Annotated in this window: 38 protein-coding genes and 1 pseudogene; 17 read left to right on the top strand and 22 right to left on the bottom strand. The window is 71.1% G+C overall.

From position 1 onward, the window contains the following. The coding region (locus tag K343_RS0118200; RefSeq protein WP_028009267.1) for an IS5/IS1182 family transposase at positions 1-345 on the top strand (345 nt) is incomplete at its 5' end. A gap of 9 nt (positions 346-354) precedes the next feature. Here the strand turns inward: K343_RS0118200 and K343_RS0118205 are convergent. The 4 genes from K343_RS0118205 to coaBC form a co-directional block, all read right to left on the bottom strand. Continuing rightward, positions 355-1,257: an NAD(P)-dependent oxidoreductase gene (locus K343_RS0118205; protein ID WP_028009268.1), complete on the bottom strand. Its 903-nt coding sequence runs from the start codon at positions 1,255-1,257 to the stop codon at positions 355-357. A gap of 42 nt (positions 1,258-1,299) precedes the next feature. Beyond that, a complete protein-coding gene (argB, locus tag K343_RS0118210) occupies positions 1,300-2,163 on the bottom strand; it encodes an acetylglutamate kinase (RefSeq protein ID WP_020650865.1) in 864 nt (287 codons plus the stop codon). A 64-nt stretch (positions 2,164-2,227) separates the two neighbouring features. Continuing rightward, complete coding sequence (dut, locus tag K343_RS0118215; protein WP_028009269.1) at positions 2,228-2,686, bottom strand: dUTP diphosphatase; 459 nt, start codon at positions 2,684-2,686, stop codon at positions 2,228-2,230. A gap of 76 nt (positions 2,687-2,762) precedes the next feature. Beyond that, positions 2,763-3,995 carry a bifunctional phosphopantothenoylcysteine decarboxylase/phosphopantothenate--cysteine ligase CoaBC gene (gene coaBC / locus K343_RS0118220; RefSeq protein ID WP_043113154.1) on the bottom strand — a complete coding sequence of 411 codons (1,233 nt, stop codon included), beginning with the start codon at positions 3,993-3,995 and terminating at the stop codon, positions 2,763-2,765. A gap of 48 nt (positions 3,996-4,043) precedes the next feature. On the opposite strand from coaBC, the gene radC reads away from it, so the two are divergent. The 7 genes from radC (at position 4,044) to K343_RS0118255 (ending at position 12,084) form a co-directional block, all read left to right on the top strand. After that, on the top strand, positions 4,044-4,718 hold the full coding sequence (gene radC, locus K343_RS0118225; RefSeq protein ID WP_028009271.1) for a RadC family protein: 675 nt from the start codon (positions 4,044-4,046) through the stop codon (positions 4,716-4,718). Between the two features lie 102 nt (positions 4,719-4,820). After that, positions 4,821-5,939 carry an SMP-30/gluconolactonase/LRE family protein gene (locus K343_RS0118230; protein WP_028009272.1) on the top strand — a complete coding sequence of 373 codons (1,119 nt, stop codon included), beginning with the start codon at positions 4,821-4,823 and terminating at the stop codon, positions 5,937-5,939. Further along, positions 5,936-7,555 carry a phytoene desaturase family protein gene (locus K343_RS0118235; protein ID WP_028009273.1) on the top strand — a complete coding sequence of 540 codons (1,620 nt, stop codon included), beginning with the start codon at positions 5,936-5,938 and terminating at the stop codon, positions 7,553-7,555. The genes K343_RS0118230 and K343_RS0118235 overlap by 4 nt, the downstream gene beginning before the upstream one ends. A gap of 157 nt (positions 7,556-7,712) precedes the next feature. Next, positions 7,713-9,404 carry a GGDEF domain-containing protein gene (locus tag K343_RS23695; RefSeq protein WP_161628922.1) on the top strand — a complete coding sequence of 564 codons (1,692 nt, stop codon included), beginning with the start codon at positions 7,713-7,715 and terminating at the stop codon, positions 9,402-9,404. A 79-nt stretch (positions 9,405-9,483) separates the two neighbouring features. Beyond that, on the top strand, positions 9,484-10,563 hold the full coding sequence (gene ada, locus K343_RS0118245) for a bifunctional DNA-binding transcriptional regulator/O6-methylguanine-DNA methyltransferase Ada (RefSeq protein ID WP_028009274.1): 1,080 nt from the start codon (positions 9,484-9,486) through the stop codon (positions 10,561-10,563). Further along, positions 10,550-11,353: a DNA-3-methyladenine glycosylase family protein gene (locus K343_RS0118250; protein ID WP_028009275.1), complete on the top strand. Its 804-nt coding sequence runs from the start codon at positions 10,550-10,552 to the stop codon at positions 11,351-11,353. Before ada ends, K343_RS0118250 begins: the two co-directional genes overlap by 14 nt. Next, complete coding sequence (locus K343_RS0118255) at positions 11,350-12,084, top strand: 2OG-Fe(II) oxygenase (protein ID WP_245585238.1); 735 nt, start codon at positions 11,350-11,352, stop codon at positions 12,082-12,084. Before K343_RS0118250 ends, K343_RS0118255 begins: the two co-directional genes overlap by 4 nt. A 103-nt stretch (positions 12,085-12,187) precedes the next feature. Here the strand turns inward: K343_RS0118255 and K343_RS0118260 are convergent, their stop codons facing one another. Further along, the gene (locus K343_RS0118260) at positions 12,188-13,165 is read right to left on the bottom strand and encodes an alcohol dehydrogenase catalytic domain-containing protein (RefSeq protein ID WP_051278704.1); all 978 of its coding nucleotides are present in this window, start codon (positions 13,163-13,165) and stop codon (positions 12,188-12,190) included. Positions 13,166-13,255: 90 nt separating this feature from the next. Here K343_RS0118260 and soxR point away from each other — a divergent pair, with 90 nt between their 5' ends. Further along, positions 13,256-13,720 (top strand): redox-sensitive transcriptional activator SoxR, encoded by a 465-nt coding sequence (soxR, locus tag K343_RS0118265; protein ID WP_028009278.1) that lies wholly within the window; start codon positions 13,256-13,258, stop codon positions 13,718-13,720. Between the two features lie 30 nt (positions 13,721-13,750). Here the strand turns inward: soxR and K343_RS0118270 are convergent, their stop codons facing one another. The 7 genes from K343_RS0118270 to K343_RS0118300 form a co-directional block, all read right to left on the bottom strand. After that, the gene (locus K343_RS0118270) at positions 13,751-14,272 is read right to left on the bottom strand and encodes a hypothetical protein (RefSeq protein WP_028009279.1); all 522 of its coding nucleotides are present in this window, start codon (positions 14,270-14,272) and stop codon (positions 13,751-13,753) included. Positions 14,273-14,461: 189 nt separating this feature from the next. Continuing rightward, positions 14,462-15,607: a CaiB/BaiF CoA transferase family protein gene (locus K343_RS0118275; protein ID WP_028009280.1), complete on the bottom strand. Its 1,146-nt coding sequence runs from the start codon at positions 15,605-15,607 to the stop codon at positions 14,462-14,464. Positions 15,608-15,617: 10 nt separating this feature from the next. After that, positions 15,618-16,424 carry an alpha/beta fold hydrolase gene (locus K343_RS0118280; protein WP_028009281.1) on the bottom strand — a complete coding sequence of 269 codons (807 nt, stop codon included), beginning with the start codon at positions 16,422-16,424 and terminating at the stop codon, positions 15,618-15,620. 80 nt (positions 16,425-16,504) lie between these two features. Then, complete coding sequence (locus K343_RS0118285; protein WP_281169412.1) at positions 16,505-18,781, bottom strand: acyl-CoA dehydrogenase; 2,277 nt, start codon at positions 18,779-18,781, stop codon at positions 16,505-16,507. Between the two features lie 172 nt (positions 18,782-18,953). Then, a complete protein-coding gene (locus K343_RS0118290; RefSeq protein WP_028009283.1) occupies positions 18,954-20,078 on the bottom strand; it encodes an acyl-CoA dehydrogenase family protein in 1,125 nt (374 codons plus the stop codon). 25 nt (positions 20,079-20,103) lie between these two features. After that, positions 20,104-22,263, bottom strand: coding sequence for a 3-hydroxyacyl-CoA dehydrogenase NAD-binding domain-containing protein (locus K343_RS0118295; RefSeq protein WP_028009284.1), 2,160 nt, complete (start codon positions 22,261-22,263; stop codon positions 20,104-20,106). Between the two features lie 11 nt (positions 22,264-22,274). After that, positions 22,275-23,480, bottom strand: a complete 1,206-nt coding sequence (locus K343_RS0118300) for an acetyl-CoA C-acetyltransferase (protein WP_028009285.1) — start codon at positions 23,478-23,480, stop codon at positions 22,275-22,277. Positions 23,481-23,679: 199 nt separating this feature from the next. Between K343_RS0118300 and K343_RS0118305 the strand changes: the two genes are divergently transcribed. From K343_RS0118305 to K343_RS0118315, 3 genes are all read left to right on the top strand, one after another. Continuing rightward, the gene (locus K343_RS0118305) at positions 23,680-24,297 is read left to right on the top strand and encodes a TetR/AcrR family transcriptional regulator (RefSeq protein ID WP_028009286.1); all 618 of its coding nucleotides are present in this window, start codon (positions 23,680-23,682) and stop codon (positions 24,295-24,297) included. Positions 24,298-24,348: 51 nt separating this feature from the next. Beyond that, positions 24,349-25,008, top strand: coding sequence for an MOSC domain-containing protein (locus K343_RS0118310; protein ID WP_028009287.1), 660 nt, complete (start codon positions 24,349-24,351; stop codon positions 25,006-25,008). 256 nt (positions 25,009-25,264) lie between these two features. Further along, positions 25,265-26,353, top strand: coding sequence for an IS630 family transposase (locus tag K343_RS0118315; protein ID WP_028009288.1), 1,089 nt, complete (start codon positions 25,265-25,267; stop codon positions 26,351-26,353). Between the two features lie 22 nt (positions 26,354-26,375). Here K343_RS0118315 and K343_RS0118320 read toward each other — a convergent pair whose 3' ends face one another. The 3 genes from K343_RS0118320 to K343_RS0118330 form a co-directional block, all read right to left on the bottom strand. After that, positions 26,376-27,026, bottom strand: a complete 651-nt coding sequence (locus K343_RS0118320; protein WP_028009289.1) for a LysE family translocator — start codon at positions 27,024-27,026, stop codon at positions 26,376-26,378. Beyond that, positions 27,016-27,582, bottom strand: coding sequence for a GNAT family N-acetyltransferase (locus tag K343_RS0118325; protein ID WP_028009290.1), 567 nt, complete (start codon positions 27,580-27,582; stop codon positions 27,016-27,018). The genes K343_RS0118320 and K343_RS0118325 overlap by 11 nt, the downstream gene beginning before the upstream one ends. Before the next feature lie 72 nt (positions 27,583-27,654). Continuing rightward, positions 27,655-28,440, bottom strand: a complete 786-nt coding sequence (locus K343_RS0118330) for a CHAD domain-containing protein (RefSeq protein WP_028009291.1) — start codon at positions 28,438-28,440, stop codon at positions 27,655-27,657. 229 nt (positions 28,441-28,669) lie between these two features. On the opposite strand from K343_RS0118330, the gene K343_RS0118335 reads away from it, so the two are divergent. Genes K343_RS0118335 through K343_RS22830 form a run of 3 tightly spaced genes read left to right on the top strand, consistent with a single transcriptional unit; the run spans position 28,670 to position 30,743 of the window. Continuing rightward, the gene (locus tag K343_RS0118335) at positions 28,670-29,377 is read left to right on the top strand and encodes an RNA polymerase sigma factor (RefSeq protein WP_051278705.1); all 708 of its coding nucleotides are present in this window, start codon (positions 28,670-28,672) and stop codon (positions 29,375-29,377) included. Then, a complete protein-coding gene (locus tag K343_RS0118340; protein WP_028009293.1) occupies positions 29,374-29,841 on the top strand; it encodes a hypothetical protein in 468 nt (155 codons plus the stop codon). The genes K343_RS0118335 and K343_RS0118340 overlap by 4 nt, the downstream gene beginning before the upstream one ends. A 17-nt stretch (positions 29,842-29,858) precedes the next feature. Next, entirely contained in the window at positions 29,859-30,743 is an 885-nt protein-coding gene (locus tag K343_RS22830) for a DUF4097 family beta strand repeat-containing protein (protein ID WP_043113157.1), read from the top strand. Positions 30,744-30,827: 84 nt separating this feature from the next. On the opposite strand, the gene K343_RS23700 is transcribed toward K343_RS22830, so the two are convergent. The 6 genes and pseudogenes from K343_RS23700 to xseA all read right to left on the bottom strand — a co-directional run bounded on the left by K343_RS23700 (position 30,828) and on the right by xseA (position 36,593). After that, positions 30,828-31,586 carry a hypothetical protein gene (locus K343_RS23700; protein WP_051278706.1) on the bottom strand — a complete coding sequence of 253 codons (759 nt, stop codon included), beginning with the start codon at positions 31,584-31,586 and terminating at the stop codon, positions 30,828-30,830. A gap of 201 nt (positions 31,587-31,787) precedes the next feature. After that, positions 31,788-33,365 (bottom strand): bifunctional phosphoribosylaminoimidazolecarboxamide formyltransferase/IMP cyclohydrolase, encoded by a 1,578-nt coding sequence (purH, locus tag K343_RS0118355; protein WP_028009294.1) that lies wholly within the window; start codon positions 33,363-33,365, stop codon positions 31,788-31,790. Positions 33,366-33,421: 56 nt separating this feature from the next. Then, positions 33,422-33,688: a helix-turn-helix domain-containing protein gene (locus K343_RS0118360; protein WP_028009295.1), complete on the bottom strand. Its 267-nt coding sequence runs from the start codon at positions 33,686-33,688 to the stop codon at positions 33,422-33,424. Positions 33,689-33,809: 121 nt separating this feature from the next. Next, the gene (locus K343_RS25395; RefSeq protein ID WP_436278819.1) at positions 33,810-34,244 is read right to left on the bottom strand and encodes a protein tyrosine phosphatase family protein; all 435 of its coding nucleotides are present in this window, start codon (positions 34,242-34,244) and stop codon (positions 33,810-33,812) included. A gap of 6 nt (positions 34,245-34,250) precedes the next feature. Beyond that, positions 34,251-35,120: pseudogene (prmA, locus tag K343_RS0118365) on the bottom strand (50S ribosomal protein L11 methyltransferase); the annotation flags it as partial. Between the two features lie 81 nt (positions 35,121-35,201). Continuing rightward, positions 35,202-36,593, bottom strand: a complete 1,392-nt coding sequence (xseA, locus tag K343_RS0118370) for an exodeoxyribonuclease VII large subunit (protein WP_028009297.1) — start codon at positions 36,591-36,593, stop codon at positions 35,202-35,204. A gap of 100 nt (positions 36,594-36,693) precedes the next feature. Here xseA and guaB point away from each other — a divergent pair, with 100 nt between their 5' ends. Then, complete coding sequence (guaB, locus tag K343_RS0118375) at positions 36,694-38,163, top strand: IMP dehydrogenase (protein WP_028009298.1); 1,470 nt, start codon at positions 36,694-36,696, stop codon at positions 38,161-38,163. 141 nt (positions 38,164-38,304) lie between these two features. Here guaB and K343_RS0118380 read toward each other — a convergent pair whose 3' ends face one another. Further along, positions 38,305-40,707, bottom strand: coding sequence for a TonB-dependent receptor (locus K343_RS0118380; RefSeq protein WP_028009299.1), 2,403 nt, complete (start codon positions 40,705-40,707; stop codon positions 38,305-38,307). 142 nt (positions 40,708-40,849) lie between these two features. Here K343_RS0118380 and guaA point away from each other — a divergent pair, with 142 nt between their 5' ends. After that, complete coding sequence (gene guaA, locus K343_RS0118385; RefSeq protein ID WP_028009300.1) at positions 40,850-42,475, top strand: glutamine-hydrolyzing GMP synthase; 1,626 nt, start codon at positions 40,850-40,852, stop codon at positions 42,473-42,475. The last annotated feature ends 65 nt before the right edge of the window (positions 42,476-42,540 follow it).

Here is a 42,540-nt window from a genome sequence, read left to right on the forward strand (position 1 = left end):
ATGGCATTTCACTTGACCCCCGGCCAAGCCTCGGACCTGGAAGGGGCCGACGCCTTGCTGCCCGGCCTGTCCGCTCAAGCATTAATCGCCGATCGGGCCTACGACGCCCACGAGCGAGTGATCGAACCGATGCAGCACATCGGCGCACAGATCGTCATCCCTTCTCATCCAACACGCAAAGTGATGCGCGATTACGATCGAGCGCTGTACAAGGCTCGGCACTTGATCGAGAACTTCTTTGCCAAGCTCAAGCAATATCGGGCCATCGCCACCCGCTACGACAAAACCGCTCGAAACTTCCTCGGGGCCATCTACTGCATCGCAGCCAACATCCTGCTCAATTGATGACAGGCCCTAATCGAAGCGCGCGCGCTCGCCGCTTTCGGACTGGCCGGCGCGGCGTGCGGCGAGGCGCGCGATGACCGACCAGTCGGCATCGCCGTCGCCGGCGGCGAGGCCTTCGAGCATCGCGTCGCGCAGCAGGCTGGCCAGCGGCAGCGGCACCTGCGCCGCATCGCCGGCGGCCAGCGCCAGGCGCACGTCCTTGAGTCCGAGGCGCAGCTTGAAGCCGGCCGGCTCGTAGCGCCGCTCGGCGATCAGCGCGCCGTAGTTCTTGTAGACCGGCGCGGCGAACAGCGTGCCGGTCAGCATTTCGATCAGCTCGGTCGGGCTGACGCCGTAGGCCTGGCCGAGCGCCGCGGCTTCGCCCATCGCTTCCAGCGCGGCGGCGATCATGAAGTTGCCGGAGATCTTCAGCGCGTTGGCGCGCACCGGGTCCTCGCCGAGCCGCCAGGTCTTCTGGCCGATCGCCGCGAGCAGCGGCAGCACGCGATCGACGGCGTCCTCGCGGCCGGCGGCGAGCACCTGCAGCGTGCCGGCGGCCGCCGCGTCCGGACGGCCGAACACCGGCGCCGAGACGTAGCCCAGGCCGTTCTCGGCGTGACGCTCGTCGAGTTCGCGCGCCAGCGCGGTCGAGATCGTCGCCAGGTTGACGTGCACGAGGCCGGTCGCGGCGCGGCCCAGCGCGCCGCTGTCGAGCAGCACCTCGCGCAGCGCCGCGTCGTCGGCCAGCATCGAGAACAGCGCGGTGCCGCGCAGCGTCTCGTCGACGGTGGCGGCAGCTTCGGCGCCGAGCGCGACCAGCTCGCGGACCGGCGTCTGCGAGCGGTTCCAGACGACGACGCGATGGCCGGCCTTGAGCAGATTGGCGGCGATGCCGCGGCCCATGCCGCCGAGTCCGACGAAGCCGATATCCATGAGGCGTCTCCTTGAATCGGGCTCCGGGCGGCGTGCCGTCCGTCAGCCGTGGATGAGCGTGCCGATGCCCTGGTCGGTGAACAGCTCCAGCAGCACCGAGTGGTCGAGCCGGCCGTCGATGATGTGCGCCGACTTCACGCCGCTGTTGACCGCGTCGAGCGCGTAGCGGACTTTCGGCACCATGCCGCCGGAGATCGTGCCGTCGGCGATCAGGCCCTCGACCTGCGGCACGGTCAGGCCGGTCATGACCTGGCCCTGTTTGTCGAGCACGCCCGGCGCGTTGGTCAGGAAGATGATCTTCTCGGCCTGCAGCACGGCGGCGAGCTTGCCGGCGGCGACGTCGGCGTTGATGTTGTAGGCCTCGCCGTTGTCGCCGACGCCGACCGGCGCGATCACCGGGATGAAGCCGCCGGCTTCAAGGTGCGTGATGATGCGCGGGTCGATCTTCTCGACTTCGCCGACCTGGCCGAGGTCGTGGCCGGCGATCTGCATGCGGCGGGCGCGGATCAGGCTGCCGTCCTTGCCGGTCAGGCCGACGGCGCGGCCGCCCTGCAGGTTCAGCGCCGCGACCACCGCCTTGTTGACGAGGCCGCCGAGCATCATCTCGACGACATCCATGGTCTCCTCGTCGGTGACGCGCATGCCCTGGATGAACTCGCTCTTCTTGCCGAGCCGTTCGAGATGCGAGCCGATCTGCGGGCCGGCGCCATGGACGACGACCGGGTTCATGCCGACCAGCTTCATCAGCACGATGTCGCGCGCGAACGACGCGATCATGGTGTCGTCCTTCATCGCGTTGCCGCCGTACTTGACGACGATGGTCTTGCCGGCGAAGCGGCGGATGTACGGCAGCGCCTCGGTCAGGACGCGGGCAATGGTCTGCGCGTGGGTCAGGTCGATGGGCATGGTCGGCAGCGGGAGCGACGAAATGGGACGTGGAAGCGCGCGGATTATGCGCCGGCGCTGCCGCTCAGTGGCGGCCGGTATGGCCGAAGCCGCCGCTGCCGCGCGCGCTCGTCGCGAAGTCGTCGACGATCTCGAACTGCGCCTGCACGACCGGCACGAACACCAGCTGCGCGATGCGCTCGCCGGGATTGATCGTGAACGCCGCCTGGCCGCGGTTCCAGCACGAGACCATCAGCTCGCCCTGGTAGTCGGAATCGATCAGGCCGACGAGATTGCCGAGCACGATGCCGTTTTTGTGGCCGAGCCCGGAGCGCGGCAGGATCAGCGCGGCGAGCGCCGGATCGGCGATGTGGATCGCCAGCCCGGTCTTGAGCAGCGTGGTGGCGCCGGGCTCCAGCGTCAGCGGCGCGTCGAGCAGCGCGCGCAGGTCGAGGCCGGCGGCGCCGTCGGTGGCGTAGGCCGGCAGCGGATATTCGGTGCCGATGCGCGCGTCGAGAATCTTCAGGCGGATGTTCTGCTTCATGGCGGAGCGGTGCGGAGTGGGGCCGGCGCGTCGGGCGCGCCGGACGGAAAGCGAAAGAGGGGCGAGCGCCTGCGCCTCAGGCCGGCGCGGCGGCGCGGGCGTGGAAGCGTTCGGCGACCAGCGCCGCGAGCTGGCGCGCGATCTCGGTCTTGCTGGCGTGCGGCAGCTCGCGGCCGCCGCCCGGCCAGTAGACCGACAGCGCGTTGTCGTCGCGATCGAAGGCGCGGCCGCGGCCGACCCAGTTGGCGGCGATCAGGTCGAGCTTCTTGCGCGCGAGCTTGCCGCGCGCGTGTTCTTCGAGCTTCTCGGTCTCGGCGGCGAAGCCGGCCACGAACAGCCGCGCGTCCTGCGCGCGCACGGCGCTGATGACGTCCGGATTGCGGTGCAGCGTCAGCTGCAGGGTGGCGTCGTTCTTCTTGATCTTCTCGTCGGCGACGCCGTCGACGCGGTAGTCGGCGACTGCGGCGGCGCCGACGAAGATCTGCGCGCCGCGCGCCGCCTGCAGCGCCGCATCGAGCAGTTCCTGCGCGGTCTCGATGTCGATGCGGGCGACGCCGGCCGGCGTCGCCAGGCTGGTCGGTCCGCTGAGCAGCGTGACCTCGGCGCCGAGCGCGCGCAGCGCCGCGGCGAGCGCGTAGCCCATCTTGCCGGACGAGCGGTTGGTGATGAAGCGCACCGGGTCGATCGGCTCGCGCGTCGGGCCGGCGGTGACGACGGCTTTCACGCCGGCGAGGGGGCCGTGCTCGAACCGCTGCGCGACCGCCTCGCGGATCTGCAGCGGTTCGGCCATGCGGCCGTCGCCGATCTCGCCGCAGGCCTGCGCGCCGGCGCCGGGGCCGATCACCTGCACGCCGCGCGCCACCAGCGTGGCGACGTTGGCCTGCGTCGCCGGGTTGGCCCACATCAGGCGGTTCATCGCCGGCGCGATCGCGATCGGCTTGTCGCTCGCCAGGCACAGGGTGCTGAGCAGATCGTCGGCGAGGCCGTGCGCGAGCCGGGCGATGACGTCGGCCGAGGCCGGCGCGATCAGGATCAGGTCCGGCCAGCGGGCGAGCTCGATATGGCCCATCGCCGCCTCGGCGGCGGGGTCGAGCAACGAAGTGCGCACCGGGCGGCCGGACAGCGCCTGGAAGGTCAGCGGCGTGACGAACTGCTGGGCGCCGGCGGTCATCACGACCTGCACCTCGGCGCCGGCTTCGAGCAGGCGCCGCGTCAGGTCGGCGGCCTTGTAGGCGGCGATGCCGCCGGTCACGCCGAGCACGATGCGGCGTTCTGCGAGATTCGGCACGGTTGGGGTCGCGGCGTTCATCGCAACATTCTAGCGGGCTTGCAGCGGGGCAAGGCCCGGGGAGGAACGATGGCGATCCGCGACTGGCCGGCCGGCGAGCGTCCGCGCGAGAAACTGCTGGCGCGCGGCCCCGCCAGCCTGAGCGACGCCGAACTGCTGGCGATCTTTCTGCGCACCGGCGTCGCCGGCAAGAGCGCGGTGGCGCTGGCGCGCGAGCTGATCGACGGTTTCGGCAGCCTGCGCGCGCTGCTGCGCGCCGACCTGCCGCGCTTCTGCGCCGGCAAGGGCCTCGGCGCCGCCAAATACGCGCAGCTGCAGGCGGTGCTGGAACTGGCGCGCCGCCATCTGGCCGAGGAGCTGCGCCGCGGCGAGGCGCTGAGCGATCCGCTGGCGGCCGAGCGGTTCCTGCGCGCGCAGCTGCGCGATCTCGACCACGAGGTTTTCGCCGCGCTGTTCCTCGATGCGCAGCATCGCGTGCTGGCCTTCGAGGCGCTGGCGCGCGGCACGCTCGACGGCGCCGCCGTCTATCCGCGCGAGGTGGTCAAGGCCGCGCTGCGCCATCAGGCGGCGGCGGTGATCTTTGCGCACAACCATCCGAGCGGCCACGCCGAGCCGAGCGCCGCCGACCGTGCGCTGACCGAGCGTCTGCGCCAGGCGCTCGGCACTGTCGACGTGCGCGTGCTCGATCATCTGGTGATCGGCGAGGGCGCGCCGACCAGTTTCGCGGCGCGCGGCTGGCTGTAGGGCGATGCCCCTCGACCTCGGCCTCCGCTGCGGGCATGCTGGGCCGGTGCATCCTGCGGCGCGCGTGCGGTCGGACGCCAGCCGCGATCCGGGGAGGGCGCGATGAAGCACGGACGCAGACGGTTCGGACTGATACTGGCGCTGTGCGCGGCGCTGCTCGCGCTGTATCTGGCGTTCTGGCCGGTGCCGATCCGGCCGGTCGCCTGGCAGGCGCCGCTGCCGCCGCCGACCGAGCAGTATCCGCAGAACGGCCGGCTGCGCGATCTCGAGCGCCTTGCCGACGGCGTCGGCGTCGGCCCGGAGGGCCTGGCGATCGACACCCAGGGCCGGCTCTACGCCGGTTACGAGGACGGTCGCGTGATGCGTTTCGATCTCAACGGCGAGCACGGCGAAGTCCTCGCCGACACCGGCGGCCGGCCGCTCGGTATCAGCGTCGGCGCCAAGGGCGTGTTCGTCGCCGACGCCATGCGCGGCCTGCTGCAGATCGAGGACGGCGGCGCCGTGAAGGTGCTCAGCACCGGGGCCGACGGCGTCCCGTTCCGCTTCGTCGACGACGTCGACCAGTCCGCCGCCGACCCCTACGTCTATTTCAGCGACGCCTCGGCGCGCTTCGGCTACCGGCAGGCGATGGCGGACGTGCTCGAGCACGGCGACAGCGGCCGCCTGCTGCGCTACGACCTGCAGACCGGCGAGACGCGCACGCTGCTGCGTGGCCTGCATTTCGCCAACGGTGTCGCCGTCGGGCCGAGAGGCGAGTACGTGCTGGTCTCCGAGATGGCCGCCTACCGCGTGCTGCGCTACTGGATCAAGGGCGAGCGCGCCGGTCAGCACGAGGTGTTCGTCGACAACCTGCCGGGCTTTCCCGACAACCTCAGCATCGACCACGATCACGGCTGCGTGTGGCTGGCGCTGTACGCGCCGCGCCTGCCGCAACTCGATGCGATGGCCGCGCATCCGGGACTGCGCACGCTGCTGTACCGCGTGCCGACATTCCTGTGGCCGAAGCTGCGGCCGCGCAGCTGGGCGCTGTCGTTCGACTTCAACGGCCGGCTGCTGCAGAACCTGCAGTACGAGGCGCCGCCGGAGCAGATCCACGTGCATCCCGCCTACGGGCCGGTCACCAGCGTCGTCCACTACGGCGGCACGCTGTATTTCGGCAGCGTCGCCGACACCGCGATCGGCCGCCTCGCGATGCCGACCGCGGCGCCGCACGCGCCGTGAGCGACACCTGGGATGCCGTCATCGTCGGCGCCGGGCACAACGGTCTGGTCTGCGCGGCGTATCTGGCGCGCGCCGGCCGCCGCGTGCTGGTGCTCGAACGCCGCGAGCGGGTCGGCGGCGCGGCGGTCACCGAGGCGCTGGCGCCGGGTTATCGCGCGTCGACCGCCTCGTACCTGATTTCGCTGCTGCTGCCCGAGGTCGAGCGCGAGCTGGCGCTGGCGCGCCACGGCTACAAGGTGCTGCCGCGCAATCCCTCGTCGTTCACGCCGCTGCCGGACGGACGCAGCCTGCTGCTCGGGCCGGACGCCGAACTCAACCGGCGCGAGATCGCCGCCTTCTCGGCGCGCGACGCCGCGGCCTGGCCGCGCTACGAGGCCTGGCTGGCACGCGTCGCCGAGGCGCTCGAACCGGCGCTCGAGGATGTGCCGCCGGAGCTGCTGCCGGTGCCGCCCGGCCTGCGCCGCCGCGGCCTGCCCGAGCGCCTGCGCAATCTGCGCCGGCTGCTGCGCTTCCATCGCGCGCTGCGCCGGCTCGGCGACGACCTGCCGGCGGCGCTGGAGCTGTTGACCGGCGCGGCCAGTCCGATTCTCGATCGCTGGTTCGAGTCCGAGGCGCTGAAGGCGACGCTGGCGACCGACGCGGTCATCGGCGCCTTCGCGCCGCCGTCGGCGCCCGGCACCGGCTACGTGCTGCTGCATCACGTGATGGGCGTCGCCGGCGGTGCGCGCGGCGTCTGGGGCTATGTCGAGGGCGGCATGGGCGCGCTCAGCGAGGCGTTGCGCGGCAGCGCCGAAGCGGCCGGCGCGACGATCCGCACCCATGCGCCGGTCGCGCGCATCGAGGTCGAGGGCGGCCGCGCCGCCGCGGTGCGCCTGGCGTCCGGCGAGCGCATCGCGGCGCGCACCATCGTCTCCAACGCCACGCCGGCGGTGACTTTCCTGCAGCTGCTCGAGGCCGGCACGCTGCCCGACGCGTTCCGCGCCGCGGTCGAGCGCATCGACTACGCGAGCCCGGTGATGAAGATCAATCTGGCGCTGTCCGAGCTGCCGGATTTCGCGAGCCGGCCGGGCAGGGACGCGGTTGGCCCCGCGCATCGCGGCACGATCCACATCGGCCCGACGCGCGATTACATCGAGCAGGCCTACGCCGACGCGCGGCGCGGCTGGCCGTCGCAGGCGCCGCTGGTCGAGCTGACGATCCCGACGTCGGTCGACCGCACGCTGGCGCCGCCCGGCCACCACATCGCGCAGCTGTTCGTGCAGTACGCGCCGTACCGGCTCGCCGAAAGCGACTGGGACACACAGGCCGACGCCTTCGCCGAGCGCTGCATCGACGCGGTGACCGCCTATGCGCCGAACTTCCGCGACGCCGTGCTGCATCGTCAGGTGCTGTCGCCGCTCGAACTGGAGCGGCGCTTCGCGCTGACCGGCGGCAACATCTTTCACGGCGCGATGTCGCTGCACCAGCTGTTCGGCTTCCGCCCGGTGCCCGGTTGGGGCGACTACCGCACGCCGCTGCCGGGGCTTTATCTGTGCGGCGCCGGCGCGCACCCGGGCGGCGGCGTCAGCGGCGCCCCGGGGCGCAACGCCGCGCGCGTGATCCTGCACCGCGCATGAGTGCGCCGGTCGCGCCGCGACCGCCGGTCGGCGGTCGTCCGCCCGCCGGAGGCGGCGCGCGCACCACACTCGCGCCCGTGTCGACGTTCCCCCCATGCGCAGCCCGAGCGCGCCGGCCCGGCCGGCGGTCGGCGCGCGCGCGGCGCGGAGACCGGCGATGAGGGCGTGGTCCGGCCGTCTGCCGTCGTGGCGCGCGCTGACGGCGCTGCTCGCCGCGGCGCTGGTCGTCGCGCTCTACGGCTGGGCGCTGGGTCGCTCGCCGCATGTGGCGACGCTCGCCGCGGCGCCGCCGCTGCAGGTCGACTGGCAGCCGGCCGCGGACGGCGCGACGCGCCCGGGTCCGGTCTGGCAGCGGTACGCGGCCGGCAGCCATCTGCCGCGCGGCGGCGCCGGCGGCTGGGTGCGCGTGCGCCCGGCGCGCGGCGTCTGGCCGGACGGCGAGCAACTGCTGGCGATCGAACAGCCGGGCTTCGGCGCGGTGTCGCGCTTCGAGGCCGGGCAGGAGCGCGAGCGCCGGCGCTGGAGCGACGGCCGCGCCGCCGGCGACTGGGGCCTGCTCGGCGGCATCGTCTTTCCGCTCGACGCCGCGGCGCGCCGCGACGGCGCGCTGCTGCTGCGCTGGTGGCCGCACGCCGAACTCGACAGCCGCCCGCAGTTCGCCCTGCTCGCGCCGCCGCAGCTGGCGCTGCGCGACACCACGGCGACGCTGAGCAGCGGCGCGCTGCTGGCGACGCTGGCGGCCTTCGCGCTGCTGGCGCTGCCGGTCGGCGCGCTGCTGCGCGAGCCGGCGTTCCTCGCGTACGCGCTCTATCTCGGCAGCTACGCGCTGCTGCAGCTGATGGTCACCGGCCTGGCCTACTCGCCGCTGCCGGTCGCGCCGCTGGCGGCGGCGCCGCAATGGTGGGGACGCCTGGCGACCGGCATCGCGGTCTGGGCCGCGACCGTGTTCCTCAGTGGTTTCGCCGACCTGCGCCGCTACGCGCCGCGCATGCGCTGGCTGGTGCTCGCGGTCGGCTGGGCGGTGCTGCTGCCGACGCTGTCGGCGCAGTTCGGCGGCGAGGCGCTGCGGGCGCTGGTGCGGCAGATCATCAATCCGCTGCTGATGCTGTCCGGGCCGCTGCTGCTGCTCGCCGCCGGCTGGGCCTGGCGGCGCGGCTCGCGCTACGCCGGCTTCTTCTTCATTGGCTGGACGCCGTTGCTGACGATCACCGCCCTCGACAGCGCCGGCGTGCTCGGCGCGCCGCCGGGCACCGCGCTCGGCGATTACGGTGCGCTCGGCGCCGCGCTGTTCGAGGCCTTCGTGCTGATGCTCGGCCTCGGCGATCGCGCCTACGCGCTGCGCGGGGCGCTCGAACGGGCGCATCGCCTGGCCGGCACCGATGCGCTGACCGGCCTGCCGAACCGGCGCGGCTGGCGCGACGCGCTGCAGGCGCAGCCGGCCGACGTCATCGTCTATGCCGACCTCGATCACTTCAAGGCGCTCAACGACCGCTACGGCCATGCGCGCGGCGACGAGGCGCTGAGCTGGGTCGGCGCGGCGCTGAAGGCGCGCCTGCGGCGCGGCGACCGGGCGGCGCGCTACGGCGGCGAGGAGTTCGTCGTCGCGCTGTACGACTGCGGCACCGCCGAGGCGCTGGCCTGGGCCGAGGCGCTGCGCCGCGATATCGCGCGCCTCGACATCGACGCCGGCGGCCGGCCGCTGACGCTGAGCATCGGCGTCGCCGTGCGGCGGCCGGCCGAGCGCATCGAACGCTGGCTCGAACGCGCCGACGCCGCGATGTATGCGGCCAAGCAGGGCGGCCGCGACCGCGTCGTGCTCGCCGGCGACGAAGGCGCTGCCGCGTCCTGATCAGCGCGCAAGCTCCGGATGGAGCCGCGCGTCGCGCCGGACCAGACTGCCGCGCATACTTCAACGCGGAAGATCGCTCATGAACACCCCGACGCTCGACGAGACCGCCTGCTGGCGCGCGCTGCAGCAGCGCGATGCCGCGCAGGACGGCCGCTTCGTCTACGGCGTGCGCACGACCGGCGTCTACTGCCGGCCGTCGTGCGCGTCGCGGCTGCCGAAGCGTGACAACGTGCGCTTCTACGCCGATGCGCAGGCCGCCGAAGGCGACGGCCTGCGCCCCTGCAAGCGTTGCCGTCCGCGCGACGACGCCGGCGCGCGCGACGCGCAGCGCATCGCCGAAGTCTGCCGCCACATCGAGGCGCACGCGCACGAGAAGCTGACGCTGGCCGCGCTGGCGCAGCGCGCGCACCTGAGTCCGTTCCATTTCCAGCGGCGCTTCAAGGCGATCGTCGGCCTCAGTCCGCGCGAGTACGCCGAGGCCTGCCGGCTGCAGGCGCTGCGCCGCGAGCTGCGCGCGGCGCCGACCGTCAGCGACGCGATCTACGGCGCCGGCTACGGCTCCGGCAGCCGCGTCTACGAAAAGATCGACACGCGGCTCGGCATGACGCCGGCCGAATATCGCGCCGGCGGCCACGGCGTGGCGATCTCGTACGCCGGCGGCGACACGCCGCTCGGCCGGGTGCTGATCGGCGCCACCGACCGCGGCATCTGCTTCCTGCAGTTCGGTGACGACGATGCCGCGCTGCGGGCCGAACTCGCCGCCGAGTATCCGGCGGCGCGCCTGGCGCCGATGGACACGGCGCAGCAGGCACTGTTCGACGACTGGATGCACGCGCTCGGCGAGCATCTGGCCGGGCGCCGGCCGCAGCTCGGACTGCCGGTGCACACGCGCGGCACCGCCTTCCAGCTCGAAGTCTGGAAGTACCTGCAGACGATCCCGTACGGCGAGCTGCGCTCGTACGCCGAGGTCGCGCAGGCGCTCGGCCGGCCGAACGCGGTGCGCGCCGTGGCGCGCGCCTGCGCGAGCAACGGCGTCGCCCTGCTGATTCCCTGTCATCGCGTGATCCGCGGCGACGGCCAGCTCGCCGGCTACCGCTGGGGCCTGCCGCGCAAGCGCGTGCTGATCGATCTGGAGCGCGCCCATCGTGAACGCGTCTGAGCCGACGCTGCACCTGGCGCTGCCGGTGCGCGCGCCGTTCCCGTGGACGGCGCTGCTCGGCTATTTCGCGACGCGCCTGATCGAAGGCGTCGAGGTCATCGCCGACGGCGCCTACCGGCGCGTCGAGGCCGGCGCCGTGGTGCGCGTCGACCACGACGCGGCGGCCGCGCAGCTGATCGTCACCGGGCACGGCCTGGCCGCCGACGCGGCGCGGCGTCGCGTCGAGCGTCTGTTCGTGCCGCAGCACGACGGCACTGCGATCGCCGCGGCGCTCGGCATCGATCCGCTGCTCGCGCCGCGGCTCGCGCGCTGTCCTGGCTTTCGCCCGCCCGGCTGCTGGTCACCGTTTGAACTCGCCGTGCGCACGCTGCTCGGCCAGCAGGTCACCGTCGCGGCGGCGCGCACGCTGACGGCGCGTCTGGTCGCACGCTGCGGCGCGCTGACGCCGGCGGCGATCGTCAGCGCCGATCTCTCGGCGCTCGGCATGCCGGGCGCGCGCGTCGCCGCGATTCGCGCGTTCGCCGACGCGGTCGCGCGCGGCGACGTCGATCTCGACGCGCCGTGGCCGGCGCTCGACGCGCAGCTCGCCGGGCTGCGCGGCTTCGGGCCGTGGACGCGGGCCTATCTGGCGATCCGCCTCGGCCGCGACGGCGACGCGCTGCCGGACAGCGACATCGGCCTGCTGCGCGCCGCCGGCGTCGCCACGCCGCGCGCGCTGCGCGCACGCGCCGAAGCCTGGCGCCCGTATCGCGGTCACGCCGCGACGCTGCTGTGGGCGGTGGCGCCGTGAGCGGCGCCGGCCTGCCCGACGCGGGCGCGCTCGCCGCAAGGGTCGCGGCGCTCGACTGGCCGGCGCTGCATGCCGCGCTCGACGCCGATGGCTACGCGTTGACGCCGCCGCTGCTCGACGCCGGCGGGCGCGCGGCGCTGGCGGCGCTGTACGACGAACCGGCGCACTTCCGCTCGCGCATCGTCATGGCGCGCTACCAGTTCGGCCGCGGCGAGTATCAGTACTTCGGCTATCCGCTGCCGCCGCCGGTGCAGGCGCTGCGCGCGGCGTTCTACGCCGGCCTGCGGCCGCTGGCCGAGGCGTGGGCGCAGCGGCTCGGTGTCGCCGACCGCTATCCGCCGCGGCACGAAGATTTCATCGCCGCCTGCCATGCCGCCGATCAGCGGCGGCCGACGCCGCTGCTGCTGCGCTACGGCGCCGGCGACTACAACTGCCTGCATCAGGATCTCTACGGCGCGCGCTGGTTCCCGCTGCAGGCGGTGCTCCAGCTCAGCGATCCCGAACACGACTTCGCCGGCGGCGAGCTGCTGCTCGTCGAGCAGCGCCCGCGCCAGCAATCGCTCGGCCACGTGCTGCGCGTGCCGGCCGGCGCCGCGGCGATCCTCGCCGTGCACGAGCGCCCGGTCGCCGGCAGCCGCGGCTGGTATCGCGCCCGGCTGCGCCACGGCGTCAGCCGCGTGCACGCCGGGCAGCGCCACACGCTCGGCATCGTCCTGCACGACGCGGCCTGAGCGGCCGGCGCCTGCCCGCCGGCCTGGCGCTGCGGCTCCGGCGCGCACGCGAAGGCCGGTTTCGCGCGCGGCGCCCCGGTGCTGCCGCTTGCGGCAACAGACCCTAATCGGCGGCGACGACCAGCACCACGGCGCCGCCGTCGGCCGACTGCTCGATGGTGCGATGGGCCGCGGCCGCTTCGTGCAGGCCATAGCGGTGGCGCACGGGGATGCGCAGGGCGCCGGCGTCGTGCAGGTCGACCAGCTCGTCGAGCGCGGCCAGCGAGCGGCGCGGACGCAGGTGGCGGACGCCGCAGGCCTGCGCCGCCTCGGCGTCGGCGAGCGTGCCGATGCGCCCGCCTTCGACGCCGTGCGCGAGCAGCGCGGCGAGGGCGTCGTCGCCCGCGGCTTCCGGCCGCGCATCGAGCGCGGCGTCGAGCGGTGCGGCGAGCGCGCGCAGCGCCGTCGCCAGACCGGCGCCGGCGTCGAGCGCTTGCGCGCCGAGGCGGCGCAGATGGTCGTGCTGCGCGCGCGCCGCGGTGCCGATCACCGTCGCGCCGCGGCGGCGGGCCAGCTGCACGGCGGCAGCGCCGGCGTCGTTGGCGGCGTCGTGGATCAGCACGGTCTCGCCGCGGCCGACGTTCAGCGCGAGCAGCGCCGCCTGCGCGGCGAGCGGCGCCCCGGGCAGCACCGCGGCGACGTCCCAGGGCATCGCCGGCGGCTTGCCGACGATCTGCGCCGGGCTGACGACGACGTACTCGGCATAGCAGCTCAGCACGGCCCAGCCGAGCACGGCGTCGCCGACCTCGAATTCGTCGGTGCCGTCGCCGAGCGCGTCGACCGTGCCGGCGAAGGCATTGCCGAGCTGCAGCGGCAGGCGCAAGGGCAGCGGCGCGAGCCGGCCGGCGAGGCGGCCGGCGCGCAGCTGTGCATCGACCGGCTGCACGGCGGCGGCGCGCACGCGCACGCGCAGCTGGCCGGCGCCGGGACGCGGCTGTTCGAGCGTATCGACGGCGAGCACCTCGGGCTCGCCGTAGCGCGCGAAACGCACCGCCCGCATCCGCCGCGCCGCGATCGTGTCTTCGTTCAGCGCCGCACCCATCGCGTCTCTCCTTGCGCAGTCCCTTGACCGCCGATGATCGGGACGACGAGCATAGAACCTCAACTAAAGTCGAGGTCAAGGATGAAGGCAATGACGGCCGCGGAATTGACGATCGGCCAGCTTTCGGAACGCAGCGGCGTCGCCGTCTCGGCCTTGCACTTCTACGAGGCCAAGGGCCTGCTGTCGAGCCGCCGCACCGGCGGCAACCAGCGCCGCTACGCGCGCGACAGCCTGCGCCGCGTCGCTTTCATTCGCGCTGCGCAGCGCGTCGGCATTCCGCTGGCGATGGTGCGCGAGGCGCTCGCGCAGCTGCCGGACGCACGCACGCCGACGCGCGCCGACTGGGCACGGCTGTCGGCGGCCTGGCGCGGCGAACTCGACGCGCGTATCCGCCAGCTGACGACGCTGCGCGATGCGCTCAGCGACTGCATCGGCTGCGGCTGCCTGTCGATGCGGCGCTGTGCGCTCGCCAACCCCGGCGACGTCGCGGCGACGGTCGGGCCCGGCGCGCGGCGCTTCGACGAGCGCCGACCGTGCCGGACGCGGAACTCCTGAGCGAACGCGCCGTGGTGCCGCCCGCTGCGCCTACGGTGCGTGCGGCGTTTCCTCGTGCGCCAGGGCCTGCAGGATCGGCGCCGGCGCCCGGCACTGGCCGGCGCGGCCGCCGTCGACGAGACGGCTGCTGACGCCCGGCAGCGAGCGGCAGGCAATCCAGTTGACGTCGTTGCCGACCGCGAGGGTCGGCGACGCCAGCGCCAGCGCCAGCGTCCGATGTGCCGCGATCCGTTGCGGCGCGCCGGTCCGTGCCCCGACCGCATCGCAGGCCGGCGACGCCCGGCCGACGTCGTCGATGCAGTACGAAACGACGACCTCGTAGTCGCAGCGATTGCGCAGCGCCGGTGCGTTCTGCTCGCTGGAGCCGCGCACCGGCGGGCGTTGCGCGATGAGGCTCAGGCATTCGCTGGCGACGAGGCGCGGCTTCGAGGCGACCAGGACGGTCGGCGTATCGCTGGCATCGGCGTGGGCGAGCGACGGCATGCCGCCGAGCGGCAGCAGCAGGGATGCGGCGGCGCCGCACTGGATGATGGAGCGAAGTCTCTGGCGCATGGCGTTCTTCCTCGTGGGCGGCGGGCCGGCATTGCCCGGACATGCCGGAAGCGAAGGCATGTACGCAGGCAAGGCGCATCGGCAGTGGCGAGGCATCGGCCTCGCCATGCTCTGATGCACGGGCATGCGAAACGGTTTGCGCGAGATCGCGCGCGGCCTGCGCGCTCGGGAGGCGACGGCGCGTGACGCTCAGCAGGCGCCGCCCTTCCTGAGCGCCGCGTAGGCGTCGTCGTCGATGCCGAGCGCGGCGAGCAGCGTGCGCGTGTCGGCGCCGAGCGCCGGCGCCGGCGTGCTGGCGCTCGGCGCGGCGTCGACGAAGCGCAGCGGATGCGCGATCGCCGGTTTGCCGCCGCAGTCCTCGACGAGGCCGCGCGCCTGCACCTGTTCGTTGGCGAGCGCTTCTTCGAGCGTGTAGACGCCGCTGGCGCAGGCGTCGGCCGGCGTCAGCAGCACTTCCCAGGCGTCGCGCGTGCGCGTCCGGAACAGCGCCGCCGTCGCCGCGCGCGCCTGCTCGCCGGCCGCGCCCGGCGCCGGCACGCGGCGACCGAGCTCGGGCTGGCCGGCGGCGGCGCAGAAGGCCTGCCAGAACTTCGGTTCGAGCGCGCCGAGCGCGAACCATTTGCCGTCGGCGCATTCGTAGAGGCTGTAGTTCGGCAGCGCGCCGCTGAGCATGTCGGCGCCGCGCGGCTGCGTGCGGCCGAGCGCGCGCAACGTCGACAGCGCCGCGACCTGCAGCGCCAGCGTGCCGTCGAGCATCGCCGCGTCGACGTAGCAGCCGCGGCCTGACGCACGCGCGCCGTGGACCGCGGCGAGGATGCCGAGCGCGCAGCTCAGCGCGCCGCCGGCGAGGTCGGCGATCTGCGTGTTGGCCAGCGCCGGACCGGCGGCGTTGCCGATCTGGTCGAGCGCGCCGGCGTAGGCGCAGTAGTTCATGTCGTGGCCGGCGCGGTCGCGGTACGGGCCGGTCTGGCCGTAGCCGGTCAGCGCCGCGTAGACGAGCTTCGGATTGAGGGCCTTGAGCGTGTCGTAGCCGCAGCCGAGGCGGTCCATCACGCCGGGCCGGAACGATTCGATGACGACGTCGGCCTCGGCGGCGAGGCGATGGAAGATTTCGACGCCCGGCGCCTGACGCAGGTCCAGCGTCAGCGAGCGCTTGTTGCGGTTGACCAGCGCGAACAGCTCCGGCGACAGCGCGCGCGTGTAGTCGCCGCCGTTCGGTTCCTCGATCTTGACGACCTCGGCGCCGAGCTGCGCGAGGTAGAGCGTGCAGAACGGGCCCGGCAGCAGGCGCGAGACGTCGAGGACCTTGAGGCCGGCGAGCAGGGGATTGGTCATGGCGGCAGGATCAGGCGAGGAAGTCGAGGACCGCAGCGTTGAACGGACGTGGCGCGGCGAGGTTCATCGCATGCGTGGCGCCGGCGATCGTCACGCGCTGCGCACCGGCGATGTGGGTCTGCAGCAGGTCGAGCAGTTTCGGGAACGGCGGCGGCGTCAGCGCGCCGCCGATCAGCAGCGTCGGCTGGCTGATCGCGGCGAGCCCGGCGCGCGTCAGCTGCAGCGGCGCTTCGCGAACCTGGCCGAGCAGCGTGCGCGCGTTGTCGGTCGCCATGCGCCTGAAGCCGGACGCCATGCGTTCCCAGATCGGCGTGCCGCTGACGCCGTTGATGAACACGGCGAGGCCGCCGTCGACGTCGCCGGCGGCGATCAGCGCCGCCGCCGCGCGCGTGCGCGTCTCGGTGTGCGCGCGGATCGCATCGGCGGTGTCGACCAGCGAGGTATCGGGCAGGCCGCCGGGCTCGGCGAGGATCAGCCGGCCGACGCGCTGCGGCGCACGCTGCGCGACGCGCAGCGCGATGTAGCCGCCGCGCGAATGGCCGAGCAGGTCGACCGGGCCGGCGTCGAGCGCATCGATGAAGGCGATCAGATCGTCGACGTGCTGTTCGGCGCTGTAGCCGTCGCCGCTGCCGTCCCAGGCTTCCGGCCAGCAGTGGCGCAGGCTCACGGCGATCGCGCATCGCCGCGCGCCGAAGGCCTGCATCTGCGGCGACCAGTAGCGGTAGTCGCACAGCGAGCCGTGGATCATCAGCAGCGGCGTGCCGCTGCCGGTCTCGACGTAGGCGAGATCGTAGTCGTTGAGGCGCAGGGTGGGCATCGCGCTATTGTGCCTGCGCCGTTCGCGGCGCGGCGCGACGGGCGCGCCGCGTGGCCGCGCCCGTCGTGCGGACTGCGCGCTCAGCCGTTGGCGACGGCGCGGTATTCGGCGGCACTGTCGCGCTTGAAGGCGCCGTAGTACTCGGCCGGCGCGAAGCTGTCGACTTCGATCGCCGCCAGGCGCGCGGCATGGGCGTCCTTGAGCTGCTGCGCCTCGGCGGCGCCGAGCAGGCCGGCGCGCACGGCTTCGTCGGCGAGTTCGGCCGGCGCGCGGCCGCGCGGCAGCTGCCTGGCACGCTGCGCCTGGACGACGCGATCGTGCGCGCCCTGCGCGGCGCCGAGCAGGCGGAAAGCCTTCAGCAGCCGGCCGATGCCGACGCGGTCGTCGGTCGGCAGGAAGACGTTGGCGGCCAGACGCTCGTACTGCGGGCCGTAGTGCTGGACGGTGCGCGCGGCGCGCGCCGACAGCGCATCGCCCGGCATCGCGCCGACCGGATTGGCGCGCGCCTCGAACACGCCGATCGTCTTCATCCACGCGCCGAGCGGACCATCGAAGTTCTGGTAGATGCCGACGAAGGCGTCCTGCACCTGCGCCAGCGCGTATTCGCAGGCGTACTGCACCAGCGGCAGGTCCTCGGGCCTGCGGCCTTCGGCCTCGTAGCGGCGCAGCGCGCCGACCGCGAGGATCTGCCAGGCCAGCGCGTCGGCGTAGCGGCCGGTCAGCTTGCCGCGCGCCTTGAGCTTGCCGCCGATCGCGAACATCGCCAGGTCGGTGAGCACGCCGAAGCGCGCCGCCGTCCAGCCGAGGCGCTTGTAGTAGCGGCGCGTCGGCGGCGCGACGTCCGGCACGCTGACGAAGGCGCCGCGCGTCAGGAAGTGCCACTCGGCGCGCAGCAGGCCCTTGGCGAAGTGGCCGATCCAGCCGAGCAGGTTCTTGCGGAACGCCGGCACGTCGCTGTTCTCGACCGCGTGCACGACGTTGAGCGCGTACGGATGGCAGCGCGTGGCGCCCTGGCCGAAGATCATCAGCGTGCGCGTCATGATGTTGGCGCCTTCGACGGTGATCGACACCGGCGCCGACTTGTACATCATGCCGAGAATGTTGTTCGGGCCCTGCATGACGCCGGCGCCGGAGAACACGTCCATGCCGTCGATGACGAGCTGGCGGCCGAGCTCGGTGGTGTAGGCCTTCATCACCGACGACACGACCGGCGGCTGGATGCCCTGGTCGACCGCGGTGCAGCCGAACACGCGCGCGCCTTCCATCATGTACGACAGCGCGGCGATGCGACCGACCTTGTCCTCGACGCCTTCCATGTGGCCGATCGGGATGCCGAACTGCTGGCGGACGATCGAGTAGGCGCCGGTGACGGCGGCGGTCAGGCGCGCGCCGCCGACCGCGCCGGCCGGCAGCGAGACCATGCGGCCGCCGGCGAGCTGTTCCATCAGCATGCGCCAGCCCTGGCCGGCGTAGGCGACGCCGCCGATGATGTTGTCGACCGGCACGACCACGTCCTTGCCGATCAGCGGGCCGTTGTAGAACGGATCGCCGATCGGTTCGTGATGGTCGCCGTTGCTGAAGCCCGGCGTGCCCTGATGCAGCAGCACGCAGGTGATGCCGACGTCCTCGCCCTTGCCGAGCAGCTGCTCCGGGTCGTGCAGGCGGCAGGCGATGGTCGCGAGATTGGCGATCGGCGCCAGCGTGATGTAGCGCTTGCGGAAGTTCAGGCGGATCTTGGTCGCGCCGTCGGCGTCGCGGAAGACCCGGCCTTCGGCCTTGATGCTGGCCGCGTCAGAGCCGGCGGTCGGCTCGGTCAGGCCGAAGCAGGGCACGTACTCGCCGCGCGCCAGCTTCGGCAGATAGTGATCCTTCTGCGCCTGCGTGCCGTAGTGCTTGATCAGTTCGGCGGCGCCGAGCGAGTTCGGGATCACCACGAAGGTGCCGACCGCGCCGTTGTACGCCGACAGCTTGGCCATGATCGTCGAGATCGCCAGCGTCGAGAACTCAAGGCCGCCGTACTGCTTCGGAATCAGGAAGGACATGAAGCCCTTCTGCTTGATGAACGCGAAGACCTCGTCGGGAATGCGGCGCGTGCGCTGGATTTCGTAGCGGTCGAACATCGCCAGCAGCTCGTTGCACGGCCCGTCGAGGAAGGCCTGCTCCTCGGCCGTCAGCTGGCCGTAGGGCTGCGCCAGGACCTTGGCGAAATCGGCCCGGCCGGCGAAGAACGGGCCGTCGATCCAGACCGAACCGGCTTCGAGCGCCTGGCGCTCGGTGTCGGAGATCTGCGGCAGGATCCGCTTGGCCTGCATCCACTTCATCACTGTGCCGAACATCGTGCGTCTCCTGCTTCGAATCGAAAAAGCTGCCGACGGGCCTTAAGGGGCCCTTTTTTGAAAAAGTTCATCCATCGGCATCGCGAGGCGCCGCAGGCGACGAAGCCATCCAGCGGCGCACGCCACCGGCGGTGCCTCTGGATCGCCACGGCCGCTGCGCGGCCTCGCGATGACGGAGTGATTCAGCCTTTCCTCAGAGGAAGCGGCCGATCAGTTCCTTCATGATCTCGTTGGTGCCGCCGTAGATGCGCTGCACGCGCGAGTCGCGCCACAGCCGCGAGATCGGGTACTCGTCCATGTAACCATAGCCGCCGTGCAGCTGCAGACACAGGTCGGCGATCTCGAACTGTTTGTCGGTGGTCCAGTACTTGGCCATCGCCGCGGTCACCGCGTCGAGCTTCTTCTCCAGCAGCAGTTCGGTGCAGCGCTCGACCAGCACGCGGCCGAGCATCGCCTCGGTGCGCGCTTCGGCGAGCTTGAAGCGCGTGTTCTGGAAGTCGATGACGCGCTTGCCGAAGGCCTTGCGGTCCTTGACGTAGGCGGTCGTCAGGTCGAGCGCCAGCTCGATCGCGCCGACCGCGCCGAGCGCGACGATCAGGCGCTCCTGCGGCAGCTGCTCCATCAGCTGCACGAAGCCCAGGCCCTCGGAGCGGCCGAGCAGATTGGCCTTCGGCACACGCACGTTCTCGAAGAACAGTTCCGAGGTGTCCTGGCCGTGCATGCCGACCTTCTCGAGATTGCGGCCGCGGCGGAAACCGTCGGCGCGGTCGGTCTCGACGACCAGCAGCGACACGCCCTTGGCTTTCTCGTTCGGATCGGTCTTGGCGACGACGATGACGAGGCCGGCCTGCTGGCCGTTGGTGATGAAGACCTTCTGGCCGTTGATGACGTAGTCGTCGCCGTCGGCGATCGCCGAGGTGCGCACGCTCTGCAGATCCGAGCCGGTGCCGGGCTCGGTCATCGCGATCGCGCCGACCAGCTCGCCGCTGGCCAGCTTCGGCAGCCATTCGAGCTTCTGCGCCTCGCTGCCGTAGGCGAGCAGGTAGTGCGCGACGATGCCGTTGTGCAGCGAGGCGCCCCAGGCGCTGCAGCCGACGCGGGCCTGTTCCTCGATCAGCACCTTCTCGAACGCGAAGTTGCCGTCGCCGCCTCCGTACGCGGCCGGCACGCTCGGGCACAGCAGGCCGAGCGCGCCGGCCTTGTGCCACAGCTCGCGGTCGACGTGGCCCTGCGCGTCCCAGCGCGCGATGTGCGGCGCGACCTCGGTCTGCATGAAGCGCCGCGCCGTGTCCTGGAACATGCGCAGCTCGTCGCTCATGTAGCGGCCCTGCATCAGTGCGGCGTTAAGCATCGAAGCGGCTCCCGTCCTTGGCCATTTTCACCAGCAGCCGGGCCGGCTTGAAGCGGGCCCCGTAGCGCTTCTCCAGTTCGCGGCTGCGCTTGACGAAGCGCGCGACGCCATAGGCATTGATGAATTGCAGCGCGCCGCCCTGCTGCGGCGCGAAGCCCCAGCCGAAGATCGAGCCGATATTGGCGTCGGCGACGCTCTCGACGACGCCTTCCTCGTAGCACTTCGCCGCCTCGTTGGCCTGCGCGAACATCAGACGGTCGATCAGCTCGGCCTGCGCCGGCTGCGCGGCGGCGAGCGGGAACTGCGCCGCCAGGCCGGGCCACAGCTGCTTCTGGCCGCCGGCCGCAGCCGGGTAGTCGTAAAAGCCGCGGCCGGCCTTCTTGCCCGGGCGGTCGAGCGTGCGCACCATCTTCTCGATGACGGCGTCCGCCGGATGGCCGGCGTAGGTCTTGCCGTCGGCTTCGAAGTCCTTGCGCGTCTGTTCGAGGATGTGCAGCGACAGCGACAGCGAGACTTCGTCCTGCAGCGCCAGCGGGCCGACCGGCATGCCGGCCTGCAGGCCGGCGACCTCGATCGAGCGCGGATGCGCGCCTTCCTGCAGCAGCGCCAGGCCTTCCATCACGTAGGTCGCGAACACGCGCGAGGTGTAGAAGCCGCGCGCATCGTTGACGACGATCGGCGTCTTGCCGATCTGCTGCACGTAGTCGAAGGCGCGCGCCAGCGTTTCCGGCGAGGTCTTCTTGCCCTTGATGATCTCGACCAGCGGCATTTTGTCGACCGGCGAGAAGAAGTGCAGGCCGATGAAGTGCTGCGGCCGCGCGCTGGCCTGCGCCAGGCCGGTGATCGGCAGCGTCGAAGTGTTCGACGCGAAGATGGCCTTCTTCGTCAGCTGCGCCTCGGCCTGCCGGGTGACCTCGGCCTTGATCGCGCGGTCCTCGAACACGGCTTCGATCACCAGATCGCAGCCCTGCAGATCCTCGTACGCGGCCGTCGGCTTGATGCGGGCGAGCCGCTCGTCCTTGCCCTGCGCCGTCAGGCGGCCCTTCTTGATCGCCTGGTCGAGCAGGCCGGCCGAATAGGCCTTGCCGCGCTCGGCGTTGTCCAGCGAGGTGTCGAGCAGCACGACCTCGATGCCGGCCTGCGCCGACACGTGGGCGATACCGGCGCCCATCATGCCGGCGCCGAGCACGCCGAGCTTTTGCACCTTGCCGCGCTCGATGCCGTCCGGACGCGAGCGGCCCTTGTTGATGCTGCCGAGCTGGAACCACAGCGTGCCGATCATGTTCTTCGACACCGGCGATACCACGCAGTTGGCGAAGTAGCGCGATTCGATGCGGCAGCCGGTGTCGAAGTCGACGATGCCGCCTTCGAACACGCACGACAGGATGTTGGCGACGGCGGGGTAGTTGCCCCAGGACTTGGCGTTGGCCAGCGACGGCGCGATCGCCCACATCTGGCCGTTCGCCGGGCTCTTCGAATCGCCGCCCGGCCATTTGAATTTCTTGTCGTCCCAGGGCTGCACCGGTTTCGGGTTGGCGGCGATCCAGGCGCGCGCCTTGGCCATCATGTCGTCGCGATCGCTGGCCAGTTCGTTGACGATGCCCTGCTGGCGTGCCTGCGCGGCTTTCAGTTCCTTGCCTTCGAGCATCAGCGGCAGCGCCGCCTGGATGCCGATCAGGCGCGGCAGGCGCTGCGTGCCGCCGCCGCCGGGCAGCAGGCCGAGCTTGACCTCGGGCAGGCCGAACTTGGCTTTCGGATCGTCGATCGCGATGCGCCAGTGGCAGCCGAGCGCGAGTTCGAGGCCGCCGCCGAGCGCGGTGCCGTTGAGCGCCGCGACCACCGGCCGGCCGCAGGTTTCGAGGCGGCGCAGCAGCGCCTTGAAGGTCTCGGCGAGCGCGTAGGCCTCCTCGGCCTGCGTCATCGCGTAGACCTTGTCGATGTCGGCGCCGGCGAGGAACTCCTTCTTGCCGGAGCTGACGATCACGCCCTTGATCGTGGCGTCCTGCTCGATGCGGGCAATGGCGTCGCCGAGCGGCGCGCTCAATGCCTCGTTGAGCACGTTCATCGAGCGGCCCGGCATGTCGAGCGTCAGCGTGACGATGCCGTCGGCGTCCTTCTCGAAACGCACGGCGCTGGGATTCGTTGCTTCCATGTCGGTGCTCCTCAAACCCGCTCGATGATCGTAGCGATGCCCATGCCGGCGCCGACGCAGAGCGAGACCAGCCCGGTCTGCTTGTCCTGGCGTTCCAGCTCGTCGAGCACGGTGCCGAGGATCATCGCGCCGGTTGCACCGAGCGGATGGCCGAGCGCGATCGCGCCGCCGTTGACATTGACGCGTTCGGCGTCGATGTCGAGATCGCGCATCGCGCGCATCACGACCGCGGCGAAGGCCTCGTTGATCTCGAACAGGTCGATGTCGGCGGCCTTCATGCCGGCCTTGGCGAGCGCCTTGTTCGCCGCCGGGCCGATGCCGGTCAGCATGATGGTCGGCTCCGAGCCGATGACGGCCGCGGCGCGGATGCGTGCGCGCGGTTTCAGGCCGAGCTGGCGGCCGATCTTCTTGTTGCCGACCAGCACCGCGGCGGCACCGTCGACGATGCCCGAGGAGTTGCCGGCGTGATGCACGTGGTCGATGCGCTCGACCGTCGTGTACTTGCGCAGCGCGGTGGCGTCGAAGCCCATCTGGCCGATCTGCGCGAACGAGGGTTTGAGCTGCGCGAGGCCGTCGAGCGTGGTCTCCGGGCGGATGAATTCGTCGTGATCGAGCACGGTCATGCCGTTGAGGTCGACGACCGGCACCAGCGATTTCGCGTAGCGGCCGGCCTCGCGCGCCTGCGTCGCGCGCTGCTGCGAGCGCAGCGCGAAACGGTCGACGTCCTCGCGGCTGAAGCCTTCGAGCGTGGCGATCAGGTCGGCGCCGATGCCCTGCGGCGCGAAGCCGGTGGCGTTGTTGACGCGCGGGTCCATCGCCCAGGCGCCGCCGTCCGAGCCCATCGCCCAGCGCGACATGCTCTCGACGCCGCCGCCGACGATCAGATCCTCGAAGCCGGACATGACTTTCATCGCCGCCAGGTTCACCGCTTCCAGGCCCGAGGCGCAGAAGCGCGATTGCGTGACGCCGGCGACGGTCTCGGCCCAGCCGGCGTAGAGCGCGGCGACGCGGGCGATGTCGGCGCCCTGCTCGCCGACCGGCGTGACGCAGCCGAGCACGACGTCGTCGACGCGCGAGGTGTCGAGGCCGTTGCGCGCTTCGAGCGCGCGCAGGCAGGTGGCGGCGAGTTCGATCGGCGTGACCTGATGCAGGCTGCCGTCCTTCTTGCCCTTGCCGCGCGGCGTGCGCACGGCGTCGTAGATGAATGCCTCGGTCATGGAATCCTCGGGCTTGCGCGAATAGGTAACTGAAATTACCATTTGGCCGTTTCCGGTGTCGGAAGAACGGCGAAGCGAGTGCTGTCGCATCGGGGTGCGCGCGACCGTGAGAATGTAATCACGAGTGCGGACGCGGTCAATACGATGCCGTATGGCATGACTTTCGCAGGTGTAATTTCAATTACTTTGGAGGCAGTGAATGCGCCGTAGTGACGCAGTGCTGGCGGACCGCTCGCAGCTCGATGCGGCGACCCGGGTGCGCATCGAGCAGGCCGTGCTCGATATCTTCTCGGAGCGCGAATTCCACCGCGTCGGCCTGATCGAGATCGCGCGCGCCGCCAACGTCTCGCTGCAGACCATCTACAAGTACTACGGCAGCAAGGAAGCGCTGCTGTTCTCCAGCCTCGACATCTGGCTCGGCAAGCTCGCCGCGCGCATGATCGATCACCTGCAGGGCATCGAGGATTACAAGGAGCGCCTGCGCAAGGTGTTCTGGGTCAGCCTCGATTTCTACGAGAAGAACCCGAAGCTGATGCAGCTGCAGATGAGCTCGGTCTACGTCAACACCTGGCGCAAGCACGAGCAGTTCGACAATCCGCAGCTGTTCGGCACCTTCCTCAAGGTGCTGCATGAAGGCCGCGAGAAGGGCGTCATCACCGACGAGGTCGACGAGAAGTACGTGCTCGACATCATCATGGGCACGCTGGCGCGCCTCGTGCAGATGTACGTGCATCGTGGCATGAAGGAATCGCTGACGGCGCAGGCCAATCCGATCTTCGAGATGCTCTGGCGCGCCATCGCCAAGCCGAAAGCCTGAGCGGCGCCGCAAGCTTTACGCGGCATGGCCTGCGGCGGAGAATCCGCCGCCATGAAAGCGATCGTCGATGCGATCTACGCCGGCGCGGTGCGGCCGATGCCGGACGACGGGCGGCCGACCGGCATCTTCAAGACCCCGCTCGCCGGCGAAGCCGAGATCGGACGCGAGGGCCTCGTCGGCGACGCGCAGGCCGACCGCCGCGTGCACGGCGGGCCGGAAAAGGCGCTGCATCATTTCCCGGCCGAGCATTACGCGCGCTTCGCTGCGGCGTTCACGGAGCAGGCCGCCGCGTTCGTGCCGGGCGCGATCGGTGAGAACCTGACGACGCGCGGCTGGACCGAGGCCGAGGTCTGCCTCGGCGACGTCTACACCTTCGGCAGCGCGCGTCTGCAACTCAGCCAGCCGCGCTCGCCGTGCTGGAAGATCGATGCGCGCTTCGGCGTCGACGGCTTGACACGCTACGTCGCCGAGCACGGCATCGCCGGCTGGTACTACCGCGTGCTCGCGCCCGGCCGCTGCCGCGCCGGCGACGCGCTCGAACTGATCGAGCGCGAGCCCGATCCGGTCACGCTCGCCGAATACTGGCGCCTGCGCGCGTCGCCGCGCGCCGATCGCGCGCGCCTGCAGCGCGTCGCCGACTCGCCGGGGCTGGCGCCCGAGCAGCGCGCCCGCTGGCAGCAGCGCCTCGACTGGCTGCGCGCGCAGCGCTGAGCGGCGACGCGATGCGCGTCGGCCGGCGCTGGCGGAGGTTTGCGTCAGGCCGTCATCGCGAGGCCGCGCAGCGGCGGCGGCGAGCCAGAGCCGTCGCCCGTGTCGTGCCCCGCTGGCCGGCTCCGTCGCCTGAGGCGACTCGCGATGACGATGGCGGCGCTTTGTCAGGGCTTCTCTAGTGTGCTGTTCCGTAAATAAATAGAACTATGATGGCGATGCGCTGTCGTACCTGCCGGTCAAGCAGGAGAATGGCGGCATGGCGAAGACAGGGCGTCCACTGGTGGGGTTGGCAATCAGCGACGCAGAACGCGCTGAGTTGAAGGCACGCTTGGCGCGCCGCAAGTGGCCGAGCGATGAGAAGCTGCGCATGCGCATCGTGCTGGCGTTGGCGGACGGTGAGTCGAGCACGTCGATTGCCGCGCGCTTGCACACGACGGCGCAGACGGTGAGCAAATGGCGGCATCGTTTCCAGTCATACCGTGTGCTCGGATTGAGTGATGCGCCGCGCTCGGGCCGTGGGCGCAGCGTGGCCGATGAGCAAGTGCAGGCTATCGTGGATCGGGTCCGGCAAACGCAGCCGGAGAACGCGACGCGTTGGAGCGTGCGCAGCATGAGTGCGGCGACCGGTGTCTCGGCCACCACCGTGCATCGCATCTGGCGCGCGTTCGGGCTCAAGCCGCATCTGCAGGACACGTTCAAGTTGTCGACCGATCCGCACTTCGTCGACAAGGTGCGCGATGTGGTTGGGCTATACCTGAATCCGCCGGATCGGGCACTGGTGCTGTGCGTGGATGAGAAGAGCCAGATTCAGGCGCTCGATCGCACCCAACCCGGCCTACCGCTGAGTTTCGGCAAACCGTCGACTCGCACGCACGACTACAAGCGCCACGGCACGACCTCGCTGTTTGCGGCGCTGGATGTGGCGACGGGCAAAGTCATCGGCCAGCTCAAACGGCGTCATCGCAGCGCCGAGTTCCTGCAATTCCTCAACGCGATCGACGCCGCGGTACCGAAAGACCAGGACGTCCACTTGATCATGGACAACTATGGCACGCACAAGACCGATCAGGTGCGGGCTTGGTTCGCCGCCCGCCCGCGCTACCACGTGCACTTCACCCCGACCTCGGCGTCCTGGCTCAACCTGGTCGAGCGATTCTTCTCAACTCTGAGCGAGAAGTGGATCAAGCGCGGCGCGCATACCAGCGTGAAAGATCTCGAAGCCTCGATCCGCGATTATCTGGATCGCCACAATGCCGACCCGACTCCCTTCGTCTGGCGCAAAGGCGCCGATGAGATCCTCGCGTCGGCGGGGCGGGCAGCCAAGAAGCTCGCTTCCTATTACTAATACGTAATTGCGGAACAGCACACTAGCGATACAGCCATTCGCCGGCGCTGCGCAGCAGCACCAGCAGACTGAGCGCGATCAGCACCACGCCCATCGCATGGTCGATGCGGTGCGCATGCCGGCGCAGCGCGCGACGCAGGCCGGCGTGCGAGAGCAGCAGCGCCAGCGTCGCGAACCAGCCGAAGGTCGCCAGCGGCAGCCAGACCGCCAGCGCCAGTGTCAGCGGCATCGACATCGGCCCGCTGACGACGGCGCTGAACAGCGCGACGAAGAACAGCGTCGCCTTCGGGTTCAGCACATTGGTGGCCAGGCCGGTGCCGAAGTTGTGGCGCCAGTCGCCGGGTGCCGCCGCCCGCAGGTCATCGCCGGTGTCGGCGAGCGGCGGCGCGCGCAGCGCCTTGCGGCCGATCCAGATCAGAAAGCCGGCGCCGGCCAGCGCGATCAGCGTCAGCGCCCACGGCGCGTGCGCGATCAGCCAGCGCAGGCCGAACAGGCCGTAGGCGACGTGAAAGAGAATGCCGGTGCCGATGCCGGCCGCGGTCCAGACGCCGGCGGCGCGGCCGTAGGCGAGCGACTGGCGCGTGACGATCGCGAAGTCCGGCCCGGGGCTGACCACGCCGAGCGCGTGCGCCGCGGCGACGGTGCCGAACACGGCGAGGCTGCTAGCGAGCATCGGCGCCGGTCTCGCGGTCCCAGCCGGGCCACGGGCCGTCGGCGGCGGCCGGCAGTTCGACGGCGTGGCGTTCCTCGGCGTAGCGCGTCATGCCGCGCGCCTCGTAGTTGGCGAGCGCGTGCGGGCCGTCGAGCGAGCAGGTGTGGACCCAGACGCGGCGCGCGCCCATCGCCCAGGCGCGCTCGATGCCGACGCTCAGCAGGTGTCCGCCGAGGCCGGCGCCGGTGAATTCGCGCATCAGCCCGAAGTAGGCGATCTCGACGTCGTCGCCGGCCTGCTTCTCCAGTTCGATGTAGCCGGCCGGTGTGCCGCGCGCGTACAGCACCCAGGTCTGCACTTCGGGACGGTCGAGCCAGCGCAGCCACTGCGCGTACGACCAGCCGAGGCGGTCGCGCCAGTGCCAGTGGCCGCCGACCGCGGTGTAGAGAAAACGGTTCAGCATCGGCAGCGGCTGCTCGGCGCGCAGGATCAGCGGTTCCGGCTGCGGCACCGCGGCGCGGCGCAGCGCGGCCGGCGTGCGCATTTCCAGATACCAAGTGGTGACGAGCTCCTGCATGGCGGCGGGGCGGCGGGGCGGAGCCGCGCATGATACGGCGCCGCCGGCGCGGTGGCAGCGAGCGGCGCGGCTTCAGGCGAACAGTGCCGCGCCGCGCCGCAGCGCCAGCGCCGCGAGCCGGTCGAGCCGCTGTGCGGCGAGCGCGAGCAGCCGCTGTTTCAGGCGCGGCGGCAGCGTCGTCGCCTCGGCCCAGCGCTGCAGCAGCCACCAGTCGTGATGCAGGCCCAGCGTCGCCTCCAGCGCGGCGAGCGGCGCGGTGTCGGCGAACGCCTGCGGCAGCAGTGCGCCGAGCAGTTCGTACTGATAGCCGAGACGTTTGAGATGACGCCGCCAGCGGTGCAGGACCTCGGCGCGCGGCGCGGCGGCCGCGGCCGCGAAATCGCGCCGGCAGGCGCTGCGGCTGGCGGCGATGCGCCGGCGCAGCGTCATCGCCTGCCGCGGCCAGCGAATGCCGGCGAGCGCCGCGCGGCCGTGCTTCAGCGCGTGGCGGGCTTCGGCCTGCGCTTCGGCGGCATCGTCGATCGCCGGCAGCGCGGCGAGCAGCCGGGCGTGCTCGGCGGCGTTCAGGTGCCGGCCGCGGCGCAGGCGCTGCAGCATCGCCGCCAGCACCTCGCGGTCGCGCTGCGCGGCGAGACGATGCGCGGCGTGGCGCAGCCGGCGTTCGAGACGGCGCGCCGCCGCGTCGTCGGCGGCCGCGAGCCGGCGCCAGGCGCGCAGGCGCTTGATGTGCTTGCGCACCGTGTGCGCGTTGCGGTTGCCGCCGCGCCGCAGGGGCTGGCGCGCGCGCTCGAGTTCCGCGGCGGCGGCGGCGCGCAGCTGGCGGCGGAGCGGACGCTCGACGACATCGATGGCGCACATGAGCCTGGCCCTCTTCACGGCAAGGGCCATGAGCTTAGGGAGGTCCGGCGCCGGCCGGCATTGATCTGCGTCGATCCGTCGGTCGCGCCTGCGCGCGGCCGACGCGACGCGCGCGGGACCGGCGCCGGTGAGCGCCGCCGCCGGAAGGAGCGAGGTGCGCTCCGAACGGCGCCCGCCGGCGCTTCAAACGCTTTCGGCCGCTGCCGCGTCTATCAGGCGGACAAGGAACATGACGATGACGGCAAACCTCAGCACTCTGGCGGCGGGTCCGGCGGCACTCTGGCAACTCGGCGGCGACGGCGACGGCGCCGGCGGTGCTAGGCTGCCGCGCCACGCCGGGTCGGGCGTGGCCGGGGGGCGGAACGTGCAGGTCGCGCAGCAGGCGGACGGGGAAGACGATGATGCCGAGGCGGTGCGCCGCGCCGTGCGCGGTGACGCGCGTGCCTTCGAGCGCCTCTACCGGCGCCATGTCGCCCGCATCCACGGTCTGTGCCTGCGCCTCGTCGACGGCGACCGCGCCAAGGCCGAGCAGTACACGCAGGACGCCTTCGTGCGCGCCTGGGAGAAGCTCGCCAGCTTTCGCGGCGACGCGCAGTTCTCGACCTGGATGCATCGTCTGACCGTCAATCTGGTGCTCGGCGAGCATCGTCTGCTGAAGCGCTGGGTGACGTTCGACGAGGCCGCGGTCGATGCCGACGACGGCAGCGAAGCCGGCGGCGCGATGCTCGGCGAGCATCCGCAGCAGCGGGTCGGCGAACGCCTCGATCTGGAGCGCGCGCTCGCCCGTCTGCCCAAGGGTGCGCGAACCGTGCTGATGCTGTATGACGTCGAGGGGTACTCGCACGAGGAGATCGCCGCACTGAGCGGCATCGCCGTCGGCACCTCGAAGGCGCAGCTGCACCGCGCCCGCAAGCTGATGAAGGAATGGCTGTCATGAATCACCGTCGCGACGACGAGATCCCGGAAGAGGCCGACGATGTCCTGCGCGCGGCGCTGCGCGGTCTCGATTTCAGCGAGGCGCCGCAGCGCGATCTGTGGTCCGGCATCGAGGCGCGCATCGCGCCGCGCCGCCGGCTGTCGGCGAACGGCTGGATGGGCCTCGCCGCCGCCGCCTGCGTCACCGCCGTCATCGGTCTGGCGCTGCTGCCGCCGACGCCGACGCCGCCCGCCGCCGCGCCGGCGACGCTGGCCTACGGGCCGGCCACCGCAGTGGATCTGCAGGCCGTGCCGGGCAGCCGCGCGCTGGTCAAGGCCAACCTGCAGCTGTCGCGCAGTTCCGAGCAGCAGATCCGCAAGGCTCTGCAGCAGGACCCCGATTCCGAGTCGCTGCGCCGTCTGCTGACGACGACGCAGAGCCGCAGCGACGAACTGCGCCGCATGCTCGCGGCGCAATCGACCTGATTGCACTGGAGTACAGGATGAAGATGCACGTTCCGATGACGCTCGCCGCCGGCCTGCTGCTGATCGCCGCCGGCCCGGCGCTGGCCCGCGGCGGCAGCCCGATCAACGAGACGCGGGCCCTGGCCGCCGACGGCCAGCTCAGCGTCAACAACATGGCCGGCACGATCACGGTGCGCGGCTGGGACCGCAGCGAAGTCGCGATCAGCGGCACGCTCGGCGAGGACGCCGAAAAGCTGGAGATCAGCGGCGACGCGAACAATCTCAGCATCAACGTGCGCTATCCGGGCGGTACGCGCGGTCACGTCGACCAGACCTATCTCGAACTGCGCGTGCCGGCGCGCGCCGGCCTGCGCCTCGACGCGGTCAGCGCCGACATTGCGGTCGGCAGCACCAGCGGGCCGATCGCGGCGCGCAGCGTCAGCGGCGACGTGCAGCTGAACGTCGGCAGCGGCGAGGTCAACGCCAGCACCGTCAGCGGCGACCTCACCGTCAAGGCGCCGTCGTTCAAGACCACGCTGAACTCGGTCAGCGGCGATCTGACGGCCAGCGGCGTGCGCGGCACGCTGAAGGCGGAGACGGTGTCCGGACAGCTGTCGATCGAGGGCGGGGCGTTCCGCGACGTATCGCTGCAGAGCGTGTCCGGCGACATGAGCCTGGACCTCTCGCTGGAGGACGCCGCCAAGCTCAGCGCCGAGACGCTGTCCGGCGACATCGACTTGCGCCTGCCGAAGATGCCGAGCGCGCAGCTGACGATGAAGACCTTCAGCGGCGACCTGCGCAACGCCTTCGCCGGCGGCGACGAGGGCGGCGATGTGCGCAAGGTGTCGACCACGCTCGGCGGCGGCCGCGGCAGCATCGACCTGCATACGTTCAGCGGCGACATCCGCATCGAGCCGCGCTGAAGCGCCGGCGCACTGCCAATCGCCCGAAAGAAAAGGGGCGCGGCCGCAAGGCCGCGCCCCTTCTTTTCGTGCCGCCGGATGGCTTCAGTAGCCGGCCTCGTTCGGGTCGATCTGCACCTCGAGCACGCGCTGGCCGCTGCTGTAGGCGCTGGTGTTCGAGAAGATGATGCGGCCCTGGCCCTTGTAGTGGGCGATCGTGCGGTAGGCGTCGCCGCCCTTGAAGTTGAACGGGATCCAGGCCTTGCCGGTGACGTGCGCGTTGGTCGAAGTCGGCTGGCCGGCGATCGCGTAGGCCTGCTGCATCGACATGTCGGGCTTGACCTCGGTGATCGGCTTGTAGGCACCGTCGGCCGCGGCCGGCGCCGGGGCGGACGGCGCGGCGACCGCCGCCGTGCGCTTGCCGGCCGGAGCCGAAGCCGCCGCCGTCGATGCCGCCATGCCGAGCGCGTACTGCTCGCCGTCGGCGCCGCCGAGGCCGGCGGCGGCATTGCCGCAGTACTTGCGCGTCTTCTTGTGCGCCTGCGGGTTGTCGCCGACCTGCTTGAGCGCCGCGTAGTAGCGCTTGTTGCCGGTCGCGGCGAGTGCCTTGCAGCTCCACGACAGCGCGTCGACGTAGGTATTGGCGGACTGCGTCTGGTTCTGCAGCAGCGCCTCGGCGAGTGCGTCGGTGACGACCGGCGAGGCGGTGCCGGAGGCTTCGATGTTCTGTGCGGCGGCGCGGATCGCGGCCGGCGAGCCGGAGCGGATCTGGTCGAGGTTGTACTGGTCGCCGGCGCTGAGCTCGGCGTGCGCGGCGCCGGCGGTCAGCAGGCCGGCGGCGAGCGTGATGCGTAGGTGTTTCATCGGACTTCCCTGGTTTTGGTGAACCGGGAGTCCCGAAGCCGTGATGCCCGCTCCCGGCGGAGCGCGCAGTGTAGGAAGGGCGTCCGCCGTGCTTGTGACATTTGCTTCACCACGGCGTGCGCCGCTGTGCGCTGGTTCGCGCTCGCCGCGCCAGAGCACCGCCTCGCCCCGCCACGCGCCGTCACGTGGCGGGGCGTGCGATCAGTGCCGGAAGTGGCGGATGCCGGTGAAGACCATCGCCATGCCGGCTTCGTCGGCGGCGGCGATCACTTCGGCGTCGCGCATCGAGCCGCCCGGCTGGATCACGGCGGTGATGCCGGCGCGCGCGGCGGCGTCGATGCCGTCGCGGAACGGGAAGAACGCGTCGGACGCCATCACCGAGCCCGGCACTTCGAGCTTCTCGTCGGCGGCCTTGATGCCGGCGATCTTGGCCGAGTAGACGCGGCTCATCTGGCCGGCGCCGACGCCGATCGTCATGCGCTCGCGGGCGTAGACGATGGCGTTCGACTTCACGAACTTGGCGACCTTGTACGCGAAGATCAGATCGTGCAGCTCGGCCTCGGTCGGCTCGCGCTTGCTCACGACCTTGAGCTGGCCGAGCGTGACGATCAGATCGTCGCGATCCTGCACCAGCAGGCCGCCGGACACGCGCTTGTAGTCGAGCGCCGGCGCGCGCTGCGCCGGGAACTCGCCGCATTCGAGCAGGCGCACGTTCTGCTTGGCGGCGACCGCCTGCCTGGCGGCCTCGCTGACGCGCGGCGCGACGATGACCTCGACGAACTGGCGCTCGACGATCAGCTTCGCGGTCTCGCCGTCGAGCTCGCGGTTGAAGGCGATGATGCCGCCGAAGGCCGAGGTCGGATCGGTACGGAAGGCGCGCTCGTAGGCCTCGCGGATGCCGGACTCGTTGACGGCGACGCCGCAGGGATTGGCGTGCTTGACGATCACGCAGGCCGGCTTGGTGAAGCTCTTCACGCATTCGAGCGCGGCGTCGGCGTCGGCGATGTTGTTGTAGCTGAGTTCCTTGCCCTGCAGCTGACGGGCGGCGCTGATCGTGCCGGACTCGGCGTTGCGCTCGCGGTAGAAGGCCGCGCGCTGGTGCGGATTCTCGCCGTAGCGCATGTCCTGCAGCTTGTCGAACTGCAGGCCGAATACCGGCGGGAACGCATCGCGCGCGCCGTCGTCGTGCAGGCTCGACAGATAAGCCGACACCGCGCCGTCGTAGCGCGCGGTCAGCGCGTAGGTCTTGACCGCGAGGCGGTAGCGCGTCGCCAGCGTGGTGCCGCCGGCGTCGATTTCGGCGAGCACCGCGGCATAGTCGGCCGGATCGGTCAGTACCGCGACCCAGGCGTGGTTCTTCGCCGCCGCGCGCAGCATCGCCGGGCCGCCGATGTCGATGTTCTCGATGGCGTCCTCGCGCGTGCAGTCCGGCTTGGCGACCGTCGCCTCGAACGGATAGAGGTTGACGACCAGAAGGTCGATCGGCGCGATGCCGTGCTGCGCCATCACCTCGGCGTCGACGTCGCGGCGGCCGAGCAGGCCGCCGTGGATCTTCGGATGCAGCGTCTTGACGCGGCCGTCCATGATTTCCGGAAAGCCGGTGTGCGCCGACACTTCGACGGCGTCGAGACCGGCCTCGCGCAGCAGCTTGTAGGTGCCGCCGGTCGACAGCAGCTCGACGCCGCGCTGTGCAAGTTCGCGCGCGAACTCGACGATGCCGGCCTTGTCGGAAACGGAAAGCAGGGCGCGGCGCACCGGCGCGCGGGAGGTGATGGTCATCGGACGGCTCGTCGGAAGCGGAGTCGGAGTGATGGCGGCGACTGATCGCAGCGCGATCAGTTCAGCGCGTCAGGCTTGATCTTGTGCTGCTTGAGTTTCTTGCGCAGCGTCGCGCGGTTGAGGCCGAGCATTTCGGCGGCGCGCGACTGGTTGCCGTGGCAGTAGCGCAGCGTGGCTTTGAGCAGCGGCGGCTCGACCTGATCGAGGAACAGGTCGTACAGGTTCTTCGGCATGTGGCCGTTCAGCGTTCGGAAGAAGTCGTCCAGGCTGTCGGAGACGGAATGACCGAGCGGCTTGATGTCCGAGGACCGGAGCGAAGACATGCGTAGATACTCCAACCCGCGTACGGCTCTGTCGCGGGTCTGACCGGAAAAAGGGGGCGGCAATGATACTCTCGCCGCGCCCCCCGCAAAAGCCGGCGGGCGCCGCGCGGTTCTGGTGAATTCAGCCCAGCGTCTCGTCGATCAGCGTCTGCCAGACCGCGTCCGGCTGCCAGACCGCGTGCAGGTCGGCCAGCGCCACGTCGCGCGCTTCGCCGCGGCGCAGCACGCGATACAGGTACACGAACACCGAGGCGCGCAGGTTCAGTGCGCAGTGCACCAGCAGGTGTTGTCCGGCGTAGCGGTCCATCAGCGCGCAGAACTGCTCGACGTGCTCGCGCGTCGGCGCCTCCCACGGAATCGGCAGCGCCGCGTACTGCACGCCGAGCGCCTGCCAGCGCGCGGCTTCATCGGGCAGATAGTTCGGCGAGGTCGGCGCCGCCAGATTGATGACGGCCTCGATGCCGGCCTGCTGGAGCGTCGCGAACTGCTCGGGCCACGGCTGCCCGGAAGTCAGCAGGCGGGCGTCGATGCGGTGGCGCCGGATCAGTGCCGGCATGCGGCACTGCGCGGCCAGCCGCGTCCAGCCGTCCTTGCTCAGATCGGCGTCGAAATCGAACCAGGCGTCATAGGCCGCGCGCACGTCCTCGGCCTGGCGGTCGAGCAGGCCGGCGAGCACCAGGTGGCCGCCGCGCTTGATCGAACTGGCCAGCGTCGGCGCCAGCGCGATCAGCGGATTGGCGAGGATGTTGGCGACGATGATGTCGGCCGGCAGCGGCACGAAGGCGTCGGCCGGCAGCGTGACGATGCGGTCGGCGACGCCGTTGGCGGCGGCGTTGTCGCGCGTCGCCAGCAGTGCCTGCGGGTCGATGTCGACGCAGATCGCGCGTTCGGCGCCGAGCAGCAGGGCGGCGATCGCCAGCACGCCGGAGCCGCAACCGAAGTCGAGCACGGTCTTGCCGGCGAGGTCGTAGGCGGCGAGCCACTGCAGGCACAGCGCCGTCGTCGGGTGCGTGCCGGTGCCGAACGCCAGGCCCGGGTCGAGGCGCAGGATCACCGCGTCGGGCTGCGTGACCTCGCCGACCTTCTCGTGCGGCACGACCCAGAGCTTGTCGCCGAACGGCAGCGGCGGGCAGTCCTTGAGCCAGACGCGGACCCAGTCCTGATCCTCGATCAGCTCGGTCTCGAAGCGCGCCTCGGCGCCGTCCGGCAGCAACTCGCGCAGGCTGGCCTGCACCGGCGCCAGGTCCACGCCCTCGGCGAACAGGCCCAGCGTCACCGTCTGCGCCCACAGCGGCGTCTCGCCGGGCGCCGGTTCCAGCACCGGATCATCGACGGCGTCGATGAAGCTGACCGCCGCGGCGTCGTGCGCCAGCAGGATCTCGTCGGCGAATTCGGGGTGGCGCGTGTGCACGCGCAGTTGCAGCCAGGCCATGTCGTTCTCGCAAGGATGGGGCACGGGCCGGCAAGCCGGCGGCGCGCCCGCGGGGCGCGCATTATCGGCTCTGCGCCGGCTTTAGTGCGGATCTTTCGCTGACGCCGGTGTCACCGAGGTGCCGGTGACGACGGCGTCGGCGCTGCCGCGCGCGAGCAGCAGGTGCAGCGCCGCGCCGCGCTCGGTACGCGCCGCGTCGGTCAGCGCGCGGCCGTCGGCGTCGAGCGCGATCGCGTAACCGCGTTCGAGCACGGCGCGCGGGTTCAGGCTGGCCAGCACCGATTCGGCGCGTTCGAGGCGCGCGCGCGCCGCCGCCGCCTGCAGGCGCAGGGTCTCGTGCGCGCGCGCCTGCAGGCGTTCGAGGCGGTGGCGTTCGATGGCCAGGCGCCGCGCTGGCGCATGCGCGCGCAGCGTCGCCTCGCGATGTTCGAGACGCTGCGCGAGGCGCGCGAGCAGGCGCGTCTCGGCGTGCTGCAGGCGCTCGCGCAGTTCCCGCAGGCGGGCGCCGCGTTCGCGCAGGCGCCGGCCCGGATGCTGGGCCTGCAGGCGCCGCTGCTGTTCATCGAGACGTTGCGCGGCCTGCTGCAGGCGGCGCTCGGCGGCCAGCGTCACGCGGTTCTCGTGGCTGCGCAGCGCGGCGAGCCAGTCGGCGATGTCCGGCGCCGCGCGTTCGGCGGCGGCGGTCGGCGTCGGCGCGCGCAGGTCGGCGGCGAAGTCGGCGATCGTCACATCGACCTCGTGGCCGACGCCGCTGATCACCGGCACCGCGCAGGCGCGGATCGCGCGCGCGACGCGCTCGTCGTTGAAGGCCCAGAGATCCTCGATCGAGCCGCCGCCGCGCGCCAGCAGGATCACCTCGACGGCCGGCGCGCGCCGCGGCAGTTCGGCGAGCGCCCGAACGATCGCTGGCGGCGCCTCGGCGCCCTGCACCGGCACCGGATACAGATAGACCGGTGCCAGCGGATAGCGCCGCGCCAGCGTCGTCAGCATGTCGTGGATCGCCGCGCCGCTCGCCGAGGTGACGATGCCGATCGCGCGCGGCCGTTTCGGCAGCTCGCGCTTGAGGTGCTCGTCGAACAGGCCCTCGGACGCCAGCCGGCGCTTGAGCTCCTCGAACGCGCGCAGCAGGGCGCCGGTGCCGGCCGGCTCCATGTGCTCGCAGATCAGCTGCAGATCGCCGCGCGCCGTGTAGAACGACAGCTGCGCGCGCAGCAGCACGGCGTCGCCGTCCTTCGGCGGCGGCCGCACGTGCAGATTGGCGTTGCGGAACATCGCGCAGCGCAGCTGGGCGCGCGCGTCCTTGAGCGTGAAGTACCAGTGGCCGGATGCCGGCCTCGACAGATTGGAGATCTCGCCCTGCACCCAGACCCGCGGCAGCGCGTCCTCGATCAGGGCGCGCAGCACCTCGGCGAGTTCGGAAACCTGGTAGATCGTGCGAGCGCCGGCGCGCTCGGGTGCGGGGAGTCTCGGCATCGCGCAAGCATAGCGAGTTCATCGCCCGGCCTGCGCCGGCGGCCGGTTTTGGCCTATAATGACGCGCTTCCAGACGACCGCAGCCGCCATGCCCGCAGCCATGCGTATCCAGTCCGAAGCGCTCACCTTCGATGACGTCCTTCTCCTTCCGGCCTACTCGGAAGTCCTGCCGCGGCAGGTCGACCTGAGCTCGCAGCTGACGCGCGGCATCCGTCTCAACATCCCGCTGCTGTCGGCGGCGATGGACACCGTCACCGAAGCCCGTCTGGCGATCGCCCTGGCGCAGGAAGGCGGCCTCGGCATCGTGCACAAGAACATGACGGCCGAGCGTCAGGCCGCCGAAGTCCGCGCGGTGAAGAAGCACGAGGCCGGCGTCATCGTCGACCCGATCACCGTGCCGCCGACGATGACGATCGGCGAGGTCATCAAGCTGACGCGCAAGAACAAGATTTCCGGCGTGCCGGTGGTCGACGGCAAGAATCTGGTCGGCATCGTCACCAGCCGCGACGTGCGTTTCGAGACGCGCTTCGACGAGCCGGTGGCGCGCGTGATGACGCCGAAGGATCGCCTCGTCACCGTGCGCGAGGGCGCCTCGCGCGAGGAAGTGATCGCCAAGCTGCAGGAGCACCGCATCGAGAAGGTGCTGGTCGTCAACGGCAAGTTCCAGCTGCGCGGCATGATCACGGTCAAGGACATCCAGAAGACCGTCGACTTCCCGCGCGCCTGCAAGGACAGCGCCGGCCGCCTGCGCGTCGGCGCCGCGGTCGGCACCGGCGCCGATACCGAGGAGCGCGTCAGCGCGCTGGTCGAGGCCGGCGTCGATCTGGTCGTCGTCGACACCGCGCACGGCCACAGCAAGGGCGTCATCGACCGCGTCGCCTCGATCAAGAAGCAGTACGGCGACAGGCTGCAGGTCGTCGGCGGCAACATCGCCACCGGCGACGCCGCGCTGGCGCTGGTCGCGGCCGGCGCCGACGCGGTCAAGGTCGGCATCGGTCCGGGCTCGATCTGCACCACGCGCATCGTCGCCGGCGTCGGCGTGCCGCAGATCAGCGCGGTGATGGGAGTTGCCGAGGCGCTGAAGAAGGCCGGCGTGCCGCTGATTTCAGACGGCGGCGTGCGCTATTCCGGCGACTTCGCCAAGGCGATCGCCGCCGGCGCCGCCGCGGTGATGGTCGGCTCGATGCTGGCCGGCACCGAGGAAGCGCCGGGCGAGGTCGAGCTCTACCAGGGCCGTTCGTACAAGAGCTACCGCGGCATGGGATCGCTCGGTGCGATGGGCGGCAGCAACGGCTCCAAGGACCGCTACTTCCAGGACACCACGACCGAAGTCGAAAAACTGGTGCCGGAGGGCATCGAGGGTCGCGTGCCGTACAAGGGGCCGATGGCGGCGATCGTCCACCAGATGATCGGCGGCCTGCGCGCGAGCATGGGCTACACCGGCTGCAAGAGCATCGAGGAGATGCGCACGCAGACGCGCTTTGTGAAGATCACCGGTGCCGGCATCAAGGAATCGCACGTGCACGACGTGACGATCACCAAGGAGGCGCCGAATTACCGCGTCGAGTGATCGCAACGCCGGGCCTTCCGGCAGCGGCGGCGCACGCCAGCGTGCGCGCGGGCGGCACTCGGAATGAGTGCACCGGGCCACGCCGGTTCGAAACCAGAGAAGGGCGCCTTGCGGCGCCCTTCTGCGTTCTGCGGGCCGGTTCTACCAGTTGTACTGGATCGACGCGGCGACGCTGCGCAGCGGGATCTGCTGGGCGACGTAACTGTTCGCGAACACGGCGTGGTCGAACACCAGATCGAGCGCGCGCTCGTTGGTCAGATTGTTGCCGCTGACGACGAACGACCAGCTGCCGCTGTCCGGCAGCAGCACGACGCGGCCGCCGACCAGCCAGTAGCCGTCCTGGTGGCTGTGCGAATCGAGGTCGACCGACGAGTACTGGCCGCTGCGGTACGACAGGTCGGCGGCGAGCTTCAGCGACAGGCTCGCCGGCAGCGGCACGGTGACGATCGGCGACAGCGCGCCGCTGAGCTTCGGCGCGTGCGAAAGCGTCTTGCCGCTGAGATCCTGGGTCTCGGCATCGCCGTCTTCCTGCGCGGCCGGTGCGTTCTTGTAGCTGCCGTATTCGGCGCGGCCATAGGCGAGCGAGCTGACGAACTGCAGCCAGCGCAGCGCGCGCCACTGCGTTTCGAGCTCGACGCCTTCGAGGTGCGCCGTCGCCGCATTGCCGATCTGGAAGCTGGTGCCCTGGTTGTCGACGGTCTGCAGATCGTCGACCTGGGTGTAGTAGACCGTCGCGTTCAGCGTCAGGCGGCGGTCGAGCCAGCGGCTCTTGACGCCAGCTTCCCAGGCCGAGGCCTTCTCCGGCTTGAACGACAGATTGTCGGCGTTGTCGGCGGTGGCGTTGAAGCCGCCGCCCTTGTAGCCGCGCGTGTAGGTGGCGAAGCCCATCAGCTCGCGCGACCACTCATACTGGAAGCCGAGCTTCGGCGAGATGTCGGTCTCCTGGCGTTCGAGGTGCTCGGTGAAGGTGTCGGCGCCGACCACGGCGGCGACGAGGCCGAGCCCGACTTTCCGCGTGTCGAAGTCGGCGCGCTTCTTCTCCCAGCCGTAGCGCAGGCCGGCGATCGTCGACAGATGTTCGCCGAGCTTCCAGGTCATCTGGCCGAACGCCGCGTAGCTTTCCGTCGTCTGCGAGAAGCCGCGCAGCAGCTGGTCGTTGAGCGGAATCGCCGGCAGATGCGGCAGTGCGTTGAGCAGGCAGTCGTCGCGGGTCGGCAGGCCGAGCGCCTGCAGGCCGGCGCAGCTCGCCGCGAAGCTCAGCAGGTTGTCGCCGGCCAGCGTGTCGAGATGGCTGTCGAGGTCGGCGCCGTAGGCGTACAGGCCGAGCGTCCAGTCGACGCCGCCGCCGAGGCCGAACAGCGAATCGGCCTTGCCGCTCGGCCGGAATTCGATCGAATTCTGCTGGTAGTCGACGTTGAAGCGCGTGTTGATGATGTCGGCGGCGCTGGTGTCGATGTCGAAGTACGAGCGGATCGAGAAACCGGCGTGGCCGAGCACCGTCGTGAACGACACGTCGTGCGAGCCGAGCCAGTCGCCGGCGTCGTATTCAATGACGCCGCGCGACAGATTGGAATGGCGGTTGACGTAGCCCGGCGTGTTCTGCGTGGTGTGCGCGTCGAGCGGGTTGTCCTCGGCGCTGGCGTCGTAGTCCTGCGCGAACGACAGCGCCGCCGCCGAGGCGGCGTAGAGCTGCCAGTTGTTGTAGTCGACGCTGGTATCGGACAGCTGCGAGGACAGGCTGATCTTCCAGCGCTCGCCGGGCGTCGCCTCCAGCTTCAGGCGGCCGGCCTTCTGCACGAAGCTGTTTTCCTTGCGGTTCAGCGTCGAGTTCTCGACGTCGCCGTCCTTCTTCCAGTAGACGCCGGCGGCGCGCGCCGACAGGCCGTCGATGATCGGCACCGTCACGCCGGCCTCGGCGCGGCGCTGCAGCGGGTCGGCGCCGGTCAGCATGAGGTCGCCGGTAAAGCGGTCTTCCGGCTCCCTGGTGATGAAGTTGATGACGCCGGCGATCGTGTTCTTGCCGAACAGCGTGCCCTGCGGGCCGCGCAGCACTTCGACGCGGTCGAGGTCGAACAGGCCGTCCGGCACGAATTCCGAACGGCCGATCGCGAGCTGGTCGATGACGATGCCGACCGCCGGCTCGAAGCCGACGTTGTCGGTCTCGGTCGAGAAGCCGCGAATGCCGACGACCGGCCCCTGCGGGTCGGCGTCGATCTGGACGTTGGCGACGAAGTTCTCGATCGAGCCGGCATCGAAGCTCGCCGACTCGCTGAGCGTGTCGGCACTGACGACGCCGACCGAGACCGGTACGTCCTGCAGGCTCTGCTTGCGCTTCTGCGCGGTGACGATCACCTCTTCGAGCGCGCCCGCCTCGGGGGCGTCGACGGCGACCGGCGGCGGCGTGTCCTCGGGCAGGGCGATCGTCGGCAGCGGTTCGGCCGGCGCGGCCTCCTGGGCCGCGGCCGGGCCGGCGAGGGCGGCGGCGAGGGCGGCAGCCAGCGCCGTCAGGCGCGAGGCGGGCCAGTGCGTCTCGTATCGAATCATGGCTACGAAAAGGAAGGTTCCGAAAGGGAAGAACATGCGGCCCCCCGGCCGCGCTGCCGCATTGTCCATCAACAAACGCGCCAAGGTGGCCACGACGCTGCCCAGGCCGCACGGTAAAATAAGCTCTGTCCTTGGGGTTTTCATGAATATCCACGCCGACCGCATCCTCATCCTCGACTTTGGTTCGCAGTTCACCCAGCTGATTGCGCGGCGCGTCCGCGAACTCGGCGTCTATTGCGAGCTGCATCCCTGGGACATGAGCGACGAGGCGGTACGGGCCTTCGCGCCGAAGGGCGTGATCCTCTCCGGCGGTCCGGAATCGGTGTGCGACGAAGGTTCGCCGCGCGTGCCGGCAGCGGTCTGGACGCTCGGCGTGCCGGTGCTCGGCATCTGCTACGGCATGCAGGTGATGGCACAGCACTTCGGCGGCGCCGTCGAGCCGCACGATCAGAAGGAATTCGGCTACGCCGAGATCACCGTTCACGGTGATCTCCCTGGTTCGGGCGGTATCGGCGCAGCCGATACCTTGCGTGCACGCGGCCATTCGCAGCTGCTGCGCGACATCGAAGACCGCGTCAACGACGAGGGCCACGGCCTGCTCGACGTGTGGATGAGCCACGGCGACCGCGTCGTCCGCCTGCCGGAAGGGTTCAAGTGCATCGCCTCGACGCCGGACCTGCCGCTCGCCGGCATGGCCGATGAATCGCGCCGCTACTACGGGCTGCAGTTCCATGCCGAGGTCACGCATACCAAGCAGGGCAAGCGCATCTATTCGCGCTTCGTGCATGAAATCTGCGGTTGCGGCAACGCGTGGAAGCCGGACAGCATCATCGACGACGCGATCGCGCGCGTGCGCGCACAGGTCGGCGACGGCCACGTGCTGCTCGGCCTGTCCGGCGGCGTCGACTCGTCGGTCGTCGCCGCGCTGCTGCACAAGGCGATCGGCGCGCAGCTGACCTGCGTGTTCGTCGACCACGGCCTGCTGCGCCATCAGGAAGGCGACCAGGTCATGAAGATCTTCGCCGAGCATCTCGGCGTGCGCGTCATTCGCGTCAACGCCGAGGCGCGTTTCCTCGATGCGCTCAAGGGCGTGTCGGACCCGGAAGCCAAGCGCAAGATCATCGGCAAGCTGTTCGTCGACGTGTTCGACGAGGAGTCGGCCAAGATCGAAAACGTGCAGTTCCTCGCGCAGGGCACGATCTATCCGGACGTCATCGAGTCGGCCGGCAGCAAGACCGGCAAGGCGCACGTCATCAAGAGCCATCACAACGTCGGCGGCCTGCCGGCGCACATGAAGCTCAAGCTGGTCGAGCCGCTGCGCGAGCTGTTCAAGGACGAGGTCCGCCAGATCGGCGTCGAGCTCGGCCTGCCGCACGAGATGGTCTACCGCCACCCGTTCCCCGGCCCGGGTCTGGGCGTGCGCATTCTCGGCGAAGTGACCAAGGCCGCCGCCGACACGCTGCGCCTCGCCGATCACATCTTCATCGAAGAACTGCGCCGCGCCGGCTGGTACGAGAAGACCAGCCAGGCCTTCGCCGTGTTCCTGCCGGTGAAGAGCGTCGGCGTCACCGGCGACGGCCGCCGCTACGAGCCGGTCATCGCCCTGCGCGCGGTCGAGACCATCGACTTCATGACCGCGCACTGGGCGCACCTGCCGTACGACCTGCTCGACGTCTGTTCGCGCCGCATCGTCAACGAAATCAGCGGCGTCTCCCGCGTCGTCTACGACATCTCCGGCAAACCGCCGGCGACGATCGAGTGGGAGTAGCAGCCCGAGCAGCGTGCAGGGGCCCCGGCGAAGCCGGGGATGCTAGCGTCGCGAGGGCTGCGATC

It is taken from the genome of Solimonas flava DSM 18980 (assembly GCF_000426685.1).
GTDB lineage: Bacteria > Pseudomonadota > Gammaproteobacteria > Nevskiales > Nevskiaceae > Solimonas > Solimonas flava.

Bases quoted from the DNA above. Each gene is read 5' to 3' on its own strand.
- K343_RS0118290 (WP_028009283.1), bottom strand. From the start codon at position 20,078: ATGAGCGACGAGCTGCGCATGTTCCAGGACACGGCGCGGCGCTTCATG.
- K343_RS0118335 (WP_051278705.1), top strand. From the start codon at position 28,670: ATGACGATGACGGCAAACCTCAGCACTCTGGCGGCGGGTCCGGCGGCA.
- radC (WP_028009271.1), top strand. From the start codon at position 4,044: ATGGCGATCCGCGACTGGCCGGCCGGCGAGCGTCCGCGCGAGAAACTG.
- K343_RS0118275 (WP_028009280.1), bottom strand. From the start codon at position 15,607: ATGACCAATCCCCTGCTCGCCGGCCTCAAGGTCCTCGACGTCTCGCGC.
- argB (WP_020650865.1), bottom strand. From the start codon at position 2,163: ATGCCCATCGACCTGACCCACGCGCAGACCATTGCCCGCGTCCTGACC.
- K343_RS0118380 (WP_028009299.1), bottom strand. From the start codon at position 40,707: ATGATTCGATACGAGACGCACTGGCCCGCCTCGCGCCTGACGGCGCTG.
- K343_RS0118280 (WP_028009281.1), bottom strand. From the start codon at position 16,424: ATGCCCACCCTGCGCCTCAACGACTACGATCTCGCCTACGTCGAGACC.
- K343_RS0118310 (WP_028009287.1), top strand. From the start codon at position 24,349: ATGAAAGCGATCGTCGATGCGATCTACGCCGGCGCGGTGCGGCCGATG.
- guaA (WP_028009300.1), top strand. From the start codon at position 40,850: ATGAATATCCACGCCGACCGCATCCTCATCCTCGACTTTGGTTCGCAG.
- soxR (WP_028009278.1), top strand. From the start codon at position 13,256: ATGACGGCCGCGGAATTGACGATCGGCCAGCTTTCGGAACGCAGCGGC.
- K343_RS0118320 (WP_028009289.1), bottom strand. From the start codon at position 27,026: ATGCTCGCTAGCAGCCTCGCCGTGTTCGGCACCGTCGCCGCGGCGCAC.
- K343_RS0118360 (WP_028009295.1), bottom strand. From the start codon at position 33,688: ATGTCTTCGCTCCGGTCCTCGGACATCAAGCCGCTCGGTCATTCCGTC.
- dut (WP_028009269.1), bottom strand. From the start codon at position 2,686: ATGAAGCAGAACATCCGCCTGAAGATTCTCGACGCGCGCATCGGCACC.
- K343_RS0118340 (WP_028009293.1), top strand. From the start codon at position 29,374: ATGAATCACCGTCGCGACGACGAGATCCCGGAAGAGGCCGACGATGTC.
- K343_RS0118330 (WP_028009291.1), bottom strand. From the start codon at position 28,440: ATGTGCGCCATCGATGTCGTCGAGCGTCCGCTCCGCCGCCAGCTGCGC.
- K343_RS0118295 (WP_028009284.1), bottom strand. From the start codon at position 22,263: ATGGAAGCAACGAATCCCAGCGCCGTGCGTTTCGAGAAGGACGCCGAC.
- K343_RS0118305 (WP_028009286.1), top strand. From the start codon at position 23,680: ATGCGCCGTAGTGACGCAGTGCTGGCGGACCGCTCGCAGCTCGATGCG.
- K343_RS25395 (WP_436278819.1), bottom strand. From the start codon at position 34,244: ATGCCGGCACTGATCCGGCGCCACCGCATCGACGCCCGCCTGCTGACT.
- K343_RS0118315 (WP_028009288.1), top strand. From the start codon at position 25,265: ATGGCGAAGACAGGGCGTCCACTGGTGGGGTTGGCAATCAGCGACGCA.
- xseA (WP_028009297.1), bottom strand. From the start codon at position 36,593: ATGCCGAGACTCCCCGCACCCGAGCGCGCCGGCGCTCGCACGATCTAC.
- K343_RS23700 (WP_051278706.1), bottom strand. From the start codon at position 31,586: ATGAAACACCTACGCATCACGCTCGCCGCCGGCCTGCTGACCGCCGGC.
- ada (WP_028009274.1), top strand. From the start codon at position 9,484: ATGAACACCCCGACGCTCGACGAGACCGCCTGCTGGCGCGCGCTGCAG.
- coaBC (WP_043113154.1), bottom strand. From the start codon at position 3,995: ATGAACGCCGCGACCCCAACCGTGCCGAATCTCGCAGAACGCCGCATC.
- K343_RS22830 (WP_043113157.1), top strand. From the start codon at position 29,859: ATGAAGATGCACGTTCCGATGACGCTCGCCGCCGGCCTGCTGCTGATC.
- K343_RS0118260 (WP_051278704.1), bottom strand. From the start codon at position 13,165: ATGGGTGCGGCGCTGAACGAAGACACGATCGCGGCGCGGCGGATGCGG.
- K343_RS0118325 (WP_028009290.1), bottom strand. From the start codon at position 27,582: ATGCAGGAGCTCGTCACCACTTGGTATCTGGAAATGCGCACGCCGGCC.
- K343_RS0118300 (WP_028009285.1), bottom strand. From the start codon at position 23,480: ATGACCGAGGCATTCATCTACGACGCCGTGCGCACGCCGCGCGGCAAG.
- purH (WP_028009294.1), bottom strand. From the start codon at position 33,365: ATGACCATCACCTCCCGCGCGCCGGTGCGCCGCGCCCTGCTTTCCGTT.
- K343_RS23695 (WP_161628922.1), top strand. From the start codon at position 7,713: ATGAGGGCGTGGTCCGGCCGTCTGCCGTCGTGGCGCGCGCTGACGGCG.
- K343_RS0118205 (WP_028009268.1), bottom strand. From the start codon at position 1,257: ATGGATATCGGCTTCGTCGGACTCGGCGGCATGGGCCGCGGCATCGCC.
- K343_RS0118230 (WP_028009272.1), top strand. From the start codon at position 4,821: ATGAAGCACGGACGCAGACGGTTCGGACTGATACTGGCGCTGTGCGCG.
- K343_RS0118270 (WP_028009279.1), bottom strand. From the start codon at position 14,272: ATGCGCCAGAGACTTCGCTCCATCATCCAGTGCGGCGCCGCCGCATCC.
- guaB (WP_028009298.1), top strand. From the start codon at position 36,694: ATGCGTATCCAGTCCGAAGCGCTCACCTTCGATGACGTCCTTCTCCTT.